Below are 44,541 nucleotides of genomic sequence, written 5' to 3' on the forward strand. Positions count from 1 at the left end.
ACAATCATCCAAATAGCCAGATCGACGACCTGCTGCCTTGGGCCTATGCCGCAACGCACGATCTCAAAGCCGTGGCCTGAAAACAGCGCTTACAACGAATGAAACTGCTAAGTCTCTGCAAAAAATTAAAATTTCTGCGCATTGAGTATGAAAATAACGGGCCTCAGATTCACATCCCTTCAAGGCGTAGCGGTCTACGCTCTAACGAAAGTTCGCTTCTTGACTAGCAATCAGATCCGCACATGACCGCTTTGCGTGTTCATTCCGGTCGTTTAGGCTGCCGAAAAGTTTGCTGAAAGCGGTCGTTTCGCTTTTCATACTAATAATGACTGCGAAGGGTTGGTTTGCGGATCGACAGCTATCGGACCCGGGTTAACGGAAGCGGATATTTATCGAATCCTCGGACCGCGCTAAAGGTGGAGGATGACTGAATTGCGTTCTGGCCTTCCGATAGTTTCATTTGCTGATCAAATTGCACTGGAGAGCTGGTTGGCGGAGCAACCGAGCGATTCCAAGGGTGCGTGGGTTAGATTTCGTAAGAAGGGTTCGAGCATCGCAAGCGTCACCAAAGCTCAGGCGATCGACAGTGCCCTTTGCTATGGCTGGATCGACGGTCAACTCGACAAGTACGACGCTGACAGCTGGTTAGTCCGCTTTACACTCCGCCGACCGCGTAGCAAGTGGTCGGATGAAAATCGGAAACGCGCGCTGGAACTGATCTCGGCGGGGCGCATGCAATCGTCTGGGCAATTGGAAATTGATAAAGCGATGGCAGATGGCAGATGGGAGGCGGCGTATGCACCAGCTAGCAAAGCTGAGGTCCCAACGGACTTGCAGACTGCGCTCGATGCGAACCCGAAGGCCGCAGCTTTCTTCGCTACGCTCACTGGCGCTAACCGATATGCGATCTTGCATCGGATTGGCGCGGTGAAGAAAGCTGAGACCAGAGCCCGAAAGATCAGGGATTTTGTTGGTATGCTTGAACGCGGAGAGACCATTCACGGCTGAAACGGCCGTTTTCGGAGCCGCCCTCTTCTGGTTCTGGCGACCGATATTGGGTCGCTAGCGGTCGGACTGTTTAGCGCCTTCATTTCGGACGTTCGCGGTGCCGAAAAGTTTACTGATAGCGGTCGTTTCGCTTTTCATACTGTTAGCGACCGCGAAGGGGTGGAAAGTGGACTGGGCGCTATTGGAGAGCTGCCCGTGGTTGGCGGCAAAAGTCCCAGACAAACAGGAAATCGAAACGTGGACTGATCTGACCCTGTCCACCGACGGCTGACATAAAGCGGAATTTTGTTCTTGACGTTCTGCCTACTAGAAGGTAGACAAAACACATGAGTAATCTTTCAACGACCTCCGACGACATCTTGGCTTCTGCCCGAACCCTCATCATGAATGGGGGCTACAATGGATTCAGTTATGCTGACATCTCGGAAGAGGTCGGAATCAGAAAGGCCAGCATTCACCACCATTTTCCGAGCAAGGTCGATCTGGTGCGTGAGCTGGTCAAGCGGTATCGCGAAGATGGTCAGGCGAGCGTGGTAGTCCTTGAACAGAACGTTCCGGATGCACTCGACATCCTTAAGGTTTATGCAAACCACTGGTCGAGATGCATTGAGGATGCCAGCCGACCTTACTGCGTGTGTGCTCTGCTTGCCGGTGAGCTGCCGTCCCTGCCGCCGGAGGTCGCAAAGGAGGTTACGGCCTTCTTTGGCTTCATCTCTTCATGGCTAACCTCAGTCATTGAGCGTGGCTCCAGGGAGGGTTCCCTCACTCTCACCAGTGCGCCGGATGTTGAAGCCGAAACATTTCTGGCAACTGTATACGGGGCAATGCTCTCGGCGAGGGCCTATGGGAAGCCGGAAGTGTTCTCAATGATACTCGAACCTGCCCTCAATCGTCTTACGCCGACTGTCTCTCACTAATCCCGGGTAGCCAGGCTACCCGGGTCAATCGCGTCAGCGACACTACCAACTAGTAGGAAGATAAAAATGAGAAATGTTTTCCCAGCCTTGGCCCTCGGGCTGACCTGCATCCTTTCTGTAACTGTCCTTTCGACACCCGCATCTGCCGGGGATAAGAAAGCCGCGCCGATCCATGTCCGCGGCAGCATAGTCGACTACCAGGGGTCAACGCTCAAAGTGAAGACCCGCGAAGGTGAGACCGTCGATGTCGCTCTTGCCGGCGACTGGAAAGTCGCCAGCGTTGCCAAGGCAAAGATCACCGACATCAAGCCGGGCGATTTTGTGGGTATCGCATCATTGCCAAAGGCCGACGGCGGCGATGGCGCGCTTGAGGTCCTCATTTTCCCGCCGGCAATGAAAGGCACAGGCGAGGGGAGCTACGGCTGGGATCTGAAGCCCGACAGCAGCATGACCAATGCGACGGTCGCGGATGCCGTTAAAGGCGTCGATGGCCGGACTGTCACCGTGACCTATCATGGCAAGGAAAAGAAGATCGCCATTCCGGATGGGACACCGGTCGTGACCATTGCCGCGGCCACCAAGGATGATCTCGATCCTGGCGCCGTTGTCTTCATCACCGCCGAAAAGGCTGCAACAGGCCCGATAGCCCACCAGGTGGTCGTCGGCAAGAATGGCGTGGTTCCACCCATGTGAAGACCACGCCGCTACTGGCCGGAGCAGGCGCCTTACTGCTTCGGCCAGCGACCAGAGATCGACGCTGCCTGGTCTGCAGCCGCTAAATGCACAGATGAAAGACGCTGAGATGAGCGCACACGCTTCCAATGACAATGTTCAATATCCTCGGACGATCTTTATCCGCCGCCACTCCGTTGTGACCCGGCTTACGCACTGGCTGAACGTGCTTTGCCTGAGTTTCCTTCTTTTGAGCGGGCTGCAGATCTTCAACGCCCACCCCGAACTATACTGGGGACATTCTGGCGCCGACGGTGATCCTGCCGTCGTGACGATTGGCGCCGATGACAAAGGCGGCGAACCGCGCGGTTTTGTTCGCGTTGCAGGCCTGGAACTACCCACCACAGGCGTCCTTGGCGTTTCTCAGGCTGACGGCGAACAAGTCTCACGCGCTTTTCCCTCCTGGGCAACCATCCCTTCATTCCAGGATCTTGCGGCCGGACGTCGCTGGCATTTCTTCTTCGCCTGGCTGTTCGTGATCAACGGCATTATTTATCTCGGCTTCAGCGTGCTGAGCGGACATTTCCGCAAAGACCTTGCTCCAAAGCTCCATGAGATTTCGCCGCGCCACCTCGCTCGCGAAATCCTCGACCACGCTCGTCTCCGCTTTCCCAAAGGGGAGAAGGCTAGGCATTACAATGCACTTCAGAAGCTCACCTATCTGGCGGTCATTGTCGTCCTCCTGCCTCTGATGGTTTTGACAGGCCTTACCATGTCACCAGGCGTCGATGCCGCTCTGCCGTCCCTTGTCGATATTTTCGGCGGACGCCAGTCCGCGCGCACGATCCATTTCATCACAGCGTCGGCGCTTGTCGTCTTCGTAATCGTGCACCTGATAATGGTGGTCCTGTCCGGGAGCTGGAACAACATCCGCTCAATGATCACTGGACGCTATGCGATCCGGGAAAAAGGCCCGCAATCATGAGCAAGCTTTTTACCCGGCGCCGCTTTCTCATCGGCGGCACGCTTGGCGCCAGTGCTCTGACCCTGTCAGGTTGTGACCTGCTAGACCAGAACGCTGATATCGCGAATGTCCTTCGCTCAGCCGAGAGCCTGACCATGAAGGCGCAGAGACTGCTTCAAGGGCGCGATGCGCTGGCGCGTGAGTTTGACGAAAAGGACATCTCTTCCTCCTTCCGCGTCAATGGAACGAGTGCTCCTGACAGCGACGAATATGCGGAACTGCTCGAAGGAAAGTTTGCAAACTGGCGACTGAAGGTCGACGGCCTTGTTGCTCGGCCTCGAGAGTTTTCGCTCGCCGATTTGAAAACGCTCCCCTCCCGAACGCAGATCACCCGCCATGACTGCGTTGAAGGCTGGAGCGCCATCGGCAAATGGACGGGCGTGCCGCTCGCTCATCTGTTGCGCCTGACCGGGGTCGAGCCTACGGCGCGCTTTGTAGTGTTGCATTGTGCGGACGAGCTCGAAAAGACGCTCGATGGAAGCGGACGCTATTACGAGAGCATCGATCTCATCGACGCGGTTCATCCTCAAACCATCCTCGCCTACGAGATGAATGGTCAGGACCTCAGCGTTGGCCACGGGGCGCCCTTGCGTCTCAGGGTCGAGCGGCAACTGGGGTACAAACAGGCAAAGTACATCATGCGCATCGAATTGGTCGACAGCTTCGCCGGCCTGTGGGGCGGTAACGGCGGCTATTGGGAAGATCGCGGGTACGAATGGTACGCCGGCATCTAAGGCCATTAAATGGCGAACCGCAGGAAAACAATCCATGAGCCGACGCAAAGTCCAACAAGTGATGCCGATATCAGCAATCGCGCCTTCACGACAGGTTGAAATCAACCGAACCAGTTCGATCCTGACGGCCGATGGGCGGGCAGGAGGCGATCGGCGGCACCTTCGAGAAAAGCATGCGGATCAAGGGTATCCACGGCCGCAGGGGCAGAGGTTCCTCTCACAGCGGCCCGCATGACCTCGATAGTTCCGAAATGTCAGCTGGGAAACTATCCGGCGAAAGAGATCGCATCGGCCGTCCTGAATGGAACGAGAACCCTCTTTAGCAAGCATATCGGCTTCATCTGACGACGCTAGTGCGAACCATTAGTCAACCAGTTCAGAAAGTGGAAGAAAACAATGTCGAACAACCAGACCTCCCGCGCCCCGCGCGGCAACGACCAGTGGCTCAAGAAGTACTACTTTACCAGAGCGGCCTTCTCAGTGCTGTGGGTCGCGGCTGCATTGACTGCCGGACGGCACTCCTTTGCGGTGGCTGCCGCACTGCTGATCATCTATCCCGCCTGGGATGCAATCGCGAACGTTTTCGATGCTGCAAGGAGTGGTGGTCTTGCCGCCAACCGAAGCCAGGCGATCAACGTCGCAGCAAGCTCGCTTATGACGATAGCCGTGATCCTGGCGCTAACAATGAGCATGAACTGGGTTCTCGGTGCTTTTGGTCTATGGGCGATCTTTTCGGGGCTGTTGCAGCTTGGAACTGCCGTGCGGCGTTGGAAAACGAGTGGAGGTCAGTGGGCGATGATTTTGAGCGGTGGCCAATCCTCTGTGGCCGGGGCGCTCTTCATCTTTCAAGCGCAAATGCCGCAGGAGCCTTCTATCTCCACGGTTGCGGGCTACGCTGGCGTCGGAGCATTCTACTTTCTGGTTTCGGCAATATGGTTGACGATTGCCCTGTCACGTCGCAATGCGCATCCCGTCTCGTGAGCTGCACTTCGCACCATTGAAACTGCCTGGAGAGGATTTAAATCATGACGCATGATGCGGCAGAGCAATTTGCTTCCTATCGGAAGAGCATCGACAATCTGGATTCAGCTCTTCTCAATATTTTGGCCGAACGCTTTCGCTGTACCGAGCAGGTCGGCCACCTGAAAGCCGAACAGGCGATGCCGGCGATTGATAGTGAGCGGGAGCGTCGCCAAATGGATCGACTGAAGAGCATCGCCAATGATGTCGGTCTCAGTCAGCACTTTGTCGAAGGACTAATGAGAATGATAGTGAGGGCTGTGGTGGAGCGGCACAAGGAGATTGCGGCCAGCAAGTGACGTGTCTGCCTCGTCTATCTGCCACCACAGTGATTTAAACGACGTCGCAGGGTGAACCGATCTTCTTCGGGCGAGTTACCATGCAGAGGCATTTGTGAGGTGGTCTGAGACGGTCGAAATGAACGCACGAAGACGCTGAAGACGTCGCAGGTCCCGGTGATATCCCATCCAGACGTCTCGCGCCGGCGGGGGTTTGGGGAGTTCCAGTCTGCGGAGACCCGGGATCTGATTACCCACAACGCGGGGCAGGACGGCGATTCCAACGCCCTGTTTGCACATTCGCCCCTGGACGTTTCGGTTGTTTGATCGCAGCACGGGTCTCGCGTTCGGGAAACTCTCGGCGAGCCAGGCGATATCGGGGAACTGCCCGGTCGAAGTATCGTGGGTGATCAGCCGGAAACCAGTCCCGTCGCCATATTCAGGGTCAGGCGACTCCTCGGCGATGTAGACGCCGTATTCGAGCCTGAACAGCCGCCGTTGAACGACATCGGCAGTGTCGAACGGAACAATACGAAAGGCGACGTCGGCCTCCCTTTGGGCGAGGTTGAACAGGCGGGTGCCGGTCAGTATCTCGACGTCTACATTGGGGTAGGCTTTCGAGAAATCTGCCAAGATGGGGGGCAGAACATAGGCACCGAACCAGTCTGCTGATGAGATACGCAGACTGCCTTTGAGGTTTTGCTCCTGTCCTGCAAGGCGCCGCTCCATGGCCAGCGCGCCTTCTTCCATCTGCTCTGCCAGAGTAATGATCCCATGGCCCTCTTCGGTAAGCACGAGGCCGTCCGCGGTCCGCTGGAAGAGCGAGTGGCCGATCGCCTCCTCAAGGGCACGCAGCCGTCTGCCGACGGTCGGATGGCTTGTATGAAGAGCACGCGCAGCGCCGCCGAGTGTGCCGGATCGTGCAATCGCAAGGAAGATTTTTACATCACTCCATTCCACGGCCGAGCCCTTACAAAAATGAACATTGAAAATACAAAACTGTCACTTCAAGTACAAATATAAACATATAGATTCAAGTCATACTTCGAAAACAAGTGGAGAAACGTCATGAAAACGTGGTTCATCACAGGCTGCTCGAGCGGCTTCGGACAACGGCTCGCGATCGCTGCAGCACAGCGCGGCGATCAGGTTGTCGCGACTGCCCGCAATGTCAAAACGATCGAAGACATGGCTCGGCCGTTCGACGGCCGTATGATCACCTTGCCGCTCGACGTGACGAATGTAGCGGCAGCCAAAGCCGCAGTCGCAAAGGCGGTCGAGACATTCGGTGGCTTTGATGTACTTGTGAACAATGCCGGCTACGGACTGTTTGGCGCGCTCGAGGAAGGCACGTCCGAAGAATATCGACCAATGTTTGAGGTGAACGTTTTCGGTCTTATCGAAACCACCAGAGCAGCGCTGCCGACCTTGCGACGTTCTGGCGGAACGATCGTCAACATATCGTCCGGCGCAGGGATCGCGGGGAGCGGCGGCGCAGCATACTACAATGCCGCCAAGTTTGCGGTTGAAGGGGTTTCCGAGGCGCTCGCCGGTGAGCTGAAGCCGTTCGGCATCCGCGTGCTGATCGTCGAGCCTGGGCCGTTTCGCACCGATTTCCTCGGCCGTTCGATCACGATGGCGGCCAACGAGATGCCGGAATACGCTGAGAGTTCGCGTAGGCATTATCGCGAAACCAATAACGGCAATCAGGCGGGAGACCCTGATAAGGCGGTCGCGGTAATCCTGCAGGCGGCCGACGCCGATGACACCCCGCTTCATCTGCCGCTTGGGCCCGTCGCGCATTCGATCGCTGAGCGAAAGCTTGCTTCGTTCCGCAGCGATATCGACGCTTGGCGCGATATCTCGATCGCCACCGATTTCGATCAGCCCTGAGCTGGTCGTGAGCTCAGTTTAACATCAACATCGACGGAAAAGAGTTATGATCCCGACATTGGAAGGGTTTTCCCAGCAGCTGGTGCCTGTGAATGGCATCAAGATCAATGCCGTCACGGGGGGCTCAGGCCCGGCGATCCTTCTACTTCACGGTTGGCCGGAAACCTGGTGGGAATGGCACCACGTCATGCCGCTGCTGGCCGAACATTTTAGCGTGGTCGCCATTGATCTGCGCGGTGCGGGTTTTTCCGACTGCCCGCTTGACGGCTACGACAAGGCGACGATGGCGCGCGACGCGCACGAGGTCATGATCGCCCTTGGGCATGAACGCTACGCCGTATGCGGCCATGACATCGGCGGAATGGTGGCGCTTCCGCAGGCCGCTATCTATCGAGATGCGGTTACTCACCTTGCCGTCCTCGATGTTCCGCTTCCTGGCTGGAGCCGGTGGGAGGTGGCGACGGCAAAGATCTGGCACTTTGCGTTCCATGCTAACCGGGATCTGCCAGAGCGTCTGATCTATGGCCGCGAATACGACTATGTCTCGGCCTTCATGGCGGAGCGGTTTTACGACCACAGCACCTTTAATCCTGAAGACATCGAAATCTATGCGAAAGCCATGGCCCTCCCTGGCCGCACCCGAGGCGGCATGGAATGGTATCGCACCCTGACCGCAGATCATGCCGCTTCGCTTGACTATAAAAAGCACCCGCTGGAGATACCGGCGTTAGGGCTTGGCGGGGAGCATCGTTTCGGTGCGCATATGGTCCCGATGCTCAAGGAGTTCGCCACAGATGTAACGGGCGGCTCGATTGCCCGCTGCAGTCACTATTTGGCGGACGAGCGCCCGGATGAAGTGGCCGCTGCTCTCATCGATTTCCTCAAGGCCAAGTGAACGCTGCGATCCGGGCAAATTGGGCTCGATCGCGCTCGATTGATTTAACAAGAAAGGAAAATTGTCATGACTGCACCTCAAATTCGCGGCGTAAATCACATCGGCATCACGGTGCCCGACATTGAAGCAGCAAAATTATTTCTGGTAGAAGCTTTCGGTGGCCAGGTGATCTATCAATCCTTCGGGCCCCAGGATCCGCCGCGGCAGGGCCCCGAATTCGAACGGGCCACTGGTGCATTCCCAGGCACCGTTGTCCGTGCACAGGCGATGGTCAAGATCGGAACCGGCCCCGATATCGAGCTCTTCGAAATGCACGGCCCCCAACAAGTCCAGCCTGTTCGCCCTAGCGATTTCGGCATTACCCACTTCGGCGTCTATACCGACGACATCGATGCATCGGTCAAACGCTTTGAAAAGGCAGGAGGCTCGCCCCTAACCGCGCCCCGCGATATTCCCTATACGACCGAGAAAGGCCAAGGGAACAAGGTCTGCTACTGCCGCACGCCGTGGGGCACGATGATCGAGTTTATCACCACGCCTGATCGCATGGGTTATCACGATCAGACGGATCTGCGCCGGTGGCAGGATGAGGAATGAGCGAGAGTTTTAAACCAAATCGCCTCGCCGCAGCTTTCTATCGCACTCGGCGAAGGAAGGTCGCACCTCCACGTCAGATCCCGGCTAGCTATTGGATCGTATCGAAGTCTTGCCCTGTTCCGCTGCAGGACGCCAACAGATGCCGAGCCGCCCACGATCACATCCGCCTCTTCTTGGACAGGGAAAGACATGTCCATGGCTCAATGATCGAAGTATTGTCATTCGAAACACAAAATTAACGGAAATATTATCATGTCCATAATTAGCAAAGCAGCGGCTGGTCTCGCAGTTTCGTTTTTATCCTCTACTGCTGTTACAGCCCCGGCCTTAGCGGACGCACGCAACATTGTGCTCGTTCATGGCGCGCTCGTCGATGGTTCTGGTTGGCGCGGCGTTTATGACATCCTGACCCGCGACGGCTACAATGTCAGCATTGTCCAGCAGCCGCTTACAAGTCTGGAACAAGACGTCGGAGCTACCAGACGCATTCTCGATCAGCAGGACGGAAACGTTGTTCTCGTCGGTCACAGCTACGGGGGTACGATCATCACGGCGGCAGGCGATGATCCGAAGGTCAAGGCACTTGTTTATGTCGCAGCGCTACAGCCTGAAAAGGGTGAAAGCACCACACAATTGCTCCAGTCTATGCCGTCACCCACCAAGGATATCAAGCCGTCGAAGGATGGGTTCCTCCTTATCGACCCGTCAAAGTTCGCTGCGGATTTCGGAGCAGATCTGCCCAAGGCTCAAGCCGAGTTCATGGCCCGGTCTCAGATGCCCGTCGCTGTTGCCGCCACCGATACGCAGGTACCTGTTGCCGCCTGGCACGATAAGCCGAGCTACGCAATCGTCGCGAAGGACGACATGACGATAAACCCCAACTTGGAGCGCTGGATGTACAAGCGTGCTGGTTCAACGGTGACAGAGGTCGAGGGCAGCCACGCAATCTACATCTCGCAGGCGACTGCAGTCGCAAAGGTTATCGAGGAAGCAGCCAAAGCTGCTAAGTAGCGGCGGCATGAATTATGCAAAAGTCGTTTGTGTCGATGGACTGCCAGCCGCGTCTCGTCTGGGAACGTGACGCGGCTATTTTGAGACATGTATCTGAGTTTGGGAACGAGCCGTTGAAAACGCATCCATCTCTATCTCAAAGATGAAGAGCGTTATCGGCCGAATTGGCCTGAAACCGCGTGAGGTTCCTTACCGTTTTGAGCGTTTGATGAACGTTTTTGATTACAAACGCAAATATACAGATTTCACTCCGGCGGGCGAAGTGAAAGGCTGCCCGACATCGCCGGCCGTTTTGACTATTAATCCAGCGGCGCTTGAAAATTCGCGAGGCATGGACCGCTAGCAATAAGTAACCTTTGCGAGGACCACTATGGATCGAGAGATCATCATACCCGACGAGATGCGAGAAATTGTCAGCCGAGCAGGTTATGCTCCCGCAGTTAAAGTCGGAGACACAATTTACGTCGTCGGCCAAGTCGGCCGGACAAGGGATCTAAAGATCATTCATGATCCGGCAGAGCAATTCAGAGCTATGTGGGACAATTTACGGATTGTCGTCGGAGCCGCTCATTGCACGTTCGATGACATCGTGGAAATGACAAGCTATCACGTCGAAATGTCCAAGCACATGGACGTGTTCCGGACCGTCAAAAACGAGGTCTTTCCGAAGGGAACCTATGCGTGGACCCGGATAGGTGTCTCTGAGCTCGCGCACCAGGGACTCCTCGCTGAGGTGAAATGTGTTGCCGTAAAGCGATGATGGAACGCGTATGTCGCGAACGAACGTCTCCACGCTGAGCATAAAAGTTACAGCAGCCTAGTGTATAGGAGACGGTGGACTTTGGTTCGGTTCCTATCAATGCGTATCGGCAAGGGTGGGGTTGTTAAGAATCTTGACTGGCAATCTGGGAATGAAACGACTGGCTCAGTTACTTAGTCTCAATTCTATTTAGTTCAACGATTTCATCATGTGTAACGCCGCCTTGAGACTGCATGAATTTCTCAATCAGGCGATCTCGATTAACTGGTGCTTTAAGCCTGTCAGCCGATTCCAGTGCCAGAACCAATTCGTCCTTGGTCAGCTCCGTGCAATAGGCGGGCGTTCCGGGTTGTTGACGCCAAGATTCCGATAAAACTCCGGCATCGACTGCATCAAAACCAGTTTCCTCGACGAGCCCCATGATGATCGATTTAGAAGCTGGCTCATCACCGGACACAGGTATCGCTATGCGGCCCGCTGTTCCCTTCGGGCTGCCACGTTCGGCCAGAGTGGTCGCCAATGCAGCATTCCAGGCCTTGATAACTGGAAGTCCAAGTTGCAGTTCGACCCAGACGCTCTCTGGTATGCCACCATCGATGCCTGAAATCACGCCGTCGCGGAAAGGGTAGTAGTTGGACGTATCAACGACTATCGTGTTCCGTGGAACCTTGAGAAAGTGACAGGTTAACTCACGATAACTCGAAAATGGAATGGACAGGATAACTACATCGACATCTTCTAACGCCCCCTCCTTCGTGACGGTTGTCGCCCCGATGTCGTGCGCCAGAGCGCGAAGAGATTCCGGACCTTTTGAGTTTGCGATTTTAACTTCATGGCCGGAAGCTGCCAGCTTCCTTGCGAGGGTAGCACCAATATTGCCAGCGCCAATGACACCGATTTTCATAAGAGATTCCTTAAGTTAAGGGATAACTATCCAACTAGACCGGTAGGCCCGATTGTTTACGCAGGCTTTTATCGAATGCCGCTTCAGGTACCAGACGGCGCAGCAATCGTATTTTTCCAGCGAGCTTTCCGGCGGGGTAGCGGCGCTTGGGAGAGGTCGCAGTTGCAGCTGCGAGAACTGTAGTCGCTACCGTCTCGGGGGTATCTCCGACAGCGATCTGATCGCGCAAGTGCTCCGACATCGTAAAGCGCATCGGCTCATACAGGCCGATAGGCTGATCGGGCTTCAGTACGTTTTCCTCAAAGGCGGAGCGAGTATAGGCAGGCTCGATCAGAACCACCCGAATTCCGAACGTGCGAACCTCGTGATCGAGAGATTCCGAATAGCCCTCGATTGCATGTTTGGTTGAGGCATAAAGCGCGTTGTAAGGCGCCGGGATGAGACCGAGTACCGAGCTCATATTTATAATGCGGCCTGACTTCTGTTTCCGCATTACGGGTAGAACTGCGTTCGTAACACGGATGACACCGAAAACATTCACATCAAACAAGGCTTGCGCCTGAGCGATTGAGGATTCTTCCGCCCCGGCCAGGAGGCCAATGCCGGCATTGTTTACCAGCACATCAATCGAGCCAGCTTCCTTCAAGACAGTCTCGACCAGCTTTCCCACCGATGTCTCATCAGTGACATCGCAAGGCACCATGGTAATGCCGTCGGCATTTTCGTAATTTGCGCGCCTGCTTGTCCCGAACACACGGTATCCGGCGTTTAGCAATGCTTTTGCCGTGGCCAGGCCGATGCCGGAAGAGGCCCCGGTGACAAGAGCGACATCAGGTTTTGAGCGATTCATGGGAGCGGTCCTCAGTGTTTCACGACTAACCGTAGTAAGCCTGTCTGTCCGGATTTTGTTTCTGTTTCAAATCTCGTCGTTCCAGCGGCGGAAAAGTACGCTGGCATTCACGCCGCCGAAGCCGAAACCGTTGGAAAGTGCATATTCCATGACTTTCGACTGGGCTTCTTTCGCCACGAACCCGAGACCTTCACCGGCACTATCCGGGTCGTCCAGATTAAGAGTGGGTGGTGCGATCTGGTCACGCAGAGCAAGGATCGTGAAAATCGCTTCCAGTCCACCGGCTGCGCCCAGGAGATGGCCAGTCGCCGATTTGGTTGCGCTGACAGCGACGTTGGCCTCGGCGCCGAATACTGATTTGATTGCCCTTATTTCTCCCAGATCTCCGATCTGTGTGGAGGTTGCGTGTGCATTAATATGAGCGATATCATCAGGACGGATGCTCGCTTGAGATATTGCAATCTCGATTGCCCGTCGCGCGCCGCTGCCATCTTCGGGCCCTGAGGTGATGTGATGTGCGTCAGCAGATGTTCCGTATCCAACCAGCTCAGCCAGCGGAGTTGCGCCTCGCGCCAATGCATGGCTGAGCGCTTCGATTACGAGGACGCCGGCACCTTCGCCCATAACAAATCCGTCACGTTGGGTGTCGAAAGGGCGGGAGGCCTTTTCTGGAGTTTCATTGAAACTCGTTGAAAGCGATCTTGCGGCAGCAAATCCGGCGAGGCTGACTTCGTTGATGCAGGCTTCGGTCCCGCCACATATCGCGATATCGGCTTCGTTGGATCTGATGAGGCGTGCGGCGTCTCCGATTGCCTGAACGCCAGCCGCACAAGCCGTTACCGGTGCTCCAATTGGCCCTTTAAAACCATGTCGAATAGACACCTGTCCTGCCGCCAGATTGACGAGGAACGACGGAACGGTGAACGGTGAAAGACGACGGGCACCTTTTTGGTCAACGGTTCTGACAGCTGCGGTAATTGCGGGAAAACCGCCAATGCCGGATGCTATAATTGTAGCAGTGCGCTCTTTCTCGGTTTCCGAAACCGGTTTCCATCCAGCCTGGTTCAGCGCTTCTTCAGCCGCTGCAAGGGCGAATAATATGAAACGGTCTACCTTGCGCTGATCTTTTGGGGCAAGAACACTATCAGCATCAAAGCCCGCCTCAGTGTCTTCCGATATTGTTGGCACCACACCACCAATTTTCGATGGCAGATCGCCCACAATGTCATCGGAAAGTCGTTTCACGCCCGAACGGCCGGCAAGCAAACGGGACCAGGTTACCGGCACATTGGCTGCAAGGGGACTGACTGCTCCCATTCCTGTCACAACGATACGACGCATGACGAATACTCCGTTTTCACTCCATTGATTCCGAAGGAGCACCGGCCAGACCGCTCATGCGCCTTGCTTCGGCAGCTGCCGCATCGAGAAATCGTTTGGATAGGTCCTTATCGTTCACAACGCGAGAAAGCGTAACGGCACCAACCATGATGGAAAGCAGTGCCATGGCTCTGTCGCTTCTTTCTTGGGCCGGTGTGCTTGTGAGGAGTTCATCAAGAACGGCCAGATGGCCGCGGATACCATCCTCGAAGGGAGCTTTCACGTCCGGGCTTTGGCGTGCAACGTCCGCCCCGAGCGCCACGAGAGGACACCCATCACCAATTTCATCGCGATGGTCGAGGGAGAGATAGAGATTCAAAATCGCTTCCAATTGGACGGCGTTGCCCGCAGCAGCGTCGGCCCACCTGCGAGTAGCACCTTCCATCGCGCGGCGTGATGCTTTGGCCGCTAGATCATCTTTGGATTCGAACTGCTTATAAAAGCCCCCCTGTGTCAGGCCGGCGCCCTTCATCAAGTCCTTTAGTCCGATGCCATCAAATCCATGTTCGCGGAAAAGCCTGCTTGCGACATCGATCACTGTCTCGCGATTGGCTTCCGCCTGCGCTCGGCTGACTCTCATTTGCCGTCTCCTTTAGATTTCATTTGACATCTATAACAAATTTAGATGTTAATCGCAATCTAAATCAATCGCATTTGTCCGTTTAGAAGGTCCACTTGCTATGAAGCGCAAACACGTTTTGACATTAGGCAGTGGCATTGCTGCATTGGGTGTCGCTGCGTTCATTTTTTTCGAAGTACCCGGCCATGAGCGGACCGATGCCGATCCACGTAGTGCACCAGCTCTGGTGCGTCTGGTGACCGCACAGTCAGCCAGCTCCCAGACACGTTCATTTACCGGTACGGTCGAAGCAAAAATCCAGAGCAATCTCGGGTTTCGTGTGCCGGGGAAAATTGTTGAGCGCCTGGTGGACGTCGGACAGCAAGTCAAGGCTGGACAAGCCCTTATGCGTATTGATGAGACAGATTTGCAGTTGGCATTGACTGCGAAGCGAAATGCAGTTGATGTCGCACGGGCACTCCTCGTACAGGCTCAGGCGGACGAACTGCGCTATGCGATCCTGGTTAGAAAAGGACTGGCAGCGACGCCGCAGCGCTACGAACAGGCAAAGGCTGCTCTCGACACGGCTGCGGCTCAGCTATCGGCCGCAGAGGCAGAAGCCCGCGTTGCAGAAAACGAAGCCAGCTATTCGGTCCTGACTGCAGATGCTGACGGTACGGTCGTAAACACTCTGGGCGAACCGGGACAGGTTGTCGTCGCGGGCCAGACCGTGGTTCAACTTGCTCACAATGGTCCGCGCGAGGCAGTCGTCTGGTTGCCTGAGACATTGAGGCCCCAGCTCGGATCCGTTGCCAGAGCAAACATCTATGGAAATGGCGAAAGTGGCGGTAACGCGCGCCTTCGTCAGATATCGGATTCTGCTGACGCACAAACCCGAACCTATGAAGCGCGCTATGTGCTCGAAGGGGCGGCCGCGTCTGCGCCTCTTGGGTCAACGGTTACGGTCGAGATTTCGGATAGCAGTCAGGCTACCGGTATTTCGGTTCCCGTCAGCGCTGTTCTGGACGATGGAAACAGAACTGGCGTGTGGGTCGTTAATTCGGCGACCTCCACAGTCCATCTGGTTCCGGTGACAATTGAAGAGATAGGCCAGGAGGATGCTCTCGTCTCTGGTGTCGAAGCCGGACAGCAGATCGTTGCACTCGGCGCGCATCTCCTCACGGAAGGTGATGCCGTTCGAACCGAGCAACAGATGAAGGTAGCAAACCAATGAACTTCAATCTGTCTGCATTGGCGGTGCGTGAACGTGCCGTAACTTTGTTCTTCATCATATTGCTGGCGGCTGCAGGTGTTTACGCATTTCTGAGCCTCGGCCGTGCGGAAGATCCCTCATTTACGATCAAGACTTTGACCGTCACAGCGGTGTGGCCAGGCGCAACTTCACGTGAGATGCAGGATCTCGTCGCCGAACCGCTTGAAAAGCGAATACAGGAACTGACCTGGTATGATCGGGTCGAAACGACGACCCGTCCCGGATACGCATATCTGACCGTCACGTTGAAAGATAACACGCCCGCAAATGCAGTTGAGGGAGAGTTCTATCAGGCCCGCAAGAAACTCGGTGACGAAGCGCGCAATCTGCCAGCGGGCGTCTTTGGCCCCTTCGTCAACGACGAATATTCTGATGTTAGTTTCGCCCTTTATGCACTGAAGGCCAAAGGAATGCCTATGCGCGACCTCGTGCGTCAGGCAGAAACAATTCGCCAGGATCTGCTGCACGTTCCGGGTGTCAAGAAAATCAATATCCTTGGCGAACGTCCCGAGCAGATATTCGTCGAGTTTTCTTACGCGAAGCTGGCCACACTTGGTATCACGGCACAGGATATAGCGACGGCTTTGCAACGGCAAAATGCGGTCACGCCGGCTGGTTCCATCAATACACGCGGGCCTCAGGTGTTCATAAGATTTGATGGGGCCTACAACAGCATCCAGTCTGTTGCTGAAACCCCGATTGTTTCAGCTGGACGTACATTAAAGCTGTCGGATATTGCAGAAGTAAGACGCGGCTATGAGGAGCCGGCGACCTATCTGATCCGTCATCAGGGCGAACCCGCAATAATGCTCAGTGTGGTCATGCAACAGGGATGGAACGGACTTGACCTTGGAAAGGCATTGGAAGAACGCTCGGCAACGATTGCGCAGTCTCTGCCTCTCGGAATGACGCTCGACAAGGTAAGCGATCAGGCGGTGAATATTGATGCTGCTGTCGGTGAATTCATGCTCAAATTCGCAATGGCACTTGGCGTGGTTCTCTTCGTCAGCCTAGTCAGTCTTGGCTGGCGGGTAGGAATTGTTGTTGCACTGGCTGTTCCGCTGACGCTGGCCGTGGTGTTCCTCATAATGCTGGAGACGGGCCGGTTTTTTGACCGTATCACGCTCGGTGCGCTCATTCTTGCGCTCGGTTTGCTTGTCGACGATGCCATCATCGCGATCGAGGTGATGGTCGTTAAGATGGAAGAAGGTATGGATCGTATCAAGGCTGCTGCCTACGCGTGGAGCCATACCGCTGCACCCATGCTGTCTGGCACACTCGTGACGATTATTGGCCTTATGCCCGTCGGTTTTGCGCGTTCGACCGCAGGCGAATATGCCGGTAATATATTCTGGATTGTGGGCTTCGCTCTGATCGTGTCGTGGTTTGTCGCAGTTGTGTTCACGCCATATCTTGGTGTGAAACTGCTCCCCGCAATCAAGCCCGTGGAAGGCGGACATCACGCGATCTACAATACGCCAAACTACCGTCGCCTGCGGCATACAATCGAGTTTGCCGTTCGTCATAAATACATGACCTGCGCGATCGTGGGTATATTGATGGCGCTCTCGGTTGTCGGTATGGGCGCCGTCAAACAGCAATTCTTTCCCACGTCCGATCGCCCTGAAGTTCTGGTCGAAATACGGATGCCTGAAGGTACCAGTATCGAGACAACGACGGTTACGGTCGAAAAACTGGAACATTGGCTGAAGGAGCAACCGGAAGCAAAGATTGTCACCAGCTATGTCGGGCAGGGTGCACCACGTTTCTTCTTCGCCATGGCTCCGGAATTGCCTGATCCGGCTTTTGCAAAAATAGTTGTTCTGACGCCGAACGCAGAAACACGCGAGGAACTCAAACACCGACTTCGCGAAGCTATATCGCAGGGTCTTGCGCCGGAAGCTTACGTACGTGTAACGCAGCTTGTTTTTGGTCCCTATACACCCTTTCCGGTTGAATTTCGCATCATCGGACCCGATCCGGCACAACTGTACAAGCTCTCGGAACAGGCGCTTGCCATAATGAAGACGGTGCCAGATGTGCGTCAGCCCAATCGGGATTGGGGTAACCGCACGCCGGTCGTTCGCTTCATACCGGATCAGGATCGCCTGAAGCTGATCGGCCTGTCACCGGTCGAAGCAGCACAACAGTTGCAGTTGCTTCTAAGCGGCCTTCCCGTGACGCAGGTTCGCGAAAACATCCGTGATGTGCCAGTTGTGGGCAGAAGCGCTGGGTCGACCAGACTGGATCCGTCCCGATTGGGAGACTTCTCGCTCATGAGCCGGGATGGTCGCCAGATTCCACTCGATCAGATAGGCCACACCGAAATTCGAATGGAGGAACCGATTTTAAAGCGTCGGGACCGGATGTCTGTTGTGACCATTCGATCCGATATCGATGAAGCAACCCAGCCTCCAGAGGTTTCTCAAGAGATCATGACGGCTCTTCAGCCTTTGATAGCGTCGCTTCCTGTTGGCTACCGCATTGAAATGGGGGGGAATATTGAGGAGTCACTCAAGGCCAACGTAGCTCTCGTAAAGATTTTCCCCGCAATGATTGCAGCAATGCTGATCGTCATTATCCTGCAAGTCAGGAGCTTGTCGACGATGACGATGGTCATGTTGACCGCGCCGCTAGGGCTTGCAGGCGTTGTCCCGGTTCTGCTGATCTTTAATCAACCCTTCGGTTTTAATGCCATCCTCGGTTTGATCGGTCTTGCAGGAATTTTGATGCGGAACACACTGATCCTCACCGAACAGATAAAGGAAAACCAGTCTGCCGGTCTTGATGATTATCACGCCATCATCGAGGCGACAGTTCAGCGTACGCGTCCAGTTATCCTGACGGCGCTAGCAGCCGTACTCGCCTTCATTCCGCTGACCCATTCAGTGTTTTGGGGCTCAATGGCCTATACGCTGATTGGCGGGACAGCTGTCGGGACCGCTATGATCCTGCTATTCCTTCCAGCCCTTTATGCGGCATGGTTCAGAATTCAGCCGTCGGCGGAGGGGGCAGTGAAAGAAGCAGACGTGTCAACCGCGCCATCAGCGCTCGCGGCTGAGTAGGAGCCAAATCAGGCAGCCATTCGAGCTTTGCGGAAAATTCGGAAAGGTAATTACCCCAAAACGCCTTTCCGAAACGAGGCCCGGCACGTCCCCCGCCGGGCCTCACGTTTGCCGACCTAGGTTTTCAAAACCAACTCCGGAATATTCTTGACTGGCAATCAGAAGGCGCGAATGGGAACGGGTGACAAAAGCGGATCACCCGCTCTTTATTCAATCAGCGATTGAGCGAAGCGCCTTTGCCAATCGCATCTTCCAATGCAGTAAGGCCACGTCCCCGTGTTTCCGTCGATAACTGCGTGCCAATCAATGTCAGCAAGCACAGTACACCCATGTAAACGCCCATTACCCAATACTGGCCACCCGACAGACCAACAAGCCAGAGCCCCAGCAACGGTGCCAGTCCCCCGGCAAGCATGGCTCCTATTTCACGCGACAAAGCGACACCCGAGTAACGGTATCGGTTGCCAAACAGTTCCGCAAAATGAGCGCATTGAGAACCCAGCATAGATTGTGCCCCAATAGTGAAACCGCCGACGAGCGCTATAGTGATAAGTGTGGCATCGCCAGTGCTGAACATCCACCAGGCCGGGATGGACCAGAGAAGCGAGAACAAGGCACCCATACGATACACCGAAAGACGTCCGACCTTATCAGTCAGAAACCGGTCTTTGGGCTTATTCCAGACATCCAAACTATTTCTTTGAATGGCTGTTCTGGTGCGCGTGGCCGTTGATGGCAATTACCGCATCGTCATGGAGCTGGCTGTCTCTGCTTGCTCCGATCCAGATGTATTGGCTGCTGGTGCATGTCACTGGCATCCCGTTGCTTGAGGAGCATATGCTGAAATCGCGCGGTGAAAAATTCCGTGCCCTGCAACATCGCGTAAATGCATTCTTTCTCGGGCCACGGAAAGGCACGGGAAGATCGAGGGGCTCGACATGAAGGGCTCTGTTGCAAAAAAATTGCCGATGTCCGAAAGAGTGCAGACAATTTTCAGCGAGACTTTTGATGAGCGATTTCAAGTGGCGCCATTTTCAGGGTGACGTGATTTTATGGGCGGTGCGGTGGTGTTGCCGCTATGGGATCAGCTACCGCGATCTTGAACAGATGATGGGTGAGCGCGATGTGCCCGTCGATCCTCGTTGCCTCATTATGTCAGTCTGTCCGGAAACGACGTTCCGTGGCAAATTAAGTGGATGGAGCAGGCGGCGGTGGTTGCCGCCTGCTCCACTAACCGAGCGGCGAACTTGCAGGGACGGTCACTCGAAAGCTCGTTGTTAAATCAGCTTGTCCAACTCCGGCAGGGCGTCGAAAAGATCGGCAACCAGGCCGTAGTCGGCGACCTGGAAGATCGGCGCCTCTTCGTCCTTGTTGATTGCGACGATGACCTTCGAATCCTTCATGCCGGCGAGGTGCTGGATCGCGCCGGAAATGCCGCAGGCGATGTAGAGATCGGGTGCGACGACCTTCCCGGTCTGGCCGACCTGCCAGTCGTTCGGAGCGTAGCCGGCGTCGACGGCAGCACGGCTTGCGCCAACGGCAGCCCCGAGCTTGTCGGCAACCGGCAGGATGACTTCCTGGAACTTTTCCGATGAGCCGAGCGCACGGCCACCGGAGATGATGACCTTGGCCGAGGTCAGCTCCGGACGGTCGGTCGACGACAGCGAGTCGCCGACGAATGTGGATAGAGAAAAAGCGGCTGCTGTCGGGACCTGTTCGACAGCAGCCGAGTTGCCTTGGGAGGCGGAAATGAAAGAGGTCGTGCGCACGGTGATGACGCGCTTGGCTTCCATCGTCTGCACCGTTTGGACGGCGTTGCCGGCATAGATCGGGCGCTTGAATGTATCGGCGGCGACGACCTCGATGATTTCGGAGACCTGGCTGACGTCGAGCAGCGCTGCAACACGCGGCATGACGTTCTTGCCGACCGAGGTCGCGGCCGCAACGATGGTGTCGTAGTTGCCGGCAAGCGAAACGATCAGCGCTGCAAGCGGTTCTGCAAGATTGTTGGCAAGCGACCCGTCGTCAGCGACGAGCACCTTGGCAACGCCCGCAAGCTTGGAGGCCTGTTCGGCTGCAACGTTGGCGCCGGCCCCGGCGACCAGGACGTGCACGTCACTTCCCTTTTCCTTGGCGATCTGAGCGGCGGCCGTCAGCGTCTTGGCGGTCTGGTCGGAAAGGTGGTTGTTGTCGTGGTCAGCCAGAAGAAGAATGGCCATGGATAGATCTCCCTTTCTCGAACCTTTAAAGCACGCCGGCTTCGGACTTGAGCTTCTCGACGAGCTCGGCGACTGACTTGATCTGGATGCCGGCCTTGCGGTCCGACGGTTCTTCGGTCTTCAGCACCTTGAGGCGGGCCAACGTGTCGACGCCGAAGTCGGCCGGCGACTTCTTGTCGAGCGGCTTCTTCTTCGACTTCATGATGTTCGGCAGCGAGGCGTAGCGCGGCTCGTTGAGCCGCAGGTCGGTGGTAACGACCGCCGGCAGCTTGATGTCGATGGTCTGCAGACCGCCGTCGACTTCGCGCGTCACCCTTGCAGTGCCCTCTGGCGCTTTGCCGTCACCGATCTCGACCTTGGAGGCAAAGGTCCCTTGCGCCCAGCCGAGAAGAGCGGACAGCATCTGGCCGGTCTGGTTGGAATCGTCATCGATCGCCTGCTTGCCGACGATGATCAGCTCCGGCTGTTCGGCGTCGGCAACACCCTTGACGATCTTGGCCACAGTGAGCGGCTCGACCTGGTCTTCGGTCTCGACCAGGATGGCGCGATCGGCACCCATGGCCAGCGCCGTGCGCAGCGTCTCTTCGGCCTTGGCCGGACCGACGGAAACGACGACGACCTCATCGGCCTTGCCGGCTTCCTTCAGCCTGAGAGCTTCCTCGACCGAGATCTCGTCGAAGGGGTTCATCGACATCTTCACGTTCCCAAGCTCGACGCCCGAACCGTCTGCCTTCACGCGGATCTTGACGTTGTAGTCAACGACCCGCTTCACCGTCACAAGTATTTTCATGAATCGTACCTCTAAGTTTCGCGCGAAGCGAAATCCGTTTGTGATCACTTCTGCCGAGCAAGCTCTTGGGCGCGTCGACACGCGGCCTGAGCCGCGTCACCTACGAGCGAGCGAAGTTTGTGATCCGCCTCAAACGTGCGTATTGCGGCCTCCGTAGTCCCGTTGGGCGAGGTCACGGAATGACGCAACGATGAAAGGCTCGCCCCTGGTTCGTTCTGTAGCGCAGCAGCACCTAACGCCGTTGCGACGACCAGTTCCTTCGAGAGCTCCGGGGAGAGTCCCAAAGCCACACCAGCATCGACCAAGGCCTCGCTGAACAGATGGTAGTAGGCTGGGCCGCTGCCACTTAAAGCGGTGACAACATCAATCTGCGCTTCCTCTTCAAGCCACACGGCTTTGCCAACTGCTTGGAAAAGCCGCTGGATCAATTCCCGTTGTGCCGCGCCAACATAGTCGTTGGCGAATAGGCCGGTACATCCGACGCCCGAGGTCACCGGTGTGTTAGGCATCGCACGACCGAGGGCGATTTGCCCCCGCCCGCCGTCGTCAAGTGCGTCGAAAGTAACGCCGGCGGCGACGGAGATCACCGTCGCCGCATCCAGCCAGGTGAGCGGCAGGGAGGCGATCGCGTCACGCGCCATAGCGGGTTTGACTGCGAGCACGATCAGGTCGAAAGGCCCGGTGTCGACGTCAGCAATGTTTGCAAACACAATGGCGTGAGTGGCACGAGGAAGGGCCGGGTTCACCGCGGTCACGCTGGCGACGAGTTTGGACCGCAACCAAGCCTCTCCTAATGCCTTGCCCATGTTACCGTAGCCGAGGAAAAGCGCTTTCATATTGTTGATCCTGTTTGTCGTGTCAGGCAAAGGCCGCATCAAGCGCAGGCAGTTCGCGCTTGAAGTAGACGTTGTCATCGGACTCGTCGGTTAGTCGCGCGGCGCGATGCCCGGCGTAGACAGCTGCGGCGACGGTCCCCGGCGCGTTGCAGTCTCCGATAAGTTTGACCGTGCGGATGCCCGCAGCCTCTCTCTCGGCTGCCTTCGAAAGGAGTTGGTCGTAGAGTGTCTGTTCTGGTTCGCGGGACGTTACGAGCAGAACCGCTTCGCCCTCGATCGTTTTCGTGCGTCCGGTATAGATACAGCTCAACGAAACACCACCGCTGACCATCCGCTCGATCGAATGTGCGGTTATGATCTGCACGCCAAGCTCGAGCAGTCGCTTTTGGATACGGTGTTGCTCGAGCGTGTTGTGCGTCCAGGCAGACACGTCCGTCGCGGGCGTGACGAACGTCACCTCAATGCCCTTCATGCGCAGTAATTCCGCCAAAGCGCTTCCCATGTAGTAGTGGTCGTCGTCGAACAGGACGACCTTCGCAGGAAGGTCCGCTCCCGCCAGAACGTCGTCGGGGGTCAGGACCTTTATCTGATCCAGGCCTTCCAGCGGGTAGCGGATCTCTCGGCCAAGTCCGTCATTGCGCCAGCGGGAGCCAGTCGCGACGAAGACGTGTTCAGCCCCAAAATCCATCACGTCGTCCGCAGTCAGCTGGCTTTCACGGTAGATCTCGACATTCTCGAGCCTACCGATGGCGTCAACGCGGTAATCGATGACGCGCCCCCAGCTCGCCAGACCGGGGAGGCGGGTCTCCCGAACCAAACGACCGCCGAGAGTGCGCGTCGCCTCGACGAGCGCCACGTCGTAGCCCCGCGTTCCGAGTGCGCGGGCGCATTCAAGCCCTGCGGGTCCGGAGCCAATCACGAGCGCGCGGGTGTCCGAACGCTTCGGCTGGATGCGTTCAGGGTGCCAGCCGCGCCGCCACTCTTCTCCCATGGTCGGATTTTGCGTGCACCGCACGGGCGTGCTGGTGTGATCCCCGGTGACACAGATATTGCATCCGATGCACTCACGGATTTCGTCGGCACGCCCGGTCTCGATCTTCCGTGGAAGGAAGGGGTCTGCGATCGAAGGGCGTGCGGCCCCAATGAGATCGAGCACGCCCCGTCGAATTTGCGAGACCATTGTGTCGGGCGACGTGAAACGACCGACACCGACGATCGGCTTGCTCGTGAGCGCCTTCAGCCCTGTCAGGAACTCTTCCTGGAACCCTTCGTTCGAGAATCGCGCCGTGATGCTGTCATTCGACCAGTCCGCGACGTTGATGTCCCAGAGGTCGGGCAACTCCGCCAGGAGCGAGAAGATGGCTGCGCCGTCTCCGCTCTTTTCAAGCCCTTCGCGGCCACTCTGCTCGTCAACTGCCAGGCGGACGGCGACTGCACAGCGGTCCCCGACCGCTTCCTTGGTGTCTTCGATCAGTTCGCGCAGCAGCCTGACGCGGTTCTCGACGCTGCCGCCATATTCGTCGGTGCGGCGGTTGTTGTGCGGTGTAAGGAAGTGGAAGGGGAGGCCGAGGTCGTGGCCCGCGTAGACATAGATAATATCGAACCCCGCGTCGCGAGCTCGCAGCGCGGCCGCGCGGTGCAAGTTGCGCAGCTCGCGAATGTCGCTCGCCGTCATCGCGCGCGCTTGGACCGGATCATAACAGCGCACGGGCGTATTCGACGGTGCCCACGGAATTTCGCGGCTGTAGCGGTTGGGGGCGGAGTAGCCGTTGAAGGCCAGTTCGATGCCGGCCAAGGAGCCGTGCTGATGAACCGCGTCCGCCATCCTGGCGAGAGCCGGAACATCCCGGTCCTCCCACAAACGAGCTTCGATATAGGGAGAAAACTCGCTCAGTGGGCTGATCTCGCACTCCTCGGTGCAAACCACCCCCCAACCGCCCTCGGCCTTTACAGCGCGCATTCCCGCCATCGCCGAGGGGTGAACGTGCCCCATGCCGTTGCAGTGCGGCACTTGGTAAAAGCGGTTTTTCGTCTTTACCGGACCAATCTGCACGGGCTCGAAAAGAATGTCATACTTTGGGTCGCGCATTGGTTTCCTCCAGTGAGTTCAAGTTGGTTCCAAAACGCGGCTCCGGTCCGCGTCGACAATGATGAGGCGGGGTTCAAAATCACCACATCATGTACGGTGCGACGTCCGCGTCGGACACATTGCCGGACGCAACGTCGCCGATGGCTTGGCCGATGATGGCCAGGCCCTGTTCGATTTCCTCTTGCTGAATTGTCAGCGGCGGCATGAATTCGAGGATGTTGGCTCGGAGCCCAACGTAGTAGAAAGCGGCGCCGAGCTCGTAGGCCCGATAGATGATTTTCGCGGTGGTCGCGACAGGCACCGGCTCCCGCGTTTGTCGGTCGCGCACAAGGTCTACGCCGATCGCCAGGCCGCGACCTCTTACGTCCCCGATAATTTCGTGTTTCTCTGCGAGTGCTCTCAGTCTGTGGCAGAAGTGCTCGCCAAGGGAGGCGGCCCTCCGGTCCAGACCGAGGTCAGAAATCACGGAAAGCGTCGCAAGCGCTGCCGCGCTACACACCGGATTTCCCGCGGTTGTCTGCATCGCGAAGGCTGTCGCATAGTCCATGATATGCCTCGGGCCGATAACAGCGGACATCGGCACGCCGCCGCCGAGACCCTTCCCGAGAATTACGATGTCCGGCTCAAGACCTTCGTGTTCGAAGCAGTTGATGAGCCCGGTTCGTCCCAGTCCGACTTTGACTTCGTCAACTACGACAAGAATTCCATGCTTTCTGCAGATCGTCTGCAAGGCCGACAAGAAGCCGGGCGGCGGCACTACGACTCCGCCATCCGACAGCAGTGGCTCAATGAAGACGGCCGCGACCTGCTCTGGAGGACAAGTCGTCCGGAACTGGTACTCGAGCAGATTGAGCACTTCGGCCGCTGAGAACTCCGGACGGTATGGATCCGGATAGGGGATCAGGACGGTTCCTGTTCGCGGAAGGGTGTGGGTCATCGCCGTGTGACCGCTGACTGACATCGAGCCCGTGAGGTTGCCGTGATATGAGCCGATGAACGAAATCACCCTGGGACGCTTGGTCGCCGCGGTGATTACGCGCTGAGCACAATCGCCACCGTCTGATCCAGAGTGACCGAACCAGACCCTCCGATCGGGTGAACCAGGGACAATCGATAGTATTTTTTCCGCAAGCGATACAGCGGCTTCGTTGGGGTACAAAAGCAGGCTCGCTCCGGCCATGTTCTTCGCTGCCGTGCCGATAGCCTCCGCGACAGTGGGGTGCGAATAGCCCAGGATAGCCGCGCCGCCACAGCCGGAAAGGTCGAGCACTTCACGGCCGGTTTCTTCGATCAGGTAGGATCCTCTGCCGCCCTTCACCGTCAGGGGAGAAAAACGCAAGCGGCCGATGTCGGCGATCACGCGTGCGTCTCGCACGAGAATTGAACTCCCAGCCTGCGCCATCTGCGAAACGCTCCCCTTATGCGACCGCGTGCTCCAGAAAAGGAGCATGTCCGCGGGCGAATGATTGTTTGAGGTCGAGTGGATCCGTCGTCGGATTTCTCTGTAAGAAAATTTCCATAGAAATCACAAACTGTCAATCATGAAAGAATATTGACATATGATTTCGTCTGTTGTTTCCTGCTGAAAACAGCACAACAGCAGTGCTGGGGAACAAAGAAACGACCTCGGTTGACACTCCGACCCGAAGAAGGGAGCGGACGGTTCCGCATGTCGTCGAGAACCAATTCACTTCGTTTGACTGGCCGCGGGCGACACCCAACCGCGGTTGGAATGAGAACTCTATGGGAGGAGATGCGACGATGACATCGTTGCAGAATGCGGGGCGGCCGTGGCTGTCCAGATCTATCCGCAACGCCTTTGCGGACTCGATCGTAATGGTGCTTGCTTTAGGAATCGCGGCGGCCACCTTTTGGCTGTTCGGCAATGCCGCTGCTCAACGCGTCTTCGTCCATGCAGCCATCTTGCTTGCTGCCGTGGTCAGCCTCCAGTTGTTTTCCGGGAATACCGGAATCGTATCATTCGGTCATGCCGGCTTTCTGGGCATTGGAGCCTACGCAACGGGTATCCTCACAATGCCGGCCGCGCTGCAGGCGTCGACCCTCAAAAACCTTCCGCATTTCATGGCGGGACATGAACTTCCGTTTCTGAGCGCGCTTCTGGTAGTCGCGGTGATTGCGGTCGCGGTCGGCCTCATTTCCGGTTTGCCGCTGCTGCGTCTCTCGGGTTCGAGCGCGTCGATCTCAACGCTGGCCTTGCTGATCATCATCTATTCACTCCTGGCCGCTAGCCGCGACATTACGCGGGGCACGCAGCCCTTCTATGGAGTTCCGCGTGACGTCGGCTTGGTGACCGGGGCCGCACTTGCAGCGGTCGCCCTCATCGCCGCCCGTGTGTTTCGGGACACCTCGTTCGGTCTGGGCGCACGCGCTTCGGCGAGCGACGAAAGGGGCGCTGCCGCAGTTGGCGTGAGCCGTAGCTCCGTACGCCTTGGCGCATGGGTCCTGAGCGTTGTCCTGGCGTGCGGGTCGGGCGCAATGCTCGCCCAGTTTCTCGGAGCGTTTTCCCCGAAGGACTTCTATTTCGAACTCGGCTTCACCCTGCTGGCAATGCTGATCCTCGGCGGCATGAATTCGTCGATCGGCGCGTTCTCTGGAGTCGTTATCACAACCTTCGTGATTGAAATCGTCCGACGCGGCGAGGCGGGCGGATCTCTTCTGGGCGTATCGTTTCCGCCGTTGTTCGGCCTGACCCAGGCAGTCCTCGCGATCGCGATCATCGTGATCATCTGGCGTCGCCCCGACGGTCTGTTTGGCAAAGGCGAGTTGAACATTCTGCGTCGCCTCGGGCTGCGGGCGCGTCCCGACGCAGTCGCCGAGGAGCCGACCCGCGTTGCGAGAGAAGGGGAAATCGAGGCGAAGGCGGTGTCACGCCGATATGCAGGTGTCGTTGCTGTCGACAACATTTCGCTAAAGTTCTCGCCCGACTGCATCACGGGCATCATCGGACCCAACGGCGCCGGCAAGACCACGTTCATAAACATCATCTCGGGAGACGTGCAACCGAGTGAAGGATCGGTATCGATCGGCGCGGATACGGGCGCGCATAGCTCATTCGAGTTCGCGAGAGCTGGCATCGCGCGGACCTTCCAGAACATCCGCATTTTCGCGTCGATGACGGTGCTGGAAAATGTCGTGGTTGCGGCAAGACAGGTCGAGACGTCGCTTGTAGCCGCCGAGGCAGCCGCTTGGCGCGAGCTCACTAGGATGGGCCTTGAGGGGCATGCCGATCAACCGGCGGAGAGCCTGGCCTACGGCCTTCGCCGTCGGCTGGAGATCGCGCGCGCCTTGGTCCTGAAGCCGCGGTTTCTTTTGCTGGACGAGCCGGCCGCAGGCATGAATCCCGTCGAAACTGCAGCCCTCACGGAAACGCTTTTGAGGGTGCGTGCCGAACGGGGCATCGGAATCATTCTCATCGAACACGACATGCGTCTGGTGATGACCTTGTGCGAACGCATCGTGGTCATCGACCGTGGCCGCGTCATCGCTGACGGAAAGCCATCCGACGTTCAAAACGATCCTGCTGTTGTGGCCGCCTATCTCGGGAGCCGCAGCGCAAAGGTGGTGCAATTCCAACGCCCGGAAAACCAGGCGACAACAAGGGGAGCATGACAATGAAATACGACAGCAGATACTACACGGCGACTGTTTTCGCGGCTCTGATGGCACTCATGGCAACGACCGCCACCGCCAGAGCGGAGGAACTCGTGATCGGTGTCTCAACCGCGCAGACAGGTGTCCTTGCACCTTACGATCAGCCGGCTCTCGCGGGTCTCCGCTACGCTATCGACGAGATCAACGCCCGTGGTGGATTCGGAGGGAAGTTCCAGGGGCGCCTTGTGGTCAAGGACACCCGCTCCGATACGGCGCAGGCAGCCACGTCGGCGCAGGAACTTCTGGACGAAGGCGTCAAGGTGATGATCACGCCGTGCGACGCGGACCCGTCGATCGCGATCGGACAGCTAACCCTTCCCCTCGAGATCGCGACGATTACCTTGTGCGGAACGGCGCCGGTCCTGACCACAGCGGTCGGCAACGTCATGTTCGGCAGTTATCCAGCTGACAATCTTCAGGCAACTGTGCTTGCCGAGTATGCTGTGTCCGAAGAGAAGCACACAGCCTACCTCCTGACCTCTCCCGACTCGACTTACACCGCCGGCCTTCCCGAGTACTTCGCCGAGGTCTTCGAAGCCAAGGGCGGCAAAGTCATAGAGCGCGGCACGTTCACGATGGGGCAGCCAGACTTCTCCGCCGTGGTGACGAAAATCAAGTCGCTGCCTGAAAAGCCCGACATGATCATGACGGCTGCCTTCGAACCCGACTTCCCGGCGTTTATCCGGCAACTCCGTGCCGCTGGAGTCGATGTTCCGGTTTACGGCGCGGACGCCCTCAACACGCCTTCCATCAAGGGGCTGGGCAACCTGGTCGATGGTGTCGTGTTCACCGCGGCAGGATACGCGTCACCTGGCAGTAAGGTCGAAACCTTCAACAACGCGTTTGCAAAAGCGACAGGTCACCCACCGGAATCGACCTATGAGGTGAACGGTTACGAGATCGGACTGATCATCGACGAAGCGGTGCGGCAGTCCGGGTCGGCCGACCCGGACGCCATCCGCGGGGCGATCGCATCTCTCAAGGACTTCGACAGCGTGACAGGAAAGATCACGTATGCAGGCACCTCCGGTATGCCAATCCGATCGGTGGTCCTGATGCGATATGGCGCCGGGGAGGCGCAATACATCTCGACGCTCATTCCTGACGCTGCAGACGTGCCCTCGCCGTGAGAGCAGGTAACATCGACACGGGAGGAGCGGTCACATGCTAGATGTCGAAAGACTGAGAGTTAGTTACGGCGAGGTGGACGCGGTCAAACGTGTCGATCTTGCAATCGGCCAAGGCGAGATCATCGCCTTGGTCGGAGCAAACGGCGCGGGAAAGAGCTCCACGCTCGCTGCAATCGCTGGGCTCGTGGGAAGTGCGGCTGATAGGATCTCGTTCAACGGCGAGGACATCAAGGGGCTTCCGCCAGAGCAGATATCCCGAAAGGGTCTCGCGCTCGTACCGGAAGGAAGGCGGGTGTTCGCAAGTCTGACCGTTGCCGAAAACCTGCGACTGGGCGGTGCCGCCCACGCCGGCTCGGCCACCGAGGCCAAGTCAAGGGAAGAGCAAATGCTCGAGCTTTTCCCGATCCTGCGCCGCTACTACCGGGTGAGAGGAGGATTCCTCTCCGGCGGCGAGCAGCAGATGCTGGCGATCGCGCGTGCCATGATGGCGAAGCCTAATTTGTTGATGCTCGATGAGCCCTCCTTGGGACTTGCTCCCCAGGTGATCGATACGGTTTTCGATCTGATCTCCCGTCTCAGGGACTCGGGACTGACCGTTCTGCTCATAGAGCAAAACGTCGCACTGGCATTGGAGATCGCGGACAAGGCGAAAGTACTTGCCAACGGCGAGATCGTTTTGGCTGGGTCGGCCAAAGAACTTGCCGGGTCCGACCTCGTGCGCCAAGCCTATCTGGGAGCTTGAGAACAATGATCCTTCAGCAATTGATCAACGCGGTCAGTCTCGGCGGCATCTATGCGCTGTTAGCGCTCGGATTGGCCATCGTGTTTTCCATCGTGGGACTCATCAACTTCGCACACGGCGAACTGATGACGGTTTCGGGCTACGCGCTTCTGGCAACATTATTGTTTGGCGTGCCGTTTCCCTTGGCTGTGGCTGCGGCGATTCTCACGGGAGCGATCGCCGCAGTGATCATTGAGCGGGCCGCCTTCCGACCTATTCGGGGCGCAAGCGTCACAAGTCTGCTGTTGACGAGTTTCGCGGTATCGAGTCTTCTCAAGGTCATTCTCCAGAACGGGATTTCCGCACGTCCGCAGCCTGTCCCGATGCCGGACTGGATGGCTGGCGCAATCGATTTCGGGCCGATCGTGGTCGGCGTCGGACCGATGATATCGATCTGCGTTTCCGTAGGGGCGCTTCTCGCTCTTGAATTCTTCCTGTCGAGGACCGCCATGGGCATGGCGATGCGGGCGGCGGCCGAGGACTTCAGCGTCGTTCGCCTGGTTGGCATCCCAGCCAGCAGGGTGATTGCAATCGCGTTCCTCCTTTCCGGTCTACTTGCCGGACTGGCGTCGATGCTATGGATTGCCCAACGCGCATCCGTTGATCCCCTGATGGGATTCATTCCGGTGCTCAAGGCGTTCATCGCAACTGTCGTCGGAGGTCTGGGAAGCCTGCGCGGCGCGGTCGCTGGCGGCTTTCTTCTTGGTGCGACTGAAGTCATCCTCCAGGCCGTCTTGCCGCCCGACGCAGCGCCATACAGGGACGCAATCGTCTTGTCAGGAGTCATTGCTGTTCTGCTGGTCCGCCCTGATGGACTTATTCCAGCCGTAACTGGAAAACGCAGCTAATCCCCCCCGATCTATTGTGTCGGGCCACTCGCCTGCTTGTAGTCAAACCTACAGGCACGGCTTTTTCGTTGCGTTTTGCATGTACTTTGACAATATCCTTTTAAGATTAAAAGGAGATCGCCTTGACCGTCAGAGAAATTCTGAGCCAGCCCGACCTGTCGCTCACGCCCTCGGAAGAACGTATTGTCCAAGTCCTCCTGGCCGACTATCCCATCGCGGGATTGGGGACTGCGAATAGCCTTGCGAAGAAGGCGGGCGTCAGCGATCCGACGGTTACTCGCCTTGTGGTGAAGCTGGGGTTCGAGGGCTTTCCCGATTTCCAGGCGAAGTTGATCTCGGACGTGGAGACGAGACTGCAATCGCCTCTACAGATGATGGAGTCAAAGAAATCCCAGGTGGGAGACGAGGGCGCAGTGTTGACCTACCTCCGCTCGGTTTCCAACCTCGTCGAAAAGACGATCGGCGCGACTCCGGTAACGACTTACGATCGAGCGGCCAAGCTGCTGATGGACGCCCGTCAGGTTATCGTGCTCGGCGGTCGATTCAGTCGCCATGTGGCGGGCATGCTCGGTTCCTATCTCCTTCAATTTCGGAGCAATGTTCGCGACGCTGATACATTGTCAGCTCAGGAGTTCGACACCCTGGTCGACATGGGTCGTAAGGACGTCCTCGTCGTCTTTGACTACCGCCGTTATCAGAGGGACGTCGTGGAATATTCGACGCAAGCTGCGGCGAATGGAGTGAAGATCGTTCTCTTCACCGACCAGTGGCTCTCACCGATCGCTGAAGTTGCCGAAGTGACGATCATCGCTCCGCAGGACGTCGCCTCTCCATACGACACTCTCGTTCCCTCGCTTGCGCAGATGGAAGCGCTGGTCGCCAGCATGGTTGCCAATATGACTTCCGAGATGCGCGGAAGAATTGAGAAGCTCGAATCCATCAGGGGAGCAAACGGAGTCACGATCGACAGCGTGCGCGAAGAGCGGGCGTCGCAGCAGGACGGAAAGCAATTTCTTCGGTCTCCTGCGAACGGACCAAAGTCGGGCTCAAAGATCCACGGCGGGAAGGCTGCGCGAAATGTTTGATGCGCCCTGTGACGGTTGAAAATTGACTGTAAGTAGATTTTCAATCTAGACAAATATTCCTCATAATGTAAGTAATTACACATCTGCCCTATCGATGTCGGATTACATTATGAGGACACTATGACGTATTCAGCGGCCCCGCAGGCTGGCGATTTCGATTCTGAAAAAGGCTGGCCTCCGGCCGTCGAAATCGTCAACGAGCAAGGTGCGTCGGATATCGTGCTGTTGTGCGAGCACGCTTCCGCCTACGTGCCGGAAGAGTACGGCAGGCTTGGTTTGTCGGAGGCGGAACTTCACCGTCACATCGGCTGGGACATCGGTGCTGCGGCGGTGACGCGTCATCTCGCGGCATTGCTCGACGCGCCGGCGTTTCTCGGGACCTATTCGAGGCTGCTGATCGATTTAAACCGTCCGCCGGAGGTTTCGGAGAACGGTGCCAACGTTCCGGCAAGCATTCCGGTGCGTTCGGAGCGGACTGATATACCGGGCAACATCGGGATTTCCGCTGAGGAGGTTACGCGCAGGAAAACCCGGATCTTTAATCCTTACCACGATTGCGTCGCGTCTCATCTCGACAAGAGGCGCGACCGCAAGACCCGGCTCGTGACTATCCATAGTTTTACGCCGGTTTATATGGAGGACGTCCGGCCGTGGCATTGCGGCGTGCTCTTCAACAAATCTCGGGCATATGCCGAGAGGATCCTAAGTGTTCTGGACGAAGAGAACAGCTTGGTCGTTGGGGCGAACGTGCCCTACACAATCACCGAAGACGCGGACTACGCGATACCAATCCACGGCGAAGCCCGCGGATTGGACTCCGTACTCATTGAGCTCCGCCAAGACCTTATCTCGGATGAGCAGAACGCCAGGGAATGGGCGCAGCGCTTGGCCAAGGCCCTCAGCTAACGCAAATTCGCGGACGGCACGCAATCAACAGACTTGGGAAAAGCCGTCCGGATCTACTTCAACATCGGTTCAGTTACGAAAAGGGGAACTGAGATGACAAAGGAAAACATCACCTATCTGTTGTGGAGCGATCTCGTCGGTGTGACTCGCACCCGCGGTGTGCCAACGAACGACCTGGAGAGCAAGGTTGAAACGGGTCTGGGCTGGGCGTGTGCCGGCCAGGCGCTGACGGCGTTCGGCAGCATTGTTGACAACACTTGGGGTCCGATGGACGAAGTTCGTCAGATCCCCGATCTGTCCTCTGCCTTCAGCTACAAGAGCGCGGTTACAGGCGCAGAGTGGAGCGCGGTGATCTGCGACTCGAAGAGCGCGCCGGACCGCGATTGGGACTGCTGCGCACGCACGTTCTATAAACGCGCGCTCGACGCCCTGTATGCCGAAACGGGCCTTACGATAGCGGCCAGCTTCGAACATGAATTCCTTCTCACGGCAGACTCGCCGGTGCCGTCGGGCTTCAGCCTGGGTGCAGCGCTGCGCGGAAACGAATTCCTGCAGGCTTGCTGCGCCGCTCTCCGCAACGCCGGTGTGGTGCCGGAAACGCTAGAGCCCGAATACGGCGCGTCGCAGTACGAAATCAGCTGCGCCCCGAAGATTGGCGTCGCTGCGGCCGACGCGGCGCTGATCGCACGCGAGCTTATCCGCGCGGTCGCTGCCGATTTCGGCATGCGCGCAAGCTTCACACCGAAGCCTTCGCCGAAGGCGGTAGGAAACGGCGCGCATATTCACTTCAGCCTCGTGGACGCCGACCACAAAAACGTCACCCACTATCCGTCCGCGCCGCTCGGCCTGAGCCCGGTTGCGGCCTACTTCTCCGCGGGTATTCTCAACCATCTCGACGCGCTCATCGCCATCACCGCGCCGACGCCGGTTTCCTACTACCGTCTGCGGCCGCACGCGTGGAGCTGCGGTTTCAAGACTATCGGGGTCCAGAACCGCGAAGCGGCGCTTCGCGTCACTCCGTCTGCTTCGCCGGACGCTGCCCGTCGCGCGAAGGGCTACAACGTCGAGTATCGCCCGGCAGACGCTTGCGCCTCGCCCTACCTCACCCTGGGAGCACTCGTGCTGGCTGGCCTGGATGGAATCCGCAACAAGACGCCGCTGCCCCGACCGATCGACTGCGACCCGGCCGATCTCTCCAAGGAGCAGCTCGCGGAACTCGGCATCACGGCCCTTCCGTCGTCGCTGGAAAATGCACTGGCCGCGCTCGACGCAGACGAAGGCGCCAAGTCCTGGTTCTCGCCAACCCTCTTCGACGTCTACAACAGGCTGAAGAAGTGGGAATGTGAGCAGGCTTATGCGAACGATGAGGCCACGCTGTTCAAGCGCTACAGCACGGCATACTGAGGAGGATGCTATGCAATCGTTTATCGATGGATTGGATCTGATCGACCATCATTGCCACGGCGTTGTAAAGTCGGATCTCGACCGCACCGCATTCGAGGCACTGATGAGCGAAGGGCACAAGCGGGTGCCGGACTGCAGCCAGTTCGACAAGCCGCTTGGGCTGATGATCCAGAGATGGTGCTCGCCCGTGCTCGGACTGCCGCCGCATTCGGATCCCGACACCTACGTGCAGCATCGCTCGAGGCTTGGCGTGGCCGAAGTCACCCGGCGGCTCGGTGGCGATACCGGCGTCAGGATGATGCTTATCGATACGGGGCATCGAGCTGATCATATCTTCGACTGCGAGGGGATGACCGCCGCAACCGGCGTGGCCAGCCGAGAAGTCGTTCGCATCGAAGCGGTGATGGAAGAGGTCGCAAGATCCGGCGTCTCGACTGGCAAGGATCTGGTGACGGGTTTTGTCGGTTTGCTGACCGAACGTGCAGCCGGCGCCGTCGGTCTGAAATCAATCGTGGCCTACCGCACGACGTTTGATATCGACCAGAGCCGACCGGGTGACCAGGAAGTCGTCTTAGCGGCGGACACCTGGCTTGCAGCGCTCACAAACGGCTCCTCGCGCCGGCTCGAGGATGAGACGCTCATCCGGTTTGCTCTTTGGCAAGCCGGCGAGCTCTGCCGCAAACATAGGTTCCCGCTGCAGCTCCACGTCGGTTTCGGCGACAAGGACGTCATCATGCCGAAATGCGATCCGACGGTGTTCATGCCGTTCATCGCGGCCATGGAGGAATGGGACGTTCCGATCACCCTCCTGCACTGTTACCCGTTCATCCGCGAGGCGGGATGGATGGCTGAAGTCTTCTCCAACGTCTATGTCGACATTGGGGTTATCCAGAACTTCACGGGCCCTGCCGCTCCACGGATCGTCGCGCAGGCGATGGAGCTGACGCCCTTCTACAAACAGCAGTACAGCTCGGATGCGTTCGGGCTTGCCGAGCTTCATTACCTGGGCGCGAGGCTGTTCCGAAACGCCTTGGCCGCTGTCCTCGGGGAGTGGGTGGATCGGGGAGACCTGACGAACAAGCGGGCAGAATCGATCGCGCTCGCCATCTGCTCCGGTAACTCCCGCCGGATCTACAACCTCTAAAGGCGGGTCCTGTAGGACCCCCGCTAAGATCAAAGTTGACCGGTGTCTAGCCGGTCAACGCGCTTTCAGACACAAGATTCGAAACTGCTACGAGCGCGTTTCCTTCCAAGGTGGTCTGGTCGCCGACGGCGTTGCCGCGGGCGCTAAATCGACGCCGCGAAAACGCGTTTCCCGCCGCTTGCCGATTCCGCTGTCGTCGACGATCTGATCGCCCACCGTCAGACAAGCAGCCAGAGGCGTAGGGACGGGACATCGGACAGCGCCTCAGGCAGTCAGGTACCCTCGTCAAACGCCGGGGAAAATCAAAAGATATGTAAGGCGTGAACAGTCGGTCTGGCCTGCGGGTGCTGACGAGACGGGGTCCATACGAAAATTCGAATAAGCGTCAACCAACAACCCAGGGCTACCCAAGACGGCCCGCCCTGTGGGTTGTCGAACTGCAGCGTGAAAGTTTATTGACATAAAATGAAATGCAAGCTTAGTATGTAATAAAATTTACTAAACCAAATGGGAACAAAACGATGGGAAACACGTCTCGCAAAATCGCGAGGCATGCCCTTTGGCATGCCACCGCTTCCGCACTTGTCCTGGGCCTCGCTACAGCGTCGTCAGCGGCTACCATTAAGATCGGACTGCTTGCTCCGCTCACCGGGTCGGCGAGCGCCGACGGTCAGGAATTCAAGCGCGGAGCAGAACTAGCCGTCGAGGAAATCAATGCCGCAGGCGGCATCAACGGCGACACCTTCGAGGTGGTCGTCGCCGACGTCAAAGACCAATCCGCCGGCAGCGTGACCAGCGCGGTCGAACGTCTGCTGGGTGATCCGGACGTTCATTTCGTCTTGACGGGCTACGCGAGCCTCACGAACTTTGAAATCGATCTGATGGCCGAAGCCGAGATGCCGTACATGCTTGCAGGCTCGTCGCAGGCAGCGCGCGAGATCATCGCGGCAGACCCGGCCAAGTACGATTGCTGCTGGTCCTTCACTCCCTCCTACGATGCCTACAACACGGGGGTGTCCAGCTTCGTCGAGGGTCTGATTGACGAAAAGGCGATGACTGCCAAGTCGAAGTTGGTGGCCGTCATCTCGTCCGACAACTCCTATTCGAAGACGATCGCCGAGGGAATGAAGGCGAACTTCAGTTCCAAGGGCTGGAAGGTCGTCGTCGACGAGACCGTCCCTTTCGGAGAGGTCAACGACTGGTCGGGCGTGCTCGCCCAGATCAGGACGTCCTCGCCGGACGTGGTCATCAACACTGACTACCAGACCGCCAATGCGGCGTCGTTCCTGAACCAGTTCTTGGAAGGGCCGACCGACAGTCTCTTGTTCCTACAGTACGCCCCCAGCGTTCCCGAGTTTACGGAGCTCACGGGCGCTAAGTCGAATGGTGTCATATACAACATGCTCGTCGGATCGGTGACATCTCCCAAGAATCCCCGCGCTGAGGAAGTTTCACAGAAGTTCAAGAAAAAGTACGGCGCAGACAGCGGCGCGTACGGTGCCACCCTTTACGAGATGACCAACATCTACTTCGACGCCGTCCGGCAGGCCGGAAGCGTGGACGACCATGCGGCCATCATGAAAGCGCTCGGCGAAACCGACAAGAAGACTTCCTCGGGCCGTATCAAGTTCGACCCCGCAACACACCTGGCGACGCAGGGGGACGATTTCATCCCTCTCACCTTCTATCAAATTTGGGACGGCAACCGGCATCTCATCGCTCCGAACACCTATGCCGTGGATAAATTCCGTCCCCAGCCATGGATGAAGTAGATGTCTATTCTCGAGGTAAACGACATCGGTAAGTCGTTTGGATCGCTGAAGGCGCTCGGCGGGGTCAGTTTCTCCGTCAAGCCGGGGGAAATCCTCGGAATCGCAGGGCCAAACGGCAGCGGCAAAAGCACGCTGTTCAACACGCTCACCGGGATTCCTTTCAGTCCCGACACGGGCAGCGTTGTATTCGACGGAGTTCGGATAAACGGCATGTCGGGAGAGGCGATCGCGAGGCTGGGTCTGGCGAGAACTTTCCAACGCGAGACCGCCTTCGACAACCTGACGGTCTTTGAAAACTGCATGATTGCCGCCGCCCGCGGCAGCGAAGAAGTGGCCGCCGGAGCTCTTGAGTTCATGGGCTTTTCCGAGAGCCAGTTCGGCATGCTTGCCGGTCAGCTGTCGGTCTTCGAGCGCAAGTGCCTCATGCTCGCCACCGCGGTGGCCATGGAGCCTAAGGTCTTGCTCCTCGACGAACCTGCATCGGGGCTGACGAAGCCCGAGATCGAGAGTTCGATCGGGCTCATCCGCAAGATCCATGCCAGCGGCGTCACCATCGTGCTGATCGAGCACGTTCTGACGTTCCTCATGAGCCTTTCACAGAGGCTCATGGTGCTCGACCAAGGGCGTGTGCTGACCATTGGCGAGCCGCGGTCCGTCATCGAGGATCCGCGGGTCATCGAAGCATACCTCGGCACGAGGAGGGCGGCATGACAGCGGTACTCAAAGTCCAGGCGCTTGCCGCCGGCTATGGAAACGTGGAGATCCTCCACCGTCTTTCGCTCGAGATGGGATCGCATGGCAATATCGGCTTGTTCGGCCCCAACGGTCACGGGAAGACGACCCTGCTCAGGGTATTGTCGGGTCTTGTGTCGCCACGCTCGGGCAGCATTGAGTTCTTCGGAGATGACATCACGGGCTGGACTCCGCGCCGGATCGTTGATGCAGGACTTATTCATGTTCCCCAGGGCAATCGGTTGTTTCCCGATCTGACCATCGGGGAGTGCATTTCGCTTGGAGCCTACAGCAAGCGCTCACGTTCTTCCGAGAGGCAGAACCGGGAAACTGTCCTTTCGATCTTTCCGAAGCTCCGGCAACGGTGGGACCAAAAGGTCCGGACACTGTCTGGGGGCGAGCGTCAGATGGTGTCGATCTCCACCGCGCTAATGGCGTCGCCGCGTCTGCTTATTCTTGACGAGCCGACACTCGGGCTTTCACCAAAGCTCAAGGAGGACCTCTGCCTTGCCATCCAGGCGATATCCAACAATGGCTTGCCATTGATTGTCGTCGAGCAGGACATTGAATTCCTTCTTCAACTGGCGAACCACCTGTTCTTCGTGAACCACGGAGAAGTCGCCTCGGAGATCCGGCCCGGCCAGGGCGTCGATCACTCCGAGATCATGTCGCTCTATTTTGGTCACTGAACGTTTCGGTTGGCCTCTGGTCAGCCGAGGAGGAAACCAATGGATATTCTCAGTCAGATTGTCCTGGGAGGCCTATTTCAAGGCTCTCTCTACGCCATAATGGCCGTCGCGCTTGCTCTTGTTTGGACCACGATAGGCGTTTTCAATTTCAGTCACGGCGTCCTGATGATGCTCGGAGCATACGCCGCCTGGCAACTGACCGCCTTGGGCTTGCCGTTCTATGCCGTTGTGCCGATAACGGTCGTCGTTGTGGCCGCAATCGGCTGGGCGGTGCAGGCAGTGGTAATTCAACCTCTGCTACGTCGCTCCGACGTCGTGCTCCCAGCAGTGATAACGACCCTCGCCGTCGCTTCGATGTTGGAAAACGGCGCCCTGGAGTTCTGGGGACCACGGTCCAAGCAACTTCCGCCGTTGCTAGAAGGAAGCGTGCAGACGGCCCTCTTTACGATGTCGCATCATCAGGCGAGCATCATCGTCCTGACACCGGTTCTCCTCGGCGCGCTCTGGTTCTTCCTGAACAGGACCCGTCATGGTCTGGCCATGCGAGCCGTTGCGCAAAACGAAGATGCCAGCCTGCTCGTGGGGATGAACGTCCGAGCGTTGTACGGAGCGTCGTTCGCGCTGGCCGCTGCGTTCGCGGGGCTTGCCGGTATTTTGATGGGTGGCTACCGCTTCATGTCGCCCTTCATGGGAGCGGACCCGATGCTGAAAGCGATGATCGTCGTCGTGTTCGGTGGGTTGTCCTCTATCACGGGGCCGATCATCGCCGCGTATGCGATCGCCTTGTTCGAGGCTTTCAGCATGTACTTCTTCGGAATGTACTGGACCCCAACCATTCTTTTCGCAGTGCTCATTGTCACACTCATGGTCCGCCCGGAAGGCATTCTGGGGACCCGGTCGCGAGGGCTCGCATAATGTCGCTACTTCCCAAACTCACGCCCGGGCGTGTTTCGTTTGCCCGCGAGCTAACAGGATTCTTCGCAGTCTGCGCAATCCTGTTGGTCAGCCCGTTGTTCATGGCCGACAGCTACAGCAGACATATTCTGATCCTGGCGCTGATTTACGGAGTCGTCGCTTCCAACTGGGATCTCAGCCTCGGCTACGGTGGCATCTTCAACTTCGGTCACCTCGCGCTGTTCGGCATCGGTGCGTATGCCTACGCCTTGCTGACGACCTTGGCAGGTGTCGACCCGTGGCTGGCGATGCTCCTCAGTGGTATCGCCGCAAGTGTAGCCGCGCTTCTGGTCACAATCCCGATCCTGCGTCTCAAGGGCATCTACATCGTGCTTGTGACGTTCGGTTTCGCGCAGCTCGTCATGCAGTTCATTCTTAGCCAGTCGCAGATCACCGGCGGAAGCCAGGGCATGGTCCGTCTCCCGAGCGTCTATTTCGCGGGCCACAACTTCATCCGGGACGGCAAGTTGGGCTACTTCCTCGTGGCGCTTGCGCTTTTCGTGGCGAGCACGCTGTTTCTGCGCGTGCTTGTTCGGTCCCGCATCGGCGCTGCTATTGTTGCGCTGCGTGACAACGAGGAGTACGCCATCAGCCGCGGTATCTCGCTGGTACGCGTCCGGGCGCTCACGCTTGCGTCCAGCGCGCTTTTCACCGGCATCGCGGGCGCATTCTATGCTTCGTATCAGCGAAGCGTGTCGCTTGACGTGTTCGGCATGAGTCTCGCGACGATCGTGCTGTCGATGGTGCTGCTCGGAGGCACCAGTACGATCTACGGGCCGATCTGTGCCTCTTTCCTACTGACATGGTTGGCCGAATTGATGGTCGATCTGGGGGCTTGGAGGCCGATTGTCACCGGGCTGCTGATTCTTATCATCGTCCTCGCATTTCCCCGCGGCCTCGCCGGAATGGGTGCCAGCATCGCTGCTCGCTTTGCCGTTCATCGCCGCAGAGGAGGCGAAAGCGCAGCGACCAAAGCGGTCGCTTCGGCATAACAATACGAACTAAGGAGGAAACCATTCCATGAGCCACGCCGAGACCATAAAAATCGTTCAGGACGTCCTCGAGACCGATCGCGATTGGCTGATCGAGCTAACTCGGGACATCGTCCGCATCCCGTCGGTCAATCCGAAGTTCCATTCGGAATCCAGGGTGAACCGCGAAGCAGATGTTCAGGCACATCTGGAGCGGCACCTCAAAGAGATGGGCTTCCAGACGGAGCAATGGGAGGTTCAACCGGGTCGTCCCAATCTGGTCGCTGAGCTGCCTGGCAGCGAAGATCGCAGTCTGATCCTCAACGGGCACATCGACGTCGTGCCGATCGGCGACGAGGCGGGATGGTCGGTCGATCCCTTCGGAGGGGTGATCAAGGACGGCAAGCTTTACGGCCGCGGAGCTATCGATATGAAAAGCGGCGTCGCAGCCTGCGTCGCCGCAGCCCGCGCCATCCGGAAGGCCGGGGTCGAGCTGGAAGGTCGCCTTTCGATCCATTCCGTAGTCGACGAAGAAGCTGGTGGGTTCGGAAGCATCGACGCTGTCAAGCGTGGCAAGTTGGCGAAGGCGATCCTTGTTGCAGAGCCAACGTGGGGCGACGTCCTGCCGGTGGAGGGCGGCGTCGAATGGCTCCGGGTCACCTTCAGAGGCTCAACCGCCCATGCGTCATGGCGGTACAACGAGATCTTTCCCCAGCACGATACGCCGGACCGTCTGCGCCCCGGCGTCAATGCGATCGAGCTCGCATCGAGATTTATCCAGGCGCTGCAGTTCTACGAGCGCGATCGCACGCGTGCCAGGACGCATCCGCTGCTGCCAGTGGGAGCAAACACCATCAATGTCGGCGCGATCCGCGGCGGGGCCGGACTTGGTCCGGACGGGCTGCCCGTCACTCTCACCAATCCTGCGATCACGCCGGATGTGGCCGTGGTGGACTTGAACATGATGTTCCTGCCGCAGGAGACCTCCGCCGAAGTGCGCCGCGATTTCGAGGCGTTCGTGCACAGTTTCGCGCAGACGGACGCATGGCTGCGACAGCATCCGCCGGTAGTGACTTGGGGACTCGCGGACCTGCATTTCCCTCCGATGAACACGTCCCCAGATCACCCGCTTGTTACTTCCTTGGTACGGCACAAAGGACTTGTGGGCAAAGCGCCGCGTGTGACTGGCTTCGTGGCGGTCTGCGATGCCGCCCACTATGCCGGCGCCGGCGTCGATGGCGTGATCTTCGGGCCCTCTGGGGGCGGCCTTCACGGGGTCGATGAATTCGTGGACGTGGATTCCATCATCGAAACCAGCAAAGTCATTGCGGCCAGCGTGATCGACTGGTGCGGTATCCGCGGTTGACGCATGCGTCCCTGGCGTGCGGTTCAGCGCGCCAGGGACGCGACACGGAATTCGCGAGGCGCGACGCAGGTCCGGACTGTGCTCTCCTCCATCCAAGGTCGACAACCCGGACGATGAAGTCGACAATACCCCTCAGTTTGACAAGGAGGGAGAGCCGAACTTTGACGAACATGGTAATTATCAGGGTTGTCACGGCATGGGTTGTCCGACGGATGATCCGGGCGATGACGACAGTTCGGAATAGATTGTATCATCTAGCGGTTAGGACCGTTGAGGGTTGCCCCTCTGCCTCGGCGGTCGCCTTACTCCTCTTCGGTGCCGTCCCGCACCGGGGAGGAGTTTTCTGTTCGGCTTGGCTTGCAACCCCACCGGCTTCTCAGCCGCGAAGGGATCGGTAACCATTTGCTCTAGCGGCGGCCAAAAGATGTGTGGGGATCAGAAAGTGTTCGCGGTCAGGAAGGGGCATACAACCCATTAGAGGCAGTACTTAAAGGAAATTACTTCCGCTTGTGCTGAACCCTTGACGCAGCGCCTCAACTGTATCACAAGCCTATGATACATTCGGTAAATGTAAAGAATGATTTATTGAAATCATTGAGGAATTTGACGTATCTGGGAATCTAAGCGCTCTGTTGCGTAAAAATCCTGCTGCCCGTCTCAGTACTTGAGGCCGTGACCGATTCATTGCCATTAGAGCATCGTGCCAAATGCAACAGCAATTGTTTACGCAGTCAGCATTAAGGATTTGAAATTGCCTGCCTATACGGATTATGACCCACAATAAGGTGCATATGATTGCACCATTGTGGGGATCATAGTTTTCAGGTTCACGTTATAAGATGACAAAACTTTTGAGCTTGCGGGCGTTGCTTCTTTGACATTGGAAAAGAACTGGCGGAAAGCATGAGCGGCACATCCCTTAAATTTGGCACAAGCGGTCTGAGGGGACTGGCAGACGAACTGAATGGTTTGCCCGCTTATGCCTATTCTCTTGCTTTCGTTGAAATGCTGTCGAAAGCTGGAAAGCTGCAAAAGGGCGACAAGGCTTTCGTTGGTCAAGACCCTCGCCCATCCAGTCCGGCTAATGCAGCACTTTGCATGGCGGCAATCGAGGATGCGGGGTTTCAGCCGGTCGATTGCGGTGTGCTGCCAACCCCGGCTTTGAGGGTTCTGTCGCGAAATTTTCACTTCTGCTGCGCTACTGTCCCTTCGGAGCGCATAATTGAGTGAGGTGACAGGGTATGGCAATCGATTTCAAAGGGGGTCATTTTCCTAAAAGTGTCATCCTTTACGCCGTTTTCTTCTACGTGCGCTATCCCGGTTCCTATCGTGACCTGCAGGAAATCATGGCCGAACGTGGTGTGAACGTTGACCATGCAACATGGTTGTGTCGCAAATTTTTCATCAGGTTAAAAGCGGCCTGATCTTCAGACGCAATTATGCTGCAAGCTCCGCAAAGACCTCGAATGGCGAGCGGTTGTCATTGGCAAACTGCTTCTTGCGGATCATATGTGCTACTTCGATGCCCGCGATTGTCGCTGAGGCCAAATGAAATACCTTGAAGCCCAACATGTGTTTGGTAATTCGCTTGATAAACCGGTGAACCTGCTCAAGGATGTTGTTGAGATATTTAACCTGCAGGATTTCAATCATCTTGCTGTGACCGGTGATTTTCAGGATTGTGTTTACAGCTTGTGCTCCGGCAAGATTGGCTCCGCATTTATCAATGACAATTTTGTCTGGAACACCGTTGGCTGCGATGGCTTTCTTGAAGAAACGCCGTGCAGCACCGAGATTTCGGCGTTCGGCGAGTGGACAATCGCAAGCTTCTCCGCTGTACTCCAGCGTCGACGCCGCTCAGGGCCGGAAAGAATTTCCATCTTAATGCTATTACCAGTCATAATGTGAACAGTAGTCCTATCACTTATTTAAGTGGCAGAAACTGTCCGAGCAATTAGGGGGCTATTCCAGGTACAATCATGCCAACGTCTACATTTATTTCAATAGGAAATTTGTATTGCGAAGGAAAGAACCTCGGTTCTGTTGGCTACCGTATTTCCATACTCACGGAAGGTGAGAAGACGTTTACAAAGGGCGTCTTGTGGGCAAGCATGGATATACTCCGGCAAGCTTATCAAGGAGATCTTGTTCAGTTATCATCGGAAAAAGGCAACGGCTTGCTGAACGTAGATGTAAAGAACGTCGGAATACATGGAAATGCTGACTTCATTATAGTTGGAAAGCAGACGTTTTAGGACATCGCATACCAGTACTTAATAGACGTAGGAACCGAGCACCCACGCGACCAATCCG

Annotated in this window: 39 protein-coding genes and 5 pseudogenes; 32 read left to right on the top strand and 12 right to left on the bottom strand. The window is 57.4% G+C overall.

The genetic code is table 11. The annotated features are described in order from the left end of the window. The first annotated feature begins 423 nt into the window (after positions 1-423). The 7 genes from D8666_RS22185 (at position 424) to D8666_RS22220 (ending at position 5,674) form a co-directional block, all read left to right on the top strand. Positions 424-1,008, top strand: coding sequence for a YdeI/OmpD-associated family protein (locus D8666_RS22185; protein ID WP_121539465.1), 585 nt, complete (start codon positions 424-426; stop codon positions 1,006-1,008). Between the two features lie 326 nt (positions 1,009-1,334). Then, entirely contained in the window at positions 1,335-1,925 is a 591-nt protein-coding gene (locus D8666_RS22190) for a TetR/AcrR family transcriptional regulator (RefSeq protein WP_121539466.1), read from the top strand. Between the two features lie 66 nt (positions 1,926-1,991). Next, the gene (locus D8666_RS22195) at positions 1,992-2,618 is read left to right on the top strand and encodes a hypothetical protein (RefSeq protein ID WP_121539467.1); all 627 of its coding nucleotides are present in this window, start codon (positions 1,992-1,994) and stop codon (positions 2,616-2,618) included. A gap of 109 nt (positions 2,619-2,727) precedes the next feature. Continuing rightward, on the top strand, positions 2,728-3,582 hold the full coding sequence (locus D8666_RS22200) for a cytochrome b/b6 domain-containing protein (RefSeq protein WP_121539468.1): 855 nt from the start codon (positions 2,728-2,730) through the stop codon (positions 3,580-3,582). Further along, a complete protein-coding gene (locus D8666_RS22205) occupies positions 3,579-4,355 on the top strand; it encodes a molybdopterin-binding protein (protein WP_121539469.1) in 777 nt (258 codons plus the stop codon). Before D8666_RS22200 ends, D8666_RS22205 begins: the two co-directional genes overlap by 4 nt. Positions 4,356-4,751: 396 nt before the next feature. Continuing rightward, entirely contained in the window at positions 4,752-5,336 is a 585-nt protein-coding gene (locus D8666_RS22215; protein WP_121539470.1) for a DUF308 domain-containing protein, read from the top strand. 44 nt (positions 5,337-5,380) lie between these two features. Next, the gene (locus D8666_RS22220) at positions 5,381-5,674 is read left to right on the top strand and encodes a chorismate mutase (RefSeq protein ID WP_121539471.1); all 294 of its coding nucleotides are present in this window, start codon (positions 5,381-5,383) and stop codon (positions 5,672-5,674) included. Positions 5,675-5,749: 75 nt separating this feature from the next. On the opposite strand, the gene D8666_RS22225 is transcribed toward D8666_RS22220, so the two are convergent. After that, on the bottom strand, positions 5,750-6,613 hold the full coding sequence (locus D8666_RS22225) for a LysR family transcriptional regulator (protein ID WP_121539472.1): 864 nt from the start codon (positions 6,611-6,613) through the stop codon (positions 5,750-5,752). Between the two features lie 108 nt (positions 6,614-6,721). Here D8666_RS22225 and D8666_RS22230 point away from each other — a divergent pair, with 108 nt between their 5' ends. The 5 genes from D8666_RS22230 (at position 6,722) to D8666_RS22255 (ending at position 10,809) form a co-directional block, all read left to right on the top strand. Continuing rightward, positions 6,722-7,546 (top strand): oxidoreductase, encoded by an 825-nt coding sequence (locus tag D8666_RS22230; RefSeq protein ID WP_121539473.1) that lies wholly within the window; start codon positions 6,722-6,724, stop codon positions 7,544-7,546. Positions 7,547-7,592: 46 nt separating this feature from the next. Continuing rightward, a complete protein-coding gene (locus D8666_RS22235; RefSeq protein ID WP_121539474.1) occupies positions 7,593-8,441 on the top strand; it encodes an alpha/beta fold hydrolase in 849 nt (282 codons plus the stop codon). A 66-nt stretch (positions 8,442-8,507) separates the two neighbouring features. Further along, positions 8,508-9,038, top strand: coding sequence for a VOC family protein (locus D8666_RS22240; protein WP_121539475.1), 531 nt, complete (start codon positions 8,508-8,510; stop codon positions 9,036-9,038). 252 nt (positions 9,039-9,290) lie between these two features. Next, complete coding sequence (locus D8666_RS22245) at positions 9,291-10,049, top strand: alpha/beta fold hydrolase (RefSeq protein WP_121539476.1); 759 nt, start codon at positions 9,291-9,293, stop codon at positions 10,047-10,049. Between the two features lie 400 nt (positions 10,050-10,449). Then, positions 10,450-10,809 carry a RidA family protein gene (locus tag D8666_RS22255; protein ID WP_235859051.1) on the top strand — a complete coding sequence of 120 codons (360 nt, stop codon included), beginning with the start codon at positions 10,450-10,452 and terminating at the stop codon, positions 10,807-10,809. Between the two features lie 169 nt (positions 10,810-10,978). Here the strand turns inward: D8666_RS22255 and D8666_RS22260 are convergent, their stop codons facing one another. The 4 genes from D8666_RS22260 to D8666_RS22275 all read right to left on the bottom strand — a co-directional run bounded on the left by D8666_RS22260 (position 10,979) and on the right by D8666_RS22275 (position 14,523). Further along, on the bottom strand, positions 10,979-11,713 hold the full coding sequence (locus tag D8666_RS22260; protein WP_121539479.1) for an NADPH-dependent F420 reductase: 735 nt from the start codon (positions 11,711-11,713) through the stop codon (positions 10,979-10,981). A gap of 34 nt (positions 11,714-11,747) precedes the next feature. Further along, positions 11,748-12,563 (bottom strand): oxidoreductase, encoded by an 816-nt coding sequence (locus D8666_RS22265; protein WP_121539480.1) that lies wholly within the window; start codon positions 12,561-12,563, stop codon positions 11,748-11,750. Between the two features lie 66 nt (positions 12,564-12,629). Next, the gene (gene fabF, locus D8666_RS22270; protein WP_121539481.1) at positions 12,630-13,904 is read right to left on the bottom strand and encodes a beta-ketoacyl-ACP synthase II; all 1,275 of its coding nucleotides are present in this window, start codon (positions 13,902-13,904) and stop codon (positions 12,630-12,632) included. 16 nt (positions 13,905-13,920) lie between these two features. Beyond that, positions 13,921-14,523 carry a TetR/AcrR family transcriptional regulator gene (locus D8666_RS22275; RefSeq protein WP_121539482.1) on the bottom strand — a complete coding sequence of 201 codons (603 nt, stop codon included), beginning with the start codon at positions 14,521-14,523 and terminating at the stop codon, positions 13,921-13,923. Between the two features lie 100 nt (positions 14,524-14,623). Here D8666_RS22275 and D8666_RS22280 point away from each other — a divergent pair, with 100 nt between their 5' ends. Continuing rightward, the gene (locus tag D8666_RS22280; protein ID WP_121539483.1) at positions 14,624-15,736 is read left to right on the top strand and encodes an efflux RND transporter periplasmic adaptor subunit; all 1,113 of its coding nucleotides are present in this window, start codon (positions 14,624-14,626) and stop codon (positions 15,734-15,736) included. Beyond that, entirely contained in the window at positions 15,733-18,840 is a 3,108-nt protein-coding gene (locus D8666_RS22285; RefSeq protein WP_121539484.1) for an efflux RND transporter permease subunit, read from the top strand. The genes D8666_RS22280 and D8666_RS22285 overlap by 4 nt, the downstream gene beginning before the upstream one ends. 214 nt (positions 18,841-19,054) lie before the next feature. Here the strand turns inward: D8666_RS22285 and D8666_RS22290 are convergent, their stop codons facing one another. Further along, positions 19,055-19,471, bottom strand: coding sequence for an MFS transporter (locus D8666_RS22290; protein WP_209446020.1), 417 nt, complete (start codon positions 19,469-19,471; stop codon positions 19,055-19,057). A 26-nt stretch (positions 19,472-19,497) separates the two neighbouring features. Here D8666_RS22290 and D8666_RS22295 point away from each other — a divergent pair. Next, positions 19,498-19,782, top strand: a pseudogene (locus D8666_RS22295) (DUF1295 domain-containing protein); the annotation flags it as partial. A gap of 66 nt (positions 19,783-19,848) precedes the next feature. Continuing rightward, a pseudogene (locus D8666_RS22300) lies at positions 19,849-19,977 on the top strand (IS6 family transposase); the annotation flags it as partial. Between the two features lie 140 nt (positions 19,978-20,117). Here D8666_RS22300 and D8666_RS22305 read toward each other — a convergent pair. The 5 genes from D8666_RS22305 to D8666_RS22325 form a co-directional block, all read right to left on the bottom strand. After that, a complete protein-coding gene (locus tag D8666_RS22305) occupies positions 20,118-21,059 on the bottom strand; it encodes an electron transfer flavoprotein subunit alpha/FixB family protein (protein WP_121539485.1) in 942 nt (313 codons plus the stop codon). 25 nt (positions 21,060-21,084) lie between these two features. Then, positions 21,085-21,849, bottom strand: coding sequence for an electron transfer flavoprotein subunit beta/FixA family protein (locus D8666_RS22310; RefSeq protein WP_121539486.1), 765 nt, complete (start codon positions 21,847-21,849; stop codon positions 21,085-21,087). A 44-nt stretch (positions 21,850-21,893) separates the two neighbouring features. Beyond that, the gene (gene proC, locus D8666_RS22315) at positions 21,894-22,685 is read right to left on the bottom strand and encodes a pyrroline-5-carboxylate reductase (RefSeq protein WP_121539487.1); all 792 of its coding nucleotides are present in this window, start codon (positions 22,683-22,685) and stop codon (positions 21,894-21,896) included. A 22-nt stretch (positions 22,686-22,707) separates the two neighbouring features. After that, on the bottom strand, positions 22,708-24,774 hold the full coding sequence (locus D8666_RS22320) for an oxidoreductase (RefSeq protein WP_121539488.1): 2,067 nt from the start codon (positions 24,772-24,774) through the stop codon (positions 22,708-22,710). 79 nt (positions 24,775-24,853) lie between these two features. Beyond that, positions 24,854-26,176: an aspartate aminotransferase family protein gene (locus tag D8666_RS22325; RefSeq protein ID WP_121539489.1), complete on the bottom strand. Its 1,323-nt coding sequence runs from the start codon at positions 26,174-26,176 to the stop codon at positions 24,854-24,856. 359 nt (positions 26,177-26,535) lie between these two features. Between D8666_RS22325 and D8666_RS22330 the strand changes: the two genes are divergently transcribed. From D8666_RS22330 to D8666_RS22410, 16 genes and pseudogenes are all read left to right on the top strand, one after another. After that, complete coding sequence (locus D8666_RS22330; RefSeq protein WP_121539490.1) at positions 26,536-28,404, top strand: branched-chain amino acid ABC transporter ATP-binding protein/permease; 1,869 nt, start codon at positions 26,536-26,538, stop codon at positions 28,402-28,404. A gap of 2 nt (positions 28,405-28,406) precedes the next feature. Then, the gene (locus tag D8666_RS22335) at positions 28,407-29,576 is read left to right on the top strand and encodes an ABC transporter substrate-binding protein (protein ID WP_121539491.1); all 1,170 of its coding nucleotides are present in this window, start codon (positions 28,407-28,409) and stop codon (positions 29,574-29,576) included. A 34-nt stretch (positions 29,577-29,610) separates the two neighbouring features. Further along, positions 29,611-30,318: an ABC transporter ATP-binding protein gene (locus D8666_RS22340; RefSeq protein WP_121539492.1), complete on the top strand. Its 708-nt coding sequence runs from the start codon at positions 29,611-29,613 to the stop codon at positions 30,316-30,318. A 5-nt stretch (positions 30,319-30,323) separates the two neighbouring features. Beyond that, the gene (locus D8666_RS22345; protein ID WP_121539493.1) at positions 30,324-31,205 is read left to right on the top strand and encodes a branched-chain amino acid ABC transporter permease; all 882 of its coding nucleotides are present in this window, start codon (positions 30,324-30,326) and stop codon (positions 31,203-31,205) included. Positions 31,206-31,327: 122 nt separating this feature from the next. Then, positions 31,328-32,290: a MurR/RpiR family transcriptional regulator gene (locus tag D8666_RS22350; protein WP_121539494.1), complete on the top strand. Its 963-nt coding sequence runs from the start codon at positions 31,328-31,330 to the stop codon at positions 32,288-32,290. A gap of 120 nt (positions 32,291-32,410) precedes the next feature. Beyond that, a complete protein-coding gene (locus tag D8666_RS22355; RefSeq protein WP_121539495.1) occupies positions 32,411-33,196 on the top strand; it encodes an N-formylglutamate amidohydrolase in 786 nt (261 codons plus the stop codon). Positions 33,197-33,289: 93 nt separating this feature from the next. Then, entirely contained in the window at positions 33,290-34,600 is a 1,311-nt protein-coding gene (locus D8666_RS22360; protein WP_121539496.1) for a type I glutamate--ammonia ligase, read from the top strand. Positions 34,601-34,610: 10 nt separating this feature from the next. Beyond that, on the top strand, positions 34,611-35,744 hold the full coding sequence (locus tag D8666_RS22365; RefSeq protein ID WP_167836166.1) for an amidohydrolase family protein: 1,134 nt from the start codon (positions 34,611-34,613) through the stop codon (positions 35,742-35,744). 521 nt (positions 35,745-36,265) lie between these two features. Beyond that, on the top strand, positions 36,266-37,516 hold the full coding sequence (locus D8666_RS22370) for an ABC transporter substrate-binding protein (RefSeq protein WP_121539498.1): 1,251 nt from the start codon (positions 36,266-36,268) through the stop codon (positions 37,514-37,516). Further along, entirely contained in the window at positions 37,517-38,227 is a 711-nt protein-coding gene (locus D8666_RS22375; protein WP_121539499.1) for an ABC transporter ATP-binding protein, read from the top strand. Continuing rightward, positions 38,224-38,937: an ABC transporter ATP-binding protein gene (locus tag D8666_RS22380; protein ID WP_121539500.1), complete on the top strand. Its 714-nt coding sequence runs from the start codon at positions 38,224-38,226 to the stop codon at positions 38,935-38,937. The genes D8666_RS22375 and D8666_RS22380 overlap by 4 nt, the downstream gene beginning before the upstream one ends. Positions 38,938-38,976: 39 nt before the next feature. Next, positions 38,977-39,852 carry a branched-chain amino acid ABC transporter permease gene (locus tag D8666_RS22385; RefSeq protein ID WP_121539501.1) on the top strand — a complete coding sequence of 292 codons (876 nt, stop codon included), beginning with the start codon at positions 38,977-38,979 and terminating at the stop codon, positions 39,850-39,852. After that, positions 39,852-40,883 carry a branched-chain amino acid ABC transporter permease gene (locus tag D8666_RS22390; RefSeq protein ID WP_121539502.1) on the top strand — a complete coding sequence of 344 codons (1,032 nt, stop codon included), beginning with the start codon at positions 39,852-39,854 and terminating at the stop codon, positions 40,881-40,883. Before D8666_RS22385 ends, D8666_RS22390 begins: the two co-directional genes overlap by 1 nt. A 28-nt stretch (positions 40,884-40,911) precedes the next feature. Continuing rightward, the gene (locus tag D8666_RS22395) at positions 40,912-42,228 is read left to right on the top strand and encodes a M20 family metallopeptidase (RefSeq protein ID WP_121539503.1); all 1,317 of its coding nucleotides are present in this window, start codon (positions 40,912-40,914) and stop codon (positions 42,226-42,228) included. 903 nt (positions 42,229-43,131) lie between these two features. Continuing rightward, a pseudogene (locus D8666_RS22405) lies at positions 43,132-43,449 on the top strand (phosphomannomutase); the annotation flags it as partial. A 20-nt stretch (positions 43,450-43,469) separates the two neighbouring features. After that, positions 43,470-43,610 (top strand): annotated as a pseudogene (locus D8666_RS22410) (IS6 family transposase); the annotation flags it as partial. Positions 43,611-43,665: 55 nt separating this feature from the next. On the opposite strand, the pseudogene D8666_RS22415 reads toward D8666_RS22410, so the two are convergent. After that, positions 43,666-44,049 (bottom strand): annotated as a pseudogene (locus D8666_RS22415) (DDE-type integrase/transposase/recombinase); the annotation flags it as partial. Positions 44,050-44,541: the final 492 nt, after the last annotated feature.

Source organism: Ochrobactrum soli (genome assembly GCF_003664555.1).
Taxonomy (GTDB): Bacteria; Pseudomonadota; Alphaproteobacteria; order Rhizobiales; family Rhizobiaceae; genus Brucella; species Brucella teleogrylli.

Coding starts and splice junctions, on each gene's coding strand:
- D8666_RS22255 (WP_235859051.1), top strand. CDS start 10,450: ATGCGAGAAATTGTCAGCCGAGCAGGTTATGCTCCCGCAGTTAAAGTC.
- D8666_RS22375 (WP_121539499.1), top strand. CDS start 37,517: ATGTCTATTCTCGAGGTAAACGACATCGGTAAGTCGTTTGGATCGCTG.
- D8666_RS22280 (WP_121539483.1), top strand. CDS start 14,624: ATGAAGCGCAAACACGTTTTGACATTAGGCAGTGGCATTGCTGCATTG.
- D8666_RS22260 (WP_121539479.1), bottom strand. CDS start 11,713: ATGAAAATCGGTGTCATTGGCGCTGGCAATATTGGTGCTACCCTCGCA.
- D8666_RS22395 (WP_121539503.1), top strand. CDS start 40,912: ATGAGCCACGCCGAGACCATAAAAATCGTTCAGGACGTCCTCGAGACC.
- D8666_RS22220 (WP_121539471.1), top strand. CDS start 5,381: ATGACGCATGATGCGGCAGAGCAATTTGCTTCCTATCGGAAGAGCATC.
- D8666_RS22200 (WP_121539468.1), top strand. CDS start 2,728: ATGAGCGCACACGCTTCCAATGACAATGTTCAATATCCTCGGACGATC.
- proC (WP_121539487.1), bottom strand. CDS start 22,685: ATGAAAGCGCTTTTCCTCGGCTACGGTAACATGGGCAAGGCATTAGGA.
- D8666_RS22190 (WP_121539466.1), top strand. CDS start 1,335: ATGAGTAATCTTTCAACGACCTCCGACGACATCTTGGCTTCTGCCCGA.
- D8666_RS22335 (WP_121539491.1), top strand. CDS start 28,407: ATGAAATACGACAGCAGATACTACACGGCGACTGTTTTCGCGGCTCTG.
- D8666_RS22235 (WP_121539474.1), top strand. CDS start 7,593: ATGATCCCGACATTGGAAGGGTTTTCCCAGCAGCTGGTGCCTGTGAAT.
- D8666_RS22275 (WP_121539482.1), bottom strand. CDS start 14,523: ATGAGAGTCAGCCGAGCGCAGGCGGAAGCCAATCGCGAGACAGTGATC.
- D8666_RS22320 (WP_121539488.1), bottom strand. CDS start 24,774: ATGCGCGACCCAAAGTATGACATTCTTTTCGAGCCCGTGCAGATTGGT.
- D8666_RS22390 (WP_121539502.1), top strand. CDS start 39,852: ATGTCGCTACTTCCCAAACTCACGCCCGGGCGTGTTTCGTTTGCCCGC.
- D8666_RS22245 (WP_121539476.1), top strand. CDS start 9,291: ATGTCCATAATTAGCAAAGCAGCGGCTGGTCTCGCAGTTTCGTTTTTA.
- D8666_RS22360 (WP_121539496.1), top strand. CDS start 33,290: ATGACAAAGGAAAACATCACCTATCTGTTGTGGAGCGATCTCGTCGGT.
- D8666_RS22355 (WP_121539495.1), top strand. CDS start 32,411: ATGACGTATTCAGCGGCCCCGCAGGCTGGCGATTTCGATTCTGAAAAA.
- D8666_RS22330 (WP_121539490.1), top strand. CDS start 26,536: ATGACATCGTTGCAGAATGCGGGGCGGCCGTGGCTGTCCAGATCTATC.
- D8666_RS22365 (WP_167836166.1), top strand. CDS start 34,611: ATGCAATCGTTTATCGATGGATTGGATCTGATCGACCATCATTGCCAC.
- D8666_RS22205 (WP_121539469.1), top strand. CDS start 3,579: ATGAGCAAGCTTTTTACCCGGCGCCGCTTTCTCATCGGCGGCACGCTT.
- fabF (WP_121539481.1), bottom strand. CDS start 13,904: ATGCGTCGTATCGTTGTGACAGGAATGGGAGCAGTCAGTCCCCTTGCA.
- D8666_RS22305 (WP_121539485.1), bottom strand. CDS start 21,059: ATGGCCATTCTTCTTCTGGCTGACCACGACAACAACCACCTTTCCGAC.
- D8666_RS22340 (WP_121539492.1), top strand. CDS start 29,611: ATGCTAGATGTCGAAAGACTGAGAGTTAGTTACGGCGAGGTGGACGCG.
- D8666_RS22310 (WP_121539486.1), bottom strand. CDS start 21,849: ATGAAAATACTTGTGACGGTGAAGCGGGTCGTTGACTACAACGTCAAG.
- D8666_RS22215 (WP_121539470.1), top strand. CDS start 4,752: ATGTCGAACAACCAGACCTCCCGCGCCCCGCGCGGCAACGACCAGTGG.
- D8666_RS22240 (WP_121539475.1), top strand. CDS start 8,508: ATGACTGCACCTCAAATTCGCGGCGTAAATCACATCGGCATCACGGTG.
- D8666_RS22345 (WP_121539493.1), top strand. CDS start 30,324: ATGATCCTTCAGCAATTGATCAACGCGGTCAGTCTCGGCGGCATCTAT.
- D8666_RS22195 (WP_121539467.1), top strand. CDS start 1,992: ATGAGAAATGTTTTCCCAGCCTTGGCCCTCGGGCTGACCTGCATCCTT.
- D8666_RS22185 (WP_121539465.1), top strand. CDS start 424: ATGACTGAATTGCGTTCTGGCCTTCCGATAGTTTCATTTGCTGATCAA.
- D8666_RS22285 (WP_121539484.1), top strand. CDS start 15,733: ATGAACTTCAATCTGTCTGCATTGGCGGTGCGTGAACGTGCCGTAACT.
- D8666_RS22370 (WP_121539498.1), top strand. CDS start 36,266: ATGGGAAACACGTCTCGCAAAATCGCGAGGCATGCCCTTTGGCATGCC.
- D8666_RS22230 (WP_121539473.1), top strand. CDS start 6,722: ATGAAAACGTGGTTCATCACAGGCTGCTCGAGCGGCTTCGGACAACGG.
- D8666_RS22265 (WP_121539480.1), bottom strand. CDS start 12,563: ATGAATCGCTCAAAACCTGATGTCGCTCTTGTCACCGGGGCCTCTTCC.
- D8666_RS22385 (WP_121539501.1), top strand. CDS start 38,977: ATGGATATTCTCAGTCAGATTGTCCTGGGAGGCCTATTTCAAGGCTCT.
- D8666_RS22380 (WP_121539500.1), top strand. CDS start 38,224: ATGACAGCGGTACTCAAAGTCCAGGCGCTTGCCGCCGGCTATGGAAAC.
- D8666_RS22325 (WP_121539489.1), bottom strand. CDS start 26,176: ATGGCGCAGGCTGGGAGTTCAATTCTCGTGCGAGACGCACGCGTGATC.